Source organism: Streptomyces sp. NPDC047049, from assembly GCF_040643995.1.
Taxonomy (GTDB): domain Bacteria; phylum Actinomycetota; class Actinomycetes; order Streptomycetales; family Streptomycetaceae; genus Streptomyces; species Streptomyces mooreae.
Genome location: NZ_JBEYVM010000006.1, coordinates 283,033 through 340,703 on the forward strand (window position 1 = coordinate 283,033; position 57,671 = coordinate 340,703).

47 protein-coding genes and 1 tRNA gene (2 of these 48 only partly in view) are annotated in these 57,671 nt (G+C 71.3%); 33 read left to right on the top strand and 15 right to left on the bottom strand.

Translation table 11 applies throughout. The features are described from left to right. On the top strand, window positions 1-584 hold the end of the coding sequence (locus ABZ851_RS17650; protein WP_361128047.1) for a sugar porter family MFS transporter. Its footprint begins 883 nt before the window's first position; only the last 584 of its 1,467 coding nucleotides appear in the window; its start codon lies beyond the left edge, outside the window; its stop codon occupies window positions 582-584. 19 nt (window positions 585-603) lie between these two features. Here ABZ851_RS17650 and ABZ851_RS17655 read toward each other — a convergent pair whose 3' ends face one another. Both ABZ851_RS17655 and ABZ851_RS17660 read right to left on the bottom strand, forming a co-directional pair. Next, entirely contained in the window at window positions 604-903 is a 300-nt protein-coding gene (locus ABZ851_RS17655) for a YciI family protein (protein ID WP_361128050.1), read from the bottom strand. A gap of 181 nt (window positions 904-1,084) precedes the next feature. Next, entirely contained in the window at window positions 1,085-2,506 is a 1,422-nt protein-coding gene (locus ABZ851_RS17660; RefSeq protein WP_361128239.1) for an amidase, read from the bottom strand. 223 nt (window positions 2,507-2,729) lie between these two features. On the opposite strand from ABZ851_RS17660, the gene ABZ851_RS17665 reads away from it, so the two are divergent. Beyond that, on the top strand, window positions 2,730-3,434 hold the full coding sequence (locus tag ABZ851_RS17665; protein WP_361128053.1) for an endonuclease V: 705 nt from the start codon (window positions 2,730-2,732) through the stop codon (window positions 3,432-3,434). Between the two features lie 26 nt (window positions 3,435-3,460). Here the strand turns inward: ABZ851_RS17665 and ABZ851_RS17670 are convergent, their stop codons facing one another. Then, window positions 3,461-4,648: a saccharopine dehydrogenase NADP-binding domain-containing protein gene (locus ABZ851_RS17670; RefSeq protein ID WP_361128056.1), complete on the bottom strand. Its 1,188-nt coding sequence runs from the start codon at window positions 4,646-4,648 to the stop codon at window positions 3,461-3,463. Window positions 4,649-5,067: 419 nt separating this feature from the next. Between ABZ851_RS17670 and ABZ851_RS17675 the strand changes: the two genes are divergently transcribed. Beyond that, complete coding sequence (locus tag ABZ851_RS17675; RefSeq protein WP_361128242.1) at window positions 5,068-6,558, top strand: sialate:H+ symport family MFS transporter; 1,491 nt, start codon at window positions 5,068-5,070, stop codon at window positions 6,556-6,558. Window positions 6,559-6,681: 123 nt separating this feature from the next. Here the strand turns inward: ABZ851_RS17675 and ABZ851_RS17680 are convergent, their stop codons facing one another. Beyond that, window positions 6,682-7,422 carry an MgtC/SapB family protein gene (locus ABZ851_RS17680; RefSeq protein WP_361128059.1) on the bottom strand — a complete coding sequence of 247 codons (741 nt, stop codon included), beginning with the start codon at window positions 7,420-7,422 and terminating at the stop codon, window positions 6,682-6,684. A gap of 160 nt (window positions 7,423-7,582) precedes the next feature. Between ABZ851_RS17680 and ABZ851_RS17685 the strand changes: the two genes are divergently transcribed. From ABZ851_RS17685 to ABZ851_RS17705, 5 genes are all read left to right on the top strand, one after another. Continuing rightward, entirely contained in the window at window positions 7,583-7,963 is a 381-nt protein-coding gene (locus ABZ851_RS17685; protein ID WP_093491276.1) for an MmcQ/YjbR family DNA-binding protein, read from the top strand. Between the two features lie 179 nt (window positions 7,964-8,142). Further along, complete coding sequence (locus tag ABZ851_RS17690) at window positions 8,143-9,327, top strand: CaiB/BaiF CoA-transferase family protein (protein WP_361128063.1); 1,185 nt, start codon at window positions 8,143-8,145, stop codon at window positions 9,325-9,327. Window positions 9,328-9,537: 210 nt separating this feature from the next. Continuing rightward, a complete protein-coding gene (locus ABZ851_RS17695) occupies window positions 9,538-10,680 on the top strand; it encodes an acyl-CoA dehydrogenase family protein (protein ID WP_361128247.1) in 1,143 nt (380 codons plus the stop codon). Between the two features lie 66 nt (window positions 10,681-10,746). After that, window positions 10,747-11,961, top strand: a complete 1,215-nt coding sequence (locus ABZ851_RS17700; protein ID WP_088801031.1) for an acetyl-CoA C-acetyltransferase — start codon at window positions 10,747-10,749, stop codon at window positions 11,959-11,961. A 31-nt stretch (window positions 11,962-11,992) separates the two neighbouring features. Further along, a complete protein-coding gene (locus tag ABZ851_RS17705; RefSeq protein WP_336047867.1) occupies window positions 11,993-14,197 on the top strand; it encodes a 3-hydroxyacyl-CoA dehydrogenase NAD-binding domain-containing protein in 2,205 nt (734 codons plus the stop codon). A gap of 139 nt (window positions 14,198-14,336) precedes the next feature. Here the strand turns inward: ABZ851_RS17705 and ABZ851_RS17710 are convergent, their stop codons facing one another. After that, window positions 14,337-15,098, bottom strand: coding sequence for a MerR family transcriptional regulator (locus tag ABZ851_RS17710; protein WP_361128066.1), 762 nt, complete (start codon window positions 15,096-15,098; stop codon window positions 14,337-14,339). A 551-nt stretch (window positions 15,099-15,649) separates the two neighbouring features. On the opposite strand from ABZ851_RS17710, the gene ABZ851_RS17715 reads away from it, so the two are divergent. Next, window positions 15,650-17,110 carry an amino acid permease gene (locus ABZ851_RS17715; RefSeq protein WP_361128069.1) on the top strand — a complete coding sequence of 487 codons (1,461 nt, stop codon included), beginning with the start codon at window positions 15,650-15,652 and terminating at the stop codon, window positions 17,108-17,110. 164 nt (window positions 17,111-17,274) lie between these two features. Continuing rightward, window positions 17,275-17,757 (top strand): macro domain-containing protein, encoded by a 483-nt coding sequence (locus ABZ851_RS17720; protein ID WP_361128072.1) that lies wholly within the window; start codon window positions 17,275-17,277, stop codon window positions 17,755-17,757. Between the two features lie 111 nt (window positions 17,758-17,868). On the opposite strand, the gene ABZ851_RS17725 is transcribed toward ABZ851_RS17720, so the two are convergent. Together ABZ851_RS17725 and ABZ851_RS17730 are read right to left on the bottom strand one after the other, a co-directional pair. Continuing rightward, window positions 17,869-19,560, bottom strand: a complete 1,692-nt coding sequence (locus tag ABZ851_RS17725) for a hypothetical protein (RefSeq protein WP_361128075.1) — start codon at window positions 19,558-19,560, stop codon at window positions 17,869-17,871. 33 nt (window positions 19,561-19,593) lie between these two features. After that, the gene (locus ABZ851_RS17730) at window positions 19,594-19,812 is read right to left on the bottom strand and encodes a hypothetical protein (protein ID WP_088801036.1); all 219 of its coding nucleotides are present in this window, start codon (window positions 19,810-19,812) and stop codon (window positions 19,594-19,596) included. A 447-nt stretch (window positions 19,813-20,259) separates the two neighbouring features. On the opposite strand from ABZ851_RS17730, the gene ABZ851_RS17735 reads away from it, so the two are divergent. Beyond that, a complete protein-coding gene (locus ABZ851_RS17735) occupies window positions 20,260-21,120 on the top strand; it encodes an oxygenase MpaB family protein (RefSeq protein ID WP_361128079.1) in 861 nt (286 codons plus the stop codon). Window positions 21,121-21,202: 82 nt separating this feature from the next. Here the strand turns inward: ABZ851_RS17735 and ABZ851_RS17740 are convergent, their stop codons facing one another. Continuing rightward, window positions 21,203-22,690 carry a M1 family metallopeptidase gene (locus tag ABZ851_RS17740; RefSeq protein ID WP_361128082.1) on the bottom strand — a complete coding sequence of 496 codons (1,488 nt, stop codon included), beginning with the start codon at window positions 22,688-22,690 and terminating at the stop codon, window positions 21,203-21,205. 274 nt (window positions 22,691-22,964) lie between these two features. On the opposite strand from ABZ851_RS17740, the gene ABZ851_RS17745 reads away from it, so the two are divergent. From ABZ851_RS17745 to ABZ851_RS17760, 4 genes are all read left to right on the top strand, one after another. After that, window positions 22,965-24,929: a Xaa-Pro dipeptidyl-peptidase gene (locus ABZ851_RS17745; protein WP_361128085.1), complete on the top strand. Its 1,965-nt coding sequence runs from the start codon at window positions 22,965-22,967 to the stop codon at window positions 24,927-24,929. An 80-nt stretch (window positions 24,930-25,009) separates the two neighbouring features. Next, entirely contained in the window at window positions 25,010-26,356 is a 1,347-nt protein-coding gene (locus ABZ851_RS17750) for a M14 family metallocarboxypeptidase (protein WP_361128088.1), read from the top strand. A gap of 140 nt (window positions 26,357-26,496) precedes the next feature. Next, on the top strand, window positions 26,497-28,269 hold the full coding sequence (locus tag ABZ851_RS17755) for a BCCT family transporter (RefSeq protein ID WP_361128091.1): 1,773 nt from the start codon (window positions 26,497-26,499) through the stop codon (window positions 28,267-28,269). Window positions 28,270-28,607: 338 nt separating this feature from the next. Continuing rightward, window positions 28,608-29,369, top strand: coding sequence for a GNAT family N-acetyltransferase (locus ABZ851_RS17760; RefSeq protein ID WP_361128094.1), 762 nt, complete (start codon window positions 28,608-28,610; stop codon window positions 29,367-29,369). 118 nt (window positions 29,370-29,487) lie between these two features. On the opposite strand, the gene ABZ851_RS17765 is transcribed toward ABZ851_RS17760, so the two are convergent. Both ABZ851_RS17765 and ABZ851_RS17770 read right to left on the bottom strand, forming a co-directional pair. Beyond that, window positions 29,488-30,360 (bottom strand): serine hydrolase, encoded by an 873-nt coding sequence (locus ABZ851_RS17765; protein WP_336051699.1) that lies wholly within the window; start codon window positions 30,358-30,360, stop codon window positions 29,488-29,490. A gap of 237 nt (window positions 30,361-30,597) precedes the next feature. After that, entirely contained in the window at window positions 30,598-31,632 is a 1,035-nt protein-coding gene (locus ABZ851_RS17770; protein ID WP_361128099.1) for an FAD-dependent oxidoreductase, read from the bottom strand. Between the two features lie 232 nt (window positions 31,633-31,864). Here ABZ851_RS17770 and ABZ851_RS17775 point away from each other — a divergent pair, with 232 nt between their 5' ends. Continuing rightward, the gene (locus ABZ851_RS17775) at window positions 31,865-33,874 is read left to right on the top strand and encodes an FUSC family protein (RefSeq protein WP_361128102.1); all 2,010 of its coding nucleotides are present in this window, start codon (window positions 31,865-31,867) and stop codon (window positions 33,872-33,874) included. Between the two features lie 187 nt (window positions 33,875-34,061). Here ABZ851_RS17775 and ABZ851_RS17780 read toward each other — a convergent pair whose 3' ends face one another. Further along, window positions 34,062-34,658, bottom strand: coding sequence for a TetR/AcrR family transcriptional regulator (locus ABZ851_RS17780; RefSeq protein WP_361128105.1), 597 nt, complete (start codon window positions 34,656-34,658; stop codon window positions 34,062-34,064). Between the two features lie 244 nt (window positions 34,659-34,902). On the opposite strand from ABZ851_RS17780, the gene ABZ851_RS17785 reads away from it, so the two are divergent. Next, complete coding sequence (locus tag ABZ851_RS17785; protein ID WP_361128250.1) at window positions 34,903-35,811, top strand: chlorophyllase; 909 nt, start codon at window positions 34,903-34,905, stop codon at window positions 35,809-35,811. A gap of 96 nt (window positions 35,812-35,907) precedes the next feature. Here the strand turns inward: ABZ851_RS17785 and ABZ851_RS17790 are convergent, their stop codons facing one another. Further along, window positions 35,908-38,376 (bottom strand): Tex family protein, encoded by a 2,469-nt coding sequence (locus ABZ851_RS17790; RefSeq protein WP_361128108.1) that lies wholly within the window; start codon window positions 38,374-38,376, stop codon window positions 35,908-35,910. A gap of 165 nt (window positions 38,377-38,541) precedes the next feature. Then, a complete protein-coding gene (locus ABZ851_RS17795; RefSeq protein ID WP_361128111.1) occupies window positions 38,542-39,411 on the bottom strand; it encodes a hypothetical protein in 870 nt (289 codons plus the stop codon). A 143-nt stretch (window positions 39,412-39,554) separates the two neighbouring features. On the opposite strand from ABZ851_RS17795, the gene ABZ851_RS17800 reads away from it, so the two are divergent. Further along, entirely contained in the window at window positions 39,555-40,526 is a 972-nt protein-coding gene (locus ABZ851_RS17800) for a GlxA family transcriptional regulator (protein ID WP_361128114.1), read from the top strand. Between the two features lie 152 nt (window positions 40,527-40,678). After that, window positions 40,679-41,323 carry a DJ-1/PfpI family protein gene (locus ABZ851_RS17805; RefSeq protein ID WP_361128117.1) on the top strand — a complete coding sequence of 215 codons (645 nt, stop codon included), beginning with the start codon at window positions 40,679-40,681 and terminating at the stop codon, window positions 41,321-41,323. A 63-nt stretch (window positions 41,324-41,386) separates the two neighbouring features. Here the strand turns inward: ABZ851_RS17805 and ABZ851_RS17810 are convergent, their stop codons facing one another. Continuing rightward, window positions 41,387-42,157, bottom strand: a complete 771-nt coding sequence (locus tag ABZ851_RS17810) for an enoyl-CoA hydratase-related protein (protein ID WP_361128120.1) — start codon at window positions 42,155-42,157, stop codon at window positions 41,387-41,389. 54 nt (window positions 42,158-42,211) lie between these two features. Between ABZ851_RS17810 and ABZ851_RS17815 the strand changes: the two genes are divergently transcribed. The 3 genes from ABZ851_RS17815 to ABZ851_RS17825 all read left to right on the top strand — a co-directional run bounded on the left by ABZ851_RS17815 (window position 42,212) and on the right by ABZ851_RS17825 (window position 44,821). Beyond that, on the top strand, window positions 42,212-43,885 hold the full coding sequence (locus ABZ851_RS17815; RefSeq protein ID WP_361128123.1) for an ABC-F family ATP-binding cassette domain-containing protein: 1,674 nt from the start codon (window positions 42,212-42,214) through the stop codon (window positions 43,883-43,885). Window positions 43,886-44,004: 119 nt separating this feature from the next. Next, window positions 44,005-44,078 (top strand) — tRNA-Met (locus tag ABZ851_RS17820). A gap of 251 nt (window positions 44,079-44,329) precedes the next feature. Then, a complete protein-coding gene (locus tag ABZ851_RS17825; RefSeq protein WP_361128253.1) occupies window positions 44,330-44,821 on the top strand; it encodes an ATP-binding protein in 492 nt (163 codons plus the stop codon). Here ABZ851_RS17825 and idi read toward each other — a convergent pair. Next, entirely contained in the window at window positions 44,796-45,407 is a 612-nt protein-coding gene (gene idi / locus ABZ851_RS17830) for an isopentenyl-diphosphate Delta-isomerase (RefSeq protein ID WP_361128126.1), read from the bottom strand. The genes ABZ851_RS17825 and idi overlap by 26 nt on opposite strands. Window positions 45,408-45,965: 558 nt before the next feature. Here idi and ABZ851_RS17835 point away from each other — a divergent pair. The 11 genes from ABZ851_RS17835 to ABZ851_RS17885 all read left to right on the top strand — a co-directional run. Continuing rightward, the gene (locus ABZ851_RS17835) at window positions 45,966-47,771 is read left to right on the top strand and encodes a DUF5941 domain-containing protein (RefSeq protein WP_361128256.1); all 1,806 of its coding nucleotides are present in this window, start codon (window positions 45,966-45,968) and stop codon (window positions 47,769-47,771) included. Beyond that, entirely contained in the window at window positions 47,768-48,505 is a 738-nt protein-coding gene (locus ABZ851_RS17840; protein ID WP_069570960.1) for a phosphocholine cytidylyltransferase family protein, read from the top strand. Before ABZ851_RS17835 ends, ABZ851_RS17840 begins: the two co-directional genes overlap by 4 nt. Further along, window positions 48,493-49,554, top strand: coding sequence for an iron-containing alcohol dehydrogenase family protein (locus ABZ851_RS17845; protein WP_088801053.1), 1,062 nt, complete (start codon window positions 48,493-48,495; stop codon window positions 49,552-49,554). Before ABZ851_RS17840 ends, ABZ851_RS17845 begins: the two co-directional genes overlap by 13 nt. After that, on the top strand, window positions 49,532-50,311 hold the full coding sequence (locus ABZ851_RS17850; protein ID WP_361128131.1) for a CDP-alcohol phosphatidyltransferase family protein: 780 nt from the start codon (window positions 49,532-49,534) through the stop codon (window positions 50,309-50,311). Before ABZ851_RS17845 ends, ABZ851_RS17850 begins: the two co-directional genes overlap by 23 nt. Window positions 50,312-50,334: 23 nt before the next feature. Then, complete coding sequence (locus tag ABZ851_RS17855) at window positions 50,335-51,207, top strand: glycosyltransferase (protein WP_361128259.1); 873 nt, start codon at window positions 50,335-50,337, stop codon at window positions 51,205-51,207. Window positions 51,208-51,285: 78 nt separating this feature from the next. Continuing rightward, entirely contained in the window at window positions 51,286-52,215 is a 930-nt protein-coding gene (locus ABZ851_RS17860) for an ABC transporter permease (protein ID WP_361128134.1), read from the top strand. Continuing rightward, complete coding sequence (locus ABZ851_RS17865; RefSeq protein ID WP_361128137.1) at window positions 52,208-53,011, top strand: ABC transporter ATP-binding protein; 804 nt, start codon at window positions 52,208-52,210, stop codon at window positions 53,009-53,011. The genes ABZ851_RS17860 and ABZ851_RS17865 overlap by 8 nt, the downstream gene beginning before the upstream one ends. Before the next feature lie 450 nt (window positions 53,012-53,461). Beyond that, entirely contained in the window at window positions 53,462-54,328 is an 867-nt protein-coding gene (hpnC, locus tag ABZ851_RS17870; protein WP_088801058.1) for a squalene synthase HpnC, read from the top strand. Between the two features lie 8 nt (window positions 54,329-54,336). Continuing rightward, on the top strand, window positions 54,337-55,278 hold the full coding sequence (hpnD, locus tag ABZ851_RS17875) for a presqualene diphosphate synthase HpnD (RefSeq protein ID WP_361128141.1): 942 nt from the start codon (window positions 54,337-54,339) through the stop codon (window positions 55,276-55,278). A gap of 115 nt (window positions 55,279-55,393) precedes the next feature. After that, complete coding sequence (gene hpnE, locus ABZ851_RS17880) at window positions 55,394-56,836, top strand: hydroxysqualene dehydroxylase HpnE (RefSeq protein ID WP_361128262.1); 1,443 nt, start codon at window positions 55,394-55,396, stop codon at window positions 56,834-56,836. Between the two features lie 53 nt (window positions 56,837-56,889). Next, window positions 56,890-57,671: the 5' portion of a polyprenyl synthetase family protein gene (locus ABZ851_RS17885; RefSeq protein ID WP_176956330.1), read on the top strand. Its footprint extends 283 nt past the window's final position; 782 of the gene's 1,065 nt are visible here — the first part of the coding sequence; it begins with the start codon at window positions 56,890-56,892; its stop codon lies off the right edge, out of view.

Below are 57,671 nucleotides of genomic sequence, written 5' to 3' on the forward strand. Positions count from 1 at the left end.
ACTTCCTGCTGCCGTCCTTCGTCCAGCTCGCCTCGCTGGCCGCGACCGTCCTCGCCCTCCTCATCATCGACCGGCTCGGCCGCCGGGTGGTACTGCTCTGCGGTATCGGCACGATGGTCGCCATGCTCGCCGTCCTGACCGCGGTCTTTGCCAGGGGCGAGCTGCACGGCGCCTCGACCTGGGTGGGCTTCGCCGCGATCCTGCTGTTCACCGCAGCCTTCAACTTCGGCTTCGGATCGCTGATCTGGGTCTATGCGAGCGAGGCCTTCCCCGCCCAGCTGCGCTCGACCGGAGCCTCGGTGATGCTCACCGCCGACCTGGTGGCCAACCTCCTGATCGCCCAGTTCTTCCCCTCTTTGATGGCCTGGGCCGGTGCGGCCCTGACCTTCGCGGGCCTTGGCGTCCTCGCGCTCGCCGCACTGGTCTTCGCCGCCGCCACCGCGCCCGAGACCAAGGGGCGTCAGTTGGAGGACATCCAGGAGTACTGGCGCAACGGGGGGCGCTGGCCCGCGTCGCCCCCGCCCGTTCCCGCGAGCTCCGGCTCGCTCAGCGGTTCAGCGGCGCCCCCGACGGCGACTCCGTAGCCAGGGGAGGGACGACTGCTCAGGACGGCAGTGGTTCCCGGTACTGCTCCAGAGCCGGGGCGGTCGTCGTCGCCGCGAACTCCGTGATCCGGTACTCACACACCCCGGCGAGGGCGAACGGGTCTTCGGTCACGATCCGCTCGACGGTCGCACGGTCCGTCCCGGCGGCGAGAATCACGCCGCCTTCCCGCGGGATCTTGCGGCCGGCGGCGAGGAAGTGCCCGGCGGCGTACTCCTTCTCCAGCCACTCCCGGTGGTCCTGAAGGAGGGCGTCGACGCGCTCGAGGGGGGCGGTGTAGGTCAGCTCCAGTACGAACATAGGTGCAATATAGACGAGATATCAGGCGGAAGTGCGGCTTCTGACGGCAAGGGAATGCGCAGGCCAGGGCAGATGCCTCAGCATGTGTCCGCGGCTGGTGCGGCGAACTCCGCGGGCGCGGCTCTGCGGCACGTACAGGCCCCGGAAGTGCCGTGGCCTCAAGGGGAGGACGCAGACACGGTCAGGCCGTGGGCAGCTCCGGGCGGCGCCGCCCGTGCCGTGTGGCGCACTCATAGGCATGCCCCGCCTGGAGGACGGCGAGATCCGCGCGCGGCGCACCGATGAACTGCAGTCCCACGGGCAGGCCGCCCGGGGTGAATCCCGCGGGAACCGAAAGGGCGGGCACGCCGAGGACGGAGATGAGGTAGGCGGAGCGCATCCAGTCCAGATAGGAGTGGGTGGGCCGGCCCGCGACCTCCCGGGGATACTCCAACTCCGCGTCGAACGGCGTGACTTGGCTGACCGGGGCCAGGAGCAGGTCGTACCGGGAAAAGAAGTCCAGTATGCCGAGGTAGAGCCGGCTGCGGGTCGCGGTGGCGGTGCGCAGGTCGGCGGCGGTCAGCCGGCGGCCCTGCTCGATGTTCTGGACGATGCTGGGTTTGAGGGCCTGCCGGTCGGAGTCGAGCAGGGCGCCGAGCGCCAGGTCGAAGCTGTGTGCCCGCAGCGTACGGAAGGTGTCGTCGGCCCCGGTGAGGTCCGGGCAGGCGGTGTCGATACGGCAGCCGAGTTCTTCCAGGACCCTCAACTGCGGCTCCAGAACGGCGAGTACGTCCGGGTCGGCCGGGGCATGGCCCCCGAGGTCCGGTGTCCAGGCGACGCGCAGGCCGCGCAACTTGCGGTCGAGGGGCACCCGGAACGTCTCGCCGGGGGTCTCCAGACCGATGGGGCAGCGCGGATCCGGACCCGCCATGACCGACAGCAACAGCGCCGTATCCGCCACGGTCCGCCCCATCGGGCCGGGGACCGACAGGGTGTCCCAGAGGTCGCCACCGGGGTGCCGGGGCACGCGTCCCGGCGTCGGCCGCAGCCCGACGACATTGCAGAAGGACGCGGGGTTGCGCAGCGAGCCGCCCATGTCACTGCCGTCGGCGAGCGGTTGCAGCCCGGCCGCGAGTGCCGCGGCGGCGCCGCCACTGCTGCCGCCCGCCGAACGTGTGGTGTCGTACGGATTGCGGGTGGTGCCGAAGACGGGATTGAAGGTGTGGGAACCGGCGGCGAATTCGGGAACATTGGTCTTGCCGAGGCGGATGGCGCCGGCCCGCTGCAGCCTGTCGACCAGCAAGTCGTCCTCGTCGGGGACGTGGTCCGCGAAGAGCGGTGAGCCGTGTGTGGTGCGCATACCGCGGGTGAGATGGGTGTCCTTGAAGGCGATCGGAATCCCGTGCAGGGGCGGGAGGACGGCGCCCCGGACGAGACGGTCGTCGGCGAGCGCGGCCGCGGAGAGTGCGCCTTCGGGGTCGAGGGTGACGAGGGCGTTGACGGCCGGATTGACCTGTTCGATGCGGTCCAGATGCGCCTGGACGGTCTCCCGGGCGGAGATGTCGCGGCGTCGCAGCCGGGCGGCGAGGTCGAGGGCATCGAGCTGATGGAGCGCATCGGGCATGAAGACCTCGGAGGGTTGTTTCAGAGCGGCGAGGTATCGGTGGTGGAGCACGAGCAGATTGCCGAGGGGCTGCCCTCGGCGGCGGCGCCTGCGTGGCCGGTGGAGACGGCGGGGTCCGGGTGCACGCTCACCAAGGTACCCAGCGCCACTGACAACGCCTCATGATCAGGCATCCTGGCCTGGTCAGAGGCTCGCTCACCGGTTCGGTAGCGTGGCGGTCACCATGGACACTCCCGGAACGATCTTCTACGACGACGAACTGCGGAACTGGCCGGCCGACGAAGACCAGGCGCGCGCGGTCCAGGACCGGTTGCGGCCCCATGTGCGGCTCGATGAACCCGGTCCGGAACCGGGGTTCGAGGGCACGGTCGTCGGAGTGGACGTCGCTTACGACGACGCACGTGACGTCGTCGCCGCTGCCGCCGTCGCGCTGGACGCCCGTACGCGCGCCGTCGTCGACGAGGCGACCGCCGTCGGGCAGATCTCCTTCCCGTACGTCCCCGGCCTGCTCGCGTTCCGTGAGATTCCCACCGTGCTCGACGCCCTCGCCCGTCTCACCCGCACCCCTGACCTCGTGGTCTGCGACGGCTACGGGCTGGCGCACCCGCGCCGCTTCGGGCTCGCCAGCCACCTGGGCGTGCTGACCGGGCTGCCCACCATCGGTGTCGCCAAGAACCCCTTCACCTTCCGCTACGCACTTCCCGGGCCGGACCGCGGCGCCACCTCTCCGCTGCTGGACGGGACCGAAGAGGTGGGACGTGCGCTGCGTACCCAAAGGGGCGTCAAGCCGGTCTTCGTCTCCGTAGGGCATCGCATCGACCTCGACCGTGCCTGTGCGCAAACGCTCCATCTGGCAGCGCATTACCGGCTCCCCGAGACGACCCGGGCCGCGGACGCGCTGTGCCGGAGGGCGCTAGCCGAGGCCTGACCGGGTAGGGGCAAGGAGAGCCGGGACTACCGCTGGACGACGCGGAACGTGATGCCCGCATCCTGGAGGCGGGCCGTCAGCGCGTCCCCCATGGCAACCGCGGTGGTCACCTGCCCGGCGGTCTCCGGCAGGTCGTCGAAGGCCAGGCTGAGCGCCGACTCGGCGAGCATCTTCGCCGTCTCGTCGTAACCGGGGTCACCGCCCGAGACCTCGGTGATCAGGCGTTCGCCACCGCCGGAGGCGACGAAGCGGACCCGGAACCAACTACGGGCGCGCCGCTCGGGGCCCGGCCCGTCCCCCGGCTCCAGACGCCGCGACAACCAGCGCCGCGCGGCCGGCACCTGGGCGAGCGCGCACAGGGCTCCCACCCCCACCGTCCCGCCGACGGCGAGGGGCAGCCGTCGTACGCCTGCGTAGTGGCGGTAGCGGAAGTCGGGCCCGTAACGGTCCAGCGCGGCGGCGGAGCGGGCGATGATTTGAGGATCGAGGGTCGGCAACGGCACACCCCAGGTGCGTGTTTCACCGCTTCTGAGAGGCGGCCCGAAGGGCGCCCGCACCGTACGGCCGGCCGGTCGCGGCTCCGCCCGCTGCCGGTCGCGAGCGGCCCGCGCCATGGCGACCGGACGCGATGCGACGGTCAGCGCCGAGGCCAGCGTGCCGCCGGAAAACGTGGCGTTGGTCCGCACGAAGCCGTCGACGCGTACGGGGACGCCTTCGGGGAGGAGCCCCACCGTGAAGAGCACCCCCAGATCGTGCGGGACGGAGTCGAATCCGCAGGCGTGCACGAGGCGCGCACCGGAGGCGCGGGCCGTTGCGTCGTGGCGCACATACATCCGGTCGATGAACTCCGGCTCACCGGTCAGATCGACATAGTCGGTGCCTGCCGCGGCGCAGGCGGCGACCAGCGGCTCACCGTGGAGCAGATACGGCCCGACGGTCGTCGCCAGCACTCTGGTACCGGCGGCGAGGGCGCGCAGCGCGTGGGGATCGCCGCTGTCCGCCCGCAGCAGGGGCAGTTCGGCACAGTCCGGGTTGATCGCTGTCAGCTCGTCGCGCAGCCGCTCCAGTTTGGCGGTGTTGCGCCCGGCCAGCGCCCAGCGGCAGCCCTGGGGAGCATGCGCGGCCAGGTAGGCGGCGGTGAGGGCGCCCGCAAAACCGGTCGCGCCGTAGAGGACGAGATCATGGTCCCGTCCGGAGGTGTCCTGCCGTGGCATCGTGCTTCCTCTCGACCGCCCACTGGGCACGGAGCCCGGACACTAGGCAGTCACCCCCGCCCCGTCAACGTACGTTCCCGGCCGCCGTCTTGGCCGTTCCCGTGCTGTTCCCAGGGGCAGCATGGGGTGTGGCACACAGCCTTGACAGAGCATGGCTATCGGTCCAGATTCACCGACGGCAGCGATGACATAGGACGTCCCATGTCTGGCCTGCTGCCCCGACCGTCACCCAGCGGCTTCCCCGACGACGCCGCGAACCGTACCGTCCGCCGATCACCGGAGGAGGCCGGACAGCCGTGACGATGCGCCCCGCGGACACCCCTGAGCACAGCCGGAACAGCGGGAACAGCGGGAACAGCCGGAACAGCGGGAACAGCCGGCACTGGTGGCAGGAGGTCACCCCGGGCCAGTGGAAGGCGATGTTCGCCGCCTGGATCGGCTATCTCCTGGACGGCTTCGACTTCGTCCTGATCACCCTCGTACTGACCGAGATCGCCGCAGGCTTCCATTTGAGCACCGCCACCGCGGCCTCGCTGATCTCCGGTGCTTTCATCACCCGGTGGCTGGGTGGCGCCGTCCTGGGCGCGATGGGGGACCGCTACGGCCGCAGGACCGCCATGGTCACCAGCACCCTGCTGTACTCGCTCGGTACCTTCGCCTGCGGTTTCGCCTGGGACTACACCAGCCTGTTCGTCGCGCGGCTGGTGATCGGTCTGGGCATGGCGGGGGAGTACAGCGCCGGCGTGACGTATGTACTGGAGAGCTGGCCCGTCCGATGGCGCAATCGCGCTTCCGGATTCATCATCTCCGGTTACTCCGGCGGCACCGTCCTCGCGGCGGAACTCTACAAGTGGGTGGTCCCGCACTGGGGCTGGCGTTGGATGTTCTGGATCGGCGTCCTGCCCGTCCTGGTCGCCCTCTGGATGCGCCGATCGCTGCCGGAGGCGGGTGACTGGCAGCGTCAGATCGGCACCACCGGCGCGGAAGAGGAACGTCCCCATCCCTTCCGGCCGTTGTTCACCGGCCGCATCCGGCCCTGGATCAACACCGCCCTGGCGGCGGTGGCCTCGGTCGCGCTCTTCTGCGTTTTCACACCCGTCGGCGCGGGGGCCGTACCGGGGCTGTCCGTCGTCGCGGCGGTGTGCCTGGTGGCATTCGCCGTGCAGCTCGGCGGCCGTCGTGGGTGGCTGCTGTACGTGGCCCTGATGGCAACGGTGTTCTGCGCCTTCCTCTACAGCTGGCCGGTCCAGGCCCTGCTGCCCACCTACCTCAAGACCGACCTCGGATACGCCCCCGGGCAGGTCACCGACGTGATGTTCGCCGCGGGCTTCGGCACCATGGCGGGCTGCTGGCTGGCGGGCTTCACCGGCGACCGGTTCGGAACCCGCCGCGCCTATGGCGGCACCCTGCTGGCCTCCCTCGCCTTCGTCTTCCCGGTCTTCGCGGTGCAGGACAGCCTGCCGGCGCTCGGCGTGCTGGTCTTCGGGCTGCTCGCGCTCGGCCAGGGCGTCTCCGGCATCCTGCCGAAGTACCTCGCCGGCCACTTCCCGACCGCTACCCGCGCCGCCTCTCTGGGCTTCGTCTACAACGTCGGAGCCCTGGGCGGAGCGGTGGCACCCGTCCTGGGAGCGCATCTGGCCGACGGCATGTCCCTGGGGCGGGCGCTGGCCGTGCTCACCTTCGTACTGACGCTCGTGGTCGTCATCCTGGTGGGCGGTAATGTCCCCCAGCGGCTGGCCCGGCTCGTGGACCGTCAGGCACCCGAAGACCACCTGGTGCCGGAGGCCGGGGAAGCGGGGGCGCTGCCCATGGGACCGGCGTCCGCTCCCCATCTCCATCCCCAGCCCCAGCCCCCTTCCGCTCCCTCTCCAGCTCCCGCTTCCGGGGAGGTGCCGCCGGACTCGGCGTAGCGGCGCTCCGCCGGGCGGGGAATGAGCCCCGGCCGGATGGGTGCCGGACCGCTTCGGAGGGACGCTGCGCCTCCTCTGGACAGCCGGAGTGCCGGTCAGGTCCGGAGAGCGCGGAGGCCGGTCTCACTCCGTACGGTCGTCCTGGCGCCCCAGGGTCACCGCACGCACCCCGGCCAGCTCGGACAGGGTCTCGACCAGGGGGCGTGCGGAAGCGGCTCCCTCCAGACGGAGCAGTGCCGCGGCCGGGGTGCCTGCCTCGTCCGTGCGGGTTTCCACCTGGACATCGGTCACCCGGAAGCCGCTGCCGGTGCATATCTCCCATATGCTGCCCAGCAGCCCGTCTTCCGAGCGGTACTTGATGCGCAGTTCGATACGGGCGTAGGACGGCCGCGAGGGGATCCGGTCGGACAGCTTCGAGAAGCCGCGGACGACGAGGAAGTGCACCGCCGTCGCGCCGGTGGCCAGCAGCGGCAGGCCGCCACCGCAGGCCATGCCGATGGCGCAGGTCAGCCAGATGGTGGCGGCCGTCGTCAGCCCCCGGACCGCGTCCTTCCTGACGAAGATCAGGCCGCCGCCGATGAAGCCGATGCCCGAGACGACCTGGGCGGCCACCCGGGACGGGTCGAGTGCCACGCCGTCCGTTCCCAGCAGCGCACCGAAACCGTGGACCGACACCTCCATGAACAGCGCGCTGCCCACGCCGACGAGCGTATGCGTGCGCAGGCCGGCGCTCTTCTGTCTCGCCTCGCGTTCCAGGCCGATCAGTGAGGACAGCAGCAGCGCTATCGCCAGCTCGGTGAACTGGCGCAGCCCCTGACCACTGTGGAAGTCGAACAGCGCGGCGGCGAGTTGCGGGGCGGACATGACGCGATTGTCCCTCGGCCGGCCCGGCGTCCGGCGCTCCGCGGGCCGTTGTCAGCGGTCGCCGTTAGCGTGGAATGCGTTGGGCGGCCCGCGCGTGACGAGCGGGCCGCCGGGCGGCGCCGCGGGCGGTGTCGTACGGGGGACGGATGTGGAGGAGCGCATGGCGAAGGCGGCGGGTCCGGCGGCGGTGCGGGAGCGGGTGCGCGCGTTCGCGCTCGGGCTTCCCGGGACCGTGGAGGAGTTCCCCTGGGGCGAGAGCGTCATCAAGGTCAACAAGAAGGTCTTCGTCTTCCTCGGCATCGATGACGGCGACCGCCCGCGCGGGGTCACGCTGAAGCTGAAGGACCCCGCAGCGCATGCCCATGCCCTGACCTTGCCCGGTGCCAAGCCCGCGGGCTACGGCCTGGGCAGGTCCGGATGGGTGCAGGTCCCGCTGGCGGAGCCGGGCGCTCCGCCAGCCGATCTGCTCTGCGACTGGGCCGAGGAGTCGTATCGCCTCATAGCCCCCAAGAAGCTCATCGCCGAGCTCGACGGGGGATAGGGCGACGCAGCGGCAGCAGGCGCGCGAAGGCCCGCGACAGTGATGGCAGTTGAGCATCGCCGGTGCGGGCCTTTCGGCTGGTGTCACCTGGCACGGGGGTCTTGTGGAAAGTGGAACACGTTCTTAACATCGCGAGTGTTACATCAGAAGTGTCACAGTGCGGAAAGGCATGGGGCGCGATGACGGAGTCAGGGAACGGCCCGCTGAGCGGGGTGCGGGTGGTCGAACTCGCGGGCATCGGCCCCGGTCCGTTCGCCGCCATGCTCCTGGCCGACCTCGGCGCGGATGTCGTCCGCGTTGACCGGCCCGGAGGCCCGGGGCTGGGCGTCGATCCGGCCTACGACGTCACCAACCGCAACAAACGCTCCGTGCTGGTGGACCTGAAGAGCCCCGAAGGGGTGGCGCACGTCCTCGAACTGGCCGAACGTGCCGATGTGCTGATCGAGGGGTACCGGCCGAGCGTGGCCGAGCGGCTGGGAGTGGGCCCCGAGGAGTGCCTGGCGCGCAACCCCCGGCTGGTCTATGGCCGGATGACGGGCTGGGGACAGCAGGGCCCGCTCGCCGACACCGCCGGACACGACATCGGCTATATCGCCATCACGGGCGCCCTGGGCATGATCGGCCCGCCCGACGGCCCGCCCGCGATCCCCGCCAATCTCCTCGGTGACTACGCCGGCGGCTCCCTCTACCTCGTCATCGGCGTCCTCGCCGCCCTCCAGCACGCCCGCACCGAGGGCGGAACGGGCCAGGTCGTCGACGCCGCCATCGTCGACGGCACGGCCCATCTGACGGCGATGATCCACGGCATGCTGGCGGCCGGCGGCTGGCAGGACCGGCGCGGTGCGAATCTGCTCGACGGCGGGGCGCCCTTCTACGGCACCTACGAGACCGCCGACGGCGGCCATATGGCGGTGGGCGCGCTGGAGAAGCGGTTCTACGGCGCCTTCATCCGGCTGCTGGGCATCGAACAAGAGGCACCCAGCCGCGACGACCTCACCGCCTGGGGTGAGCTGCGCACCACCATCGCCGCCCGCTTCAAGACCCGTACCCGTGAGGAATGGACGGCGGTCTTCGCGGGTTCCGACGCCTGTGTGGCGCCGGTGCTCTCTCTGCGCGAGGCCCCGCAGCACCCGCATCTCGCCGCCCGCGGCACCTTCGTCGAGCACGGGGGACTCACCCAGCCCGCGCCCGCACCGCGCTTCTCGCGCACTCCGGGCGCGGTACGCAGACCGCCCGCACAGCCCGGCGCCGACTTGGCGGAGATCGCCCGTGACTGGCAGGTCCCCGGCCTCCTCGCCACACGCGTCGCCGACGACCCGCCCGCCGGCCCGGCCCACGCCGGGCAGCAGGACACGGCCGGCTGATGGCACCCGCCACCATGCTCCCGTACGCGGCCGGCCCGCGTCCCCTGCCGAAGAGGCCGCGGCCTTCCCCCTGGGGAGGGCCGGCGACGTGCGGCGCGGGCGGCTCGCCATGGGCGCCGTCCGGCGCCGCCCCGTGGGGCGGCCGGGCCCCACGCCGCCCGACCCCGTCAGGAACCGGCTCCGAGGAGGGCCCGCAGCATGACCGCGCAGATGAAGCGCCAGATCTTCACCGAGGACCACGAGGCCTTCCGCAAGGTCGTACGGACCTTCCTCGCCAGGGAAGTGACGCCGTATTACGAGCAGTGGGAGAAGGCCGGCATCGTCAGCCGGGACGCCTGGCGGGCGGCCGGCAAGCAGGGGCTCCTGGGCCTGGCGGTTCCCGAGGAGTACGGCGGGGGCGGACAGCACGACTTCCGCTACAGCGCGGTGCTGGCCGAGGAATTCACCCGGGCGGGCGCAGCCGGGCTGGCCGTGGGCCTGCACAACGACATCATCGGCCCCTATCTGACGACGCTGGGCACCGAGGAGCAGAAGCGCCGCTGGCTGCCCGGCTTCTGCAGCGGCGAGATCATCACCGCCATCGCGATGACCGAGCCCGGAGCGGGCTCCGACCTGCAGGGCATCCGTACCCACGCCGAGGATGCGGGCGACCACTGGATCCTCAACGGATCCAAGACCTTCATCTCCAACGGCATCCTCGCCGACCTGGTCATCGTCGTGGCCAAAACGACACCGGAAGGCGGGGCGCACGGCCTGAGCCTGCTGGTCGTCGAGCGGGGCATGGCGGGCTTCGAGCGTGGCCGCAACCTCGACAAGATCGGGCAGAAGTCCCAGGACACCGCCGAGCTGTTCTTCCACGACGTCCGCGTCCCCAAGGGGAACCTGCTCGGCACGCTGAACGGCGCCTTCGTCCATCTGATGACCCATCTCGCCCAGGAGCGGATGGGCATCGCCGTCGCCGCCGTCGCCGGTGCCGAACACCTGCTGGAGATCACCAGCGAGTACGTCAAGGAGCGCGAAGCCTTCGGACGACCGCTGGCCAAGCTCCAGCACATCCGCTTCGAGATAGCCGAGATGGCCACCGAATGCGCCGTCACCCGGGCGTTCCTCGACCGCTGTATAGCCGACCACTCCGCCGGTGTACTGGATGCGGTGCACGCCTCGATGGCCAAGTGGTGGGCCACCGAACTGCAAAAGCGTGTCGCCGACCGCTGTCTGCAACTCCATGGCGGCTACGGCTATATGGCGGAATACCGCGTGGCCAAGGCCTTCACCGACGGCCGTATCCAGACGATCTACGGAGGGACCACCGAGATCATGAAGGAGATCATCGGACGCTCCCTGCTCGGCTGACCGCGGACCGGCCCCGGTCCCCACCCGCTGCCTCTGCCTCCACCCTCATGCGAAAGGCTTGTTGACTTGAGTACCGAAGCGTACGTATACGACGCGATCCGCACCCCGCGCGGCCGCGGCAAGGCCAATGGCGCACTGCACGGCACCAAGCCGATCGACCTGGTCGTCGGTCTGATCCATGAAGTGCGCCGGCGCTTCCCCGGGCTGGACCCGGCCGCCGTCGACGACATCGTGCTCGGCGTCGTCGGACCGGTCGGTGACCAGGGCTCCGACATCGCCCGGATCGCGGCGATCGCCGCCGGACTGCCCGACACCGTGGCCGGCGTCCAGGAGAACCGCTTCTGTGCCTCGGGTCTGGAGGCCGTCAACATGGCCGCCGCCAAGGTGCGTTCCGGCTGGGAGGACCTGGTCCTGGCGGGCGGCGTCGAATCCATGTCCCGGGTCCCGATGGCCTCCGACGGCGGCGCCTGGTTCGCCGACCCGATGACCAACTTCGACACCGGCTTCGTCCCGCAGGGCATCGGCGCCGACCTGATCGCCACGATCGAGGGCTACACCCGCCGGGACGTCGACGAGTTCGCCGCGCTCTCCCAGGAGCGCGCCGCCGAGGCATGGAAGGACGGCCGCTTCGACCGCTCCGTCGTCCCGGTACGCGACCGCAACGGCCTGGTCGTCCTCGACCACGACGAGCACATGCGCCCCGGCACCACCGCCGACTCCCTGGGCGGCCTCAAGCCGTCCTTCGCCACCATCGGTGACGCCGGCGGCTTCGACGCGGTCGCCCTGCAGAAGTACCACTGGGTCGAGAAGATCGACCACGTCCACCACGCCGGCAACTCCTCCGGCATCGTGGACGGCGCGGCGCTCGTCGCCATCGGTTCCAAGGAGGTCGGCGAGCGCTACGGCCTGACCCCCCGGGCCCGTATCCTCTCCGCCGCGGTCTCCGGCTCCGAGCCGACGATCATGCTCACCGGCCCCGCGCCCGCCAGCCGCAAGGCTCTTGCCAAGGCCGGGCTGACCATCGACGACATCGACCTGGTCGAGATCAACGAGGCCTTCGCCGCCGTCGTGCTGCGCTTCGTCAAGGACATGGGCCTGAGCCTGGACAAGGTCAACGTCAACGGCGGCGCCATCGCCCTGGGACACCCCCTCGGCGCCACCGGCGCGATGATCCTCGGCACCCTGATCGACGAGCTGGAGCGGCAGGACAAGCGCTACGGCCTGGCCACCCTCTGCGTCGGCGGCGGCATGGGCATCGCCACCGTCATCGAGCGCCTCTGACCCTCGTCCCACCCACTACGGAGTACGCACCATGAGTGAATCCGCTGCTGTGTCGACCATTCGCTGGGAACAGGACGAGACCGGCATCGTCACCCTGGTCCTGGACGACCCGGACCAGTCCGCCAACACCATGAACAACGCCTTCAAAACCTCCCTCACCGCGGTCGCCGACCGCCTGGAGGCCGAGAAGGACACCATCCGCGGCATCATCTTCACCTCCGCCAAGAAGACCTTCTTCGCCGGCGGCGACCTGCGCGACCTGATCGCCGTCACCCCCGACAAGGCCCAGCAGGCCTTCGAATCGGGCAACGGCATCAAGCGCGACCTGCGCCGTATCGAGACCCTGGGCAAGCCCGTCGTCGCCGCGGTCAACGGCGCGGCGCTGGGCGGCGGTTACGAGATCGCGCTCGCCTGCCACCACCGCATCGCGCTCGACACCCCCGGCACCAAGATCGGCCTGCCCGAGGTCACCCTCGGCCTGCTGCCCGCCGCCGGCGGCGTCACCCGTACGGTCCGGCTGCTCGGCATCGCCGACGCGCTGCTGAAGGTGCTGCTCCAGGGCACCCAGTACAACGCCACCCGCGCCAAGGACGCCGGGCTGATCCACGAGGTCGCGGCCACGCCCGAGGAACTGCTGGCCAAGGCCCGCACCTTCATCGACGAGCACCCCGAGTCCCAGCAGCCCTGGGACGTCAAGGGCTACCGCATCCCGGGCGGCACCCCCGCCCAGCCGAAGTTCGCGGCCAACCTCCCGGCGTTCCCCGCCAACCTCAAGAAGCAGCTGAACGGCGCGCCCTACCCTGCCCCGCGCAACATCCTCGCCGCGGCGGTGGAGGGCTCCCAGGTCGACTTCGAGACCGCGCAGACCATCGAGGCGCGCTACTTCGTCGAGCTGGTGACCGGCCAGATCTCCAAGAACATGATCCAGGCGTTCTTCTTCGACCTGCAGGCCGTCAATTCCGGTGCCAACCGGCCGAAGGACATCGCGCCCCGCAAGGTCGAGAAGGTCGCGGTCCTCGGCGCCGGCATGATGGGTGCGGGCATCGCCTACTCCTGTGCCAGGGCCGGGATGCAGGTCGTCCTCAAGGACATCACCCCGGAGGCGGCGCAGAAGGGCAAGGCGTACGCGGAGGGGCTGCTCGCCAAGGCGCTCTCCCGGGGCCGTACGACCGAGCAGAAGCGCGATGAGCTGCTGGCACGCATCACGCCCACCGCCGAGCCGGCGGACCTCGCGGGCTGTGACGCCGTCATCGAGGCGGTCTTCGAGGACGTCGCGCTCAAGCACAAGGTGTTCAAGGAGATCCAGCACATCGTCGCCCCCGACGCGCTGCTGTGCTCCAACACCTCCACCCTGCCCATCACCCTGCTGGCCGAGGGCGTCGAGCGCGACCAGGACTTCATCGGACTGCACTTCTTCTCCCCGGTCGACAAGATGCCACTGGTGGAGATCATCAAGGGGGAGCGGACCGGCGACGAGGCACTGGCCCGCGCCTTCGACCTGGTCCGCCAGATCAAGAAGACCCCGATCGTCGTCAACGACTCGCGCGGCTTCTTCACCTCCCGTGTCATCGGCCACTTCATCAACGAAGGCGTGGCGATGATCGGCGAGGGCGTCGACCCGGTCTCCGTCGAGCAGGCCGCGGCCCAGGCCGGCTACCCGGCCAAGGTGCTGTCCCTGATGGACGAGCTGACCCTCACCCTGCCGCGCAAGATCCGCGAGGAGACCAAGCGGGCCGTCGAGGAGTCCGGCGGCACCTGGCAGCCGCACCCGGCCGACGCGGTGATCGACCGGATGGTCGATGAGTTCGGCCGCCCCGGCCGCAGCGGCGGCGCCGGCTTCTACGAGTACGGGGACGACGGCAAGCGCGCCGGCCTGTGGCCCGGCCTGCGCGAGCACTTCACCAAGAAGGACACCGCGGTCCCGTTCCTCGACATGCAGGAGCGGATGCTCTTCTCCGAGGCTCTGGACACCGTCCGCTGCTTCGAGGAGGGCGTGCTCACCTCCGTCGCCGACGCCAACATCGGCTCCATCTTCGGCATCGGCTTCCCGGGCTGGACCGGCGGCGTGATCCAGTACATCAACGGCTACCAGGGCGGACCGGGGCGGGAAGAACTCGTCGGCCTGCCTGGTTTCGTGGCCCGCGCCCGCGAGCTGCAGGCGGCCTACGGAGACCGGTTCGCGCCGTCCGCGCTGCTGGTCGAAAAGGCCGAGAAGGGCGAGAAGTTCAGCGACTGAACAGTCCTGACGTGTCAGGCCACGGACCGACCGGCCACGGACCGAGCGGCCATGGTCTGACCGGCCATGGTCTGACCGGTCAGGGACCGGCCGGTCAGGGACCGACCGGTCAGAGGGGCGGGCCCCGGCGGCCCGCCCCTCACCCCAGCGAGGTGCGGCCGCCCCCCGGGCCCTGGCCGCCCTCCTTGCCGAACGACTCCCGCAGCTCCTGCTTCATCGACCGCTGGAATGCGGTGACCAGGGCCTGCACCACCATCGGCTGCATATGTGCCGAGAGCGACTTCATCCGCGCCAGCTCCTCCTCGTCCGGCCCGCCGTCCCGGTACGGCTCCCACACCTCGTCCTTGAAGAGCCTGCTGAGCTCCCGGGCCGCCGAGCGGGTGTGCTCGATGACGACGGTGCGCGCCGCGATGATGGTCTCGAGCGCGATCGGGACGTCCAGCAGCCGGGCGCCCAGGTGCAGCAGCCCCGGATCGACCCGGAAAACCTGCGGGTCATCGGTCCGTACGAGCACACTCATCGCCGCCAGCCGGTCCAGATCCTCCTCGGCCAGCGCCCGGCCGACCCGCCGCTCCAGCTGGGCCCGGGTGGCGTCCTCCGCCTTGTCCGGGAGCCAACTCGCCACCAGCGCCCGGTGGATGGCCAGATCCTGGGCGCTCAGATCCGGCGGCAGCTGCTCCAGATAGCGTTCGATGGCGGAGAGCGTCAGCCCCTGGTGCTGCAGTTCTTCGATGAGCGCGAGCCGTGAGAGATGGTCGGGACCGTAGCGGCCGACCCGGCGCGGACCGATCTCCGGCGGCGGCAGCAGGCCGCGGGTGCTGTAGAAGCGGATCGTGCGGACGGTGACGCCGGCGCGGGCGGCCAGTTCGTCGACCGTGAGGCCGGTGGCTGACTCCATCATGTTCATCAGTATTGCTGTCTCACCATGACTGTGAAACCCGTCTGAACCCTTCTGTCCCTTCTTCACCGGCTGCACCACCCCGTGCGGCGGCCGGGATCCGTCCCGCCCGGCACGGCAGAGCCCGTGGCGACGTCCTGGAGGGTGGGCGTAACCGATCGGGTGCCGGGAGAAACCGCCGGTATGGATACGGAGCGTATGCGCGCGGCTCCCGGGAATCGGCGGGCAGTCGTCGGTGTCGTGCGGAGGTTCCTGCGGACCGGAGAAGGCTCACGCGCGGACAAACGCTCGCTTCAACCGAACTGAACCGGTCACGAACAAGGGGTTTCGGGCGGCGAGCGAGGCCCGGAATGGGGCGAACGGAAACCTCAGTGAAACTTATCCGCCGGGTAATTCACGACAAAAATGGACAAATCTTGGATGGCTTATACACGCTGTGATCTTGCCCACAGACGGGGGAGCGCTCTTCGGGGAAGGTGTGCCGTCGGCCGTCCGCGCGATCTGCGGGACCGGCAATCGCTCAAGCGCCTCCCCGAAAGCGAGATGCACCACCAGTGAGCACAGAAACCGTCACCGAGACAGCCCACAGGTCACCTGACGGGGGAAGCGGCGCGCAGCAGGATGCGGGCGACGCGGGCTACAGCAAGGGCCTCAAGGGCCGGCACATCAACATGATCGCCATCGGTGGAGCGATCGGCACCGGCCTGTTCCTGGGTGCCGGTGGCCGACTGCACTCCGCCGGACCCGCGCTGGCGATTGCCTATGCGGTGTGTGGCCTCTTTGCCTTCTTCGTGGTACGGGCCCTGGGTGAGCTGGTGCTGCACCGCCCGTCGTCGGGGTCGTTCGTCTCCTACGCCCGCGAGTTCCTGGGGGAGAAGGGCGCCTACGTCGCCGGCTGGATGTACGTCGTCAACTGGTCCACGACCGGTATCGCCGACATCACCGCCATCGCGCTCTACACCCACTACTGGAGCCTGTTCACCGACATCCCACAGTGGGTGATGGCGCTGATCGCGCTGGCGGTCGTGCTGACCGTGAACCTGATCTCGGTGAAGATCTTCGGTGAGCTGGAGTTCTGGTTCGCGATCATCAAGGTCGCGGCGCTGGTCGTCTTCATGTTCATCGGCATCTTCCTGCTTGCCACCCAGCACCCGGTCGGCGGCCACGCACCAGGGCTGAATCTGCTCACCGACCACGGCGGCATCTTCCCGACCGGTCTGCTGCCCGTGGTGATCGTGCTCCAGGGCGTGGTCTTCGCCTACTCCGCCGTGGAGCTGGTCGGTGTGACCGCCGGTGAGACCGGTGAGCCGGAGAAGGTCGTGCCGAAGGCCGTCAACTCCATCATGTGGCGGGTGGGCGTCTTCTACGTCGGCTCGGTGATCCTGCTGGCGATGCTGCTGCCGTGGAACCAGTACGTCGACGGCCAGAGCCCCTTCGTCACGGTGCTGTCCAACGTCGGTGTGCCGGCCGCGGGCGATGTGATGAACCTCGTGGTGCTGACCGCGGCGATGTCCAGCCTGAACTCCGGGCTCTACTCGACCGGCCGCATCCTGCGCTCCATGTCGATGGCGGGCTCCGCGCCCAAGTTCGCCGGCCTGATGAACCGCAACCAGGTGCCGTACGGCGGCATCATGCTCACCTCCGCGGTGTGTGTGCTGGGTGTCGCGCTCAACTACGTCGTGCCGGGCGAGGCGTTCGAGATCGTCCTGAACATCGCGGCGCTGGGCATCATCAGCACCTGGTGCACGATCATGGTCTGCCACATGGTGTTCGTGCGGCGGTCGAAGGAGGGCCTGGTCGAGCGCCCGCGCTTCCGGCTCCCCGGCACGCCGGTCACCGACATCGCCACCATCGCCTTCCTGCTCGGCGTCATCGTCCTGATGTGGTTCGACGACGGCGTCGGCCGGCAGACCGTCATGCTGATCCCGGTCCTCGCCGTCGCGCTGGTCGCCGGCTGGTTCGCGGTCCGCGGCCGGGTGAACCGAATCGCCGAGGAACGCAAGCTGTCGAAGTAGTCGCGCAGTAACGCACGCCTGCGAAATCAAGGGCGGTCGCGGAGGCCGGAAGGCATCCGCGACCGCCCTTTCGCCTGCGCAGCGGCGGGCGGCGGAACGGGTTCCGGCGCGGCACAGTTACTCGGCCCCGGTCGATTGTCAGTGCCCGCCCTTACCGTGGAGGCATGACTGAGAGCACGGGGATCTCATACATCAAGGGGGACGCCTCCGCACCGCAGGGCAAGGGCGTCAAAATGATCACGCATCTCTGCAACGACCTGGGCGGCTGGGGCAAGGGTTTTGTCCTGGCCCTCTCCCGGCGCTGGCCGGAGCCGGAGGCCGCCTACCGCCGGTGGCACCGCGAGCGTGCGAAAAACGACTTCGGGCTGGGCGCCGCACAGTTCGTCCAGGTCGCCGACCGCCTCTGGGTGGCCAATGTCGTCGGGCAGCGCGGCCTGCGTACGGGCAGCAAGGGCGCCCCCGTGCGGTACGAGGCCATCGACACCGGGCTCGGCCGGGTCGCGGACCGGGCCGGGGAACTCGGGGCGTCGGTCCATATGCCGCGGATCGGCTGCGGCCTTGCGGGCGGTAGGTGGTCCCGGGTGGAGCCGCTGATATCCGAGCGGCTCACCCGGCGCGGCATACCGGTGACGGTCTACGACCGCTGAAACCCGCCTGGCCGCCGCGCGCCGCCCGTCGCCGACAGTACGGCCGCCGTTCGGTTGCCGATCGGCGGACGGTGATCGGAGAGATCGGTCGAGGTGTATTTCCTGGCCGGGTCACGGGCACGGCTGACCGGCAGTGGGTACCGGGCTGCGGGTGGTGTGTACGGCGGCCAGGGCGGTGATGGTGCTCTGGGTCCACGAGAGCATGGTCCGTTCCCGTGTGGCCGGGTCGTCGCAGGCCGGGTGGCCGAAGGCGCCGTGAGGGTTTTGCTGGGAGAGGAGGAAGGCGACTGCGTCGCGGGTGATGCGGTGTTGTGCCAGACCGGCGCGGGCCCAGTCCCGGACGAGGGCGGCGATGTGCCCCAGGTGGTAGTTCTTCCAGGCGTGGGGCAGGACGGCGGCTGCCGGCTTCGGTGGTGAGTGCGGTGTGGCGGCTTCCTCGTTCGCCGGCGCGGCGGCGCGGTCGGGGGAGATCAGCCCCAGGTCGACGAGGCGTTGGACGTTGCGCGCGGCCTGCGGCGGAACCCTGTCGAGGAGTTCGACGGCAGCGGCGGCGGAGGTGAGGAAGGTGTCGAGTGACGGGCATGTGATCTTGTGGGTCCGCAGGCCGAACGCGAACTCGCCCACGACCTCCATCCCGTGTCCCTGCCACACCTCCGCGTCCACGTCCGCGAGACGTTCGGAGAAGTCCAGGAGCAGGGGGCAGGCGAGCTCGGGTTCGCCCAGGGCCTCGGCCGCGTGCGCGACAGCCGCGGCGGCCGGCAGGTGCGTGACAGGGGTATGGCGCCGGGTCGTGTCGGCCAGCCACACCACTGCCCGCCGCAGCGGCTCCTCCACGGTCAGATGGGGCGTGGGTACGGAGGGCCTGGCTCTCCGCACCACTCTGGGGCTGCGGTCCAGGAGCGCGGCCAGGACGGCGACGATGGTGGTGTGATAGCCGGTGGCCCAGTGTGCGTACGCGTCGTCCCCGTCGGCCAGTTCGGGGTGGACCACACCAGGAGGCCCGTTGACCCGCCCGTTGGCCTCTTGTGCCGCCGTCAGGAACTCCCATGCCCGGCGGGCTTCCTGAGAGTCCCGCACCCCGAGGCACAGCAGACAGCACAGGAGTTCCCCCACCAGGTCGGCATTCTCCTGGCCGAGGGTGAGAACGAGCAGCGCTTCGAGCAGTTCCACCGCCGTGTCCGGGTCGAAGTTCCGTGGCCAGCGGGGCTCGCGGAGGCCGAAGTCCGTGGCGTAGAAGATCGTGTGGGTGATGGCGTAGATGTCGCGGTCGGTGAGCTTGGCGACATTCGGGCTGTTGCAGAGCAGGGTGAACGGCAGGACGTCGTCCATGGCCGGCAGCGTGTGGCGGACGCCGCACAGCTCCAGGGTGTGCAGCAGATCGAGCTGCCGGTACGGGATCCGTTCGAAGACCGCCGCGTACCCTCCGGCCGCGGCCTGCGTGATGACGTGCCGGAACTCCGGGTCCTCGCGTCCGCAGAGCCGGAGTGCCGCATAGGTCCCCGCGTACAGCAGGAGGGCCGCTTCGTCCCGGGCGATCAGCTCCCGATAGGAGGGGCGGGCCGTGATCTTCTCGATCTGAGTGAGGAGGGCCGTGTAGTCGGGCTCCAGCGGCTCGGGGGCGAGACGCGCCCGTAGCCCCACCAGGAAGGCGGTTTCGATGAGCGCCTTGCGGGCGAACAACACCCGGTCCGTGGCGGCTTCGGCCGGATCGATCAGATGGCGGCGCGCAGCGAGCCAGGCGACCGCCCGGGTCTCCACCGCGCGCCTTTGTGACATGCCGTCACCGGGTTGCGTCGTGTCCATCGGATGCCTCCCGGCGATCGGTGCCGTCAACGGTCAGTTGCGCGCAGCGGAGTCGTCGCACTCGGCGACCTGGTTGGCGACCACCAGGACGTAGCGCTCCCAGGCGAGCACGTAGCCCGCCACATCGTCGATCTGGCTGACTTGATCGACGACTCGCTCCAGCGGAACGCTGAGGTCGACGAGTCCGCTCGTCCTCAGGAAGTCGAGTGCCTTGCGGGCGTCAATCGGCGGGGGAGGGGGAGGACAGGACATGTGTGTGCTCCTTTTGGGTGGTTCGGACAGATGTCGCGAGTGTCGCGTTCCGTGATGCCCATGTCACTATCTGCGCCCGGCAAGGAAAAACGGTGATGTCATCGGCCCAGCTCATGGGGGTTTATCTCAAGGAAAAACCACCCTTACGGGCTAATGTCACCTGAGGGTGAGGGGTGCGCTGTGGCTTGCGGCGGCCTGCTCGGGGTGGCCCGCCTGTGACGGCCTGCCCTGCCGTGCGCGGCCCGCAGCGGTCCGCCTCTGGTGCGGACACCCCCGCCTGAGGGCAACTCGTCCGCGCGCAAGCCTCGTTCGATGCCGGCCCGGCCCGGCCCGTCCTGACTTCGCCCCTGTCAGGCGCGTCCATGCGGCAAGACGCCGAAGGGGTCGCACCGGCCGGGCGTCCCGGCATCCGTCAGCCATTAAACCCGCCGTATCATGATTAATGACATGAATACGGTAGAAACATACGTAAAGCCCCCGCCGGTCGGAGGTGTGCTCTGGTCGCTGGCCGGTGACGTCCGCATCCTGCTGACCCTGCCGGCCGCGCTGACCATGCAGGTCGCACACCCGGCGGTGGGTGCCGGAGTGGATGACCACTCCGTGTTCCGTACGGATCCATGGGGGCGCGGGGAGCGGTCGCTGACCTCGTTGCAGCTGTGGGTGTACGGAGGTGAGGGCGCGGCCGTGGAAGGGCGCCGGCTACGGCAGTTGCACAAGACCATTCAGGGGACCGACGCTCACGGCCGTAAGTATCACGCGCTCACTCCCGCGTACTACGCCTGGGTGCACGCCACCGGATTCCCGGTCTTCCGGAATGCGCAGCGCTATCTGGGAGGCCCCTTCACCGAGGCGCAGGAGCGGCAGCTGTATGCGGAATGGCTCCAGGTGGGACGGATCCTGGGAATCCACGACCGTGATATGCCGCAGTCCATCGAGGAGTTCTGGCCGTACTACCAGAAGGTTCTCGACAACGAACTCGAAGCGACCGTGGTGGTACGGGAGTTGGTGGCGAGGGACCCGGTACTGCCGGTCCCGGACCGTGGTCCGCGGTGGCTGCGGGTGCTCCTCCGGCTGACCTGGCCGTGGCTGTGCCCGCGGTTCGCCCGCTTCCGCCGCTTCCTCACGATCGGCCTGATGCCGCCGGAGGCCCGGTGTGCCATCGGACTGGAATGGACGGACGTGCAGGAGCGCCGGCTGCGCCGCTTCGGGCGGGTCGTCCGTGCCGTGGTCCCGGTGCTTCCGGAGCGCCTGCGCTTCCTGCCGGTCGCACGCCGGGCCCGGCAGGCGGCGCGCGGGCAGGCGCAATGAAGCCGGCCGGAGCCGGGGTGATTCCCCCCGGCTCCGGCCGGATCGCTGCCACGGGCGCCGGATCGGGCGCCCGTGTGGCGCGTCAGTGCCGGTGCACGTCGTGCGTGGCCGCGATCTGCTTCCACGACTTGGGCTCGGCGACCGGCGACTTCGCCGCGCCGAACGCCTGCTTGCCGGCGCCCGCCGTGGGCTTGGACGGCTGGAACAGCCAGGTGTCGAAGAACCCGTCAAGCTTCTTTCCGGACTTCTTCTCGGCGAACTTCACGAAGTCGGCCACCGAGGCGTTGCCGTACCGGTGCTCGGTGGGCCAGGACTTGAGCAGCCCGAAGAAGACCTTGTCGCCGACCTTGTTGCGGAGCGCCTGGAGGGCCAGCGCGCCCCGGTCGTAGACGGCGTCGTCGAACTGGTTCTCCGCGCCCGGGTTGCCCGGCTTGACCTTCCAGAACGGATCGTCGGCCGGGTGCTGGGCGTAGACGTAGTCCGCGAGCTCCTGCGCGGTGCCCTCGCCCTCCTTCTCCGACCACAGCCACTGGCTGTACGAGGCGAAGCCCTCGTTGATCCAGATGTCCTTCCAGTCCTTGAGCGAGACGCTGTCGCCGTACCACTGGTGGGCCAGTTCGTGTACGACGACGGAGACGTTCGTCCCGCGGTCGAAGGCCTTCTCGCCGTAGAACGGGCGGGTCTGGGTCTCCAGGGCGTAGTGGGCCGGCACGTTCGGCACATAGCCGCCCACCGCATTGAACGGGTAGGGACCGAAGACGCTTTCCAGCCACTCGGTGGCCTCGGTGGTCCGCTCGATGCTGGCCCGTGCCGAGTCCGCGTTCGCACCGAGGTCCTTGCTGACCGCGTTGATGACCGGCAGACCGTTCGCGGTCGTGTCGGTGGTGAGGTCGAACTTGCCGACGGCCAGCGTCGTCAGGTACGTCGCCTGCGGCTTGTCCGAGCGCCAGTTGTAGCGCGTCCAGCCCAGCTTGGAGGACTGCGAGGCCAGCACGCCGTTGCTCAGCGCCTGGGTGCCGTCCGGGACCGCCACCGAGACGTCGTACGTCGCCTTGTCGGTGGGGTGGTCATTGCTCGGGAACCACCACACGGCGGCGTCCGGCTCCTGGGCGATCACCGCGCCGTCGGGTGTACGGGCCCAGGCGCTGTAGTTGTCGATCTTCAGCTCGGAGGGCTTGCCCGCGTAGCGCACCACGACGCTGATCTGCTTGCCCTTCTCCAGTGGCGTGGCCGGGGTGACCTCCAGCTCGTGCTTGCCGGACGTGGCGAAGGAGGCCTTCTTGCCGTTGACCCGGATCTCGCTGACCTTGAGGCCGAAATCCAGGTTGAAGCGCGAGAGGTCCTGGGTGGTCTTGGCGAGCAGCGTCGCCGTGCCCTCCAGCAGGTCCGTCTTGGGCTGGTACTTGAGTCGCAGGTCGTAGTGGGAAACGTCGTATCCGCCGTTTCCGCTCTCGGGGTAGTAGCTGTCGCCCACACCCGGAGCGCCCGGGGTGAAGCCGGCCGCGGAGGCCGGGATCGCCAGCAGCAGGCTGAGTGCGGCGGCACCCGGGACCAGGAGTCTGTGACGCACGAGTCCTCCAACTCGTAGGGGGATGGCTCTCGTCAGACCCTATGCACGGAGGAGCGGCGGCGTCATGTACATGGCCTTATCTGACACATGACCGACATGAACCCCCGTCGCAGGCGCCGTTGGCCGCCGGCCGGCCGCAGCGGCCGGGCGCCGTTCCGGTACGCGCCGCCCCCGGCCACCTCCCCCGGCGCCGCTTCCTCCGCGACGGCCGTGGCAGCCAGGGTTGCGGGACAGGCTCTTACGCCGGGGAGTTGAGCCGCGCTACCGTCCGCCCGTGACGAAACCCGCGCGGACCCTCCGCACCCCCTTCACCGTGCTCGTGGTGGCGGCCGTCGCCGCCCTGCTGTCCGCCCTGACCGGGCCGGCCGCCGCACAGGCGGCGCCCCGCGAGAGCAGACCCGTCTACTCCTACGACCACGCGATACGCGAATCGGTCTGGGTGGACACACGGCTCGACGGCGACGCGGACGGGAGGACCGACCGCGTCGCCGTCGACATCGTGCGGCCCGCCGAACCCGCACAACAGGGCCGCCGGGTCCCCGTGATCATGGACGCCAGCCCGTACTACTCCTGCTGCGGACGAGGCAACGAGAGCCAGAAGAAGACCTACGACGACCACGGCCGCCCGGTCCAGTTCCCGCTCTACTACGACAACTACTTCGTGCCGCGCGGCTATGCGAGCGTCCTCGTCGATCTCGCGGGCACGAACCGCTCGGACGGCTGCACCGATGTCGGCGGCCGCTCCGACATCGGGTCGGCCAAGGCCGTGATCGACTGGCTCGGCGGCAGAGGCCGCGCCTATACCTCCCGTACGGGAGGTACCCCCGTCACCGCCGACTGGTCCAACGGCAGCACCGGCATGATCGGCAAGAGCTGGGACGCCACCATCGCCAACGGCGTCGCGGCCACCGGCGTCAAGGGGCTGAAGACCATCGTCCCGATCGCCGGTATCTCCTCCTGGTACGACTACTACTTCGCCCAGGGCGCCCCGCTCTACGACTCGGGCCCCGACGCCCTCGCGGATCTGGTCAACAGCCCCGACGCGCACCGGCGCTGCGCCGCGATGCAGAAGAAACTCGCCGATGGAGCGCCGCGCAGCGGCGACTGGACCGGCCTGTGGACCGAGCGCGACTATGTGCGGCACGCGGACAAGGTCCGGGCCAGCGTCTTCATGGTGCACGGCATGCAGGACCTCAACGTCCGCACCCGGCACGCCGGGCAGTGGTGGGACGCGCTCGCCCGGCACGGCGTCGAGCGCAAGATCTGGCTCTCCCAGACGGGGCACGTCGACCCCTTCGACTTCCGCCGCGGGGAGTGGGTCACGACCCTGCACCACTGGTTCGACCACTATCTGATGGGCTACGACAACGGCATCGACCGCGCCCCGATGGCCGATATCGAGCGTTCTCCCGGCACCTGGTCCACCGACCCGCAGTGGCCCGCCCCCGGCACCCGGACCACCACCCTGCGGCCGCGCGGCGGCAGCGCACCCGGCGTCGGCGTGCTGGGCACCACCAAGGCGCCGCCCGGCGCGAGTGCGGCCTTCACCGACGACCCGAAGCTGAGCGAGGCCGACTGGGCGGCCCGGATCGACGAACCGACGCCCGCCAAGGCCGGATTCAGCACCGCTCCGCTACGCGCCCCGCTGCGGCTGTCCGGCTCCGGCAAGGTGACGGTGACCGCCACCCCGAGCACCACGACCGCCCACCTCTCCGCCGTCCTGGTGGACCTCGGCCCCGACACCATCCGCAACTACGCGGCCGATGGCGAGGGCATCACCACCCTCGGCACGCGCACCTGCTGGGGCGCAGGCACCCCGGGCGACACCGGCTGCTTCAAGGAGACCGCCGCCGACACCCGGAAGGTCGGGTACACCGTCTTCAGCCGTGGCTGGGCCGACCTCGGCACCTACGCCGACCCCCACAAGGGCCGCCCGCTCACCCCGGGCAAGCGCTACACCCTCACCCTGGACCTGGCCGCGAGCGATCACCTCGTACCCGCCGGACACCGGCTCGCGCTCATCGTGGCCGGAACCGACGCCGGCCTGATCGACCCGCCCGCGTCCACCCCGAAGCTCACCCTCGACCTCTCCCGCACCGTTGCCCGACTGCCGCTGACCGGCGGAGCCCCGGCCTTCGCACGGGCCACCGCGGGCGCGCCCCGGCACCCGGCCGCCGCCGCACCGCCGGCCGGGATCGCCCCGCCGCGCGCGATCAGCCGGATGCCGGCCGGCGGATGACCGCCCGGGGCCGCCCACCGCGGGCGGCCCCGGCCCGGCCCGCACGTCACCCCCACCGCCCACCCAAGGGAGGCACCTCCGTGAGGTCCCGTATCTGCCGCCTCGCCCTGGGGACGCTGGTCATCGGACTGACGGCCCCCCTCCTCGGCGCGACCCCGCCGGCCCCTCCCGCCGGCTGGGCCCAAACCCCCACACCCCGTACGGGATTCGAAATCAGCCATGGTGCCCGCTGGACCAGCGAAGCCGAGGAGCGGACGTTCCTCACCACCGTCGACCGCGCCTCGGCACGGGTGCGCGTCGACCGGGTCGGCACCACGCGGCAGGGCCGCCCGATCCGGCTCGTCAGGATCGGTGCCCCGGCCCCCGAGCGCCCGGCGGACGTCCGCCGCGGCAACTCCGTCCTGTTGGTGTGCTCCCAGCACGGCGACGAACCCGCCGGGCGCGAGGCGTGTCTGACCACCGTCCGCAACCTCGCCTACAGCAAGGCCCCGGCCGTCCGGCGGCTCCTGGAGCACACCAGCGTGCTGGTCCTCCCGACCGCCAACCCCGACGGCCGGGCCGCGGACACCCGGGGCAACTCCGACGGCGTGGACCTCAACCGCGACCACTTGGCCCTGCACAGCGCCGAGTCCCGCGCGACGGCCACCGTCCTCCGCGACTACCGCCCCGACACCCTCCTCGACCTGCACGAATACGGCCCCACCGCGCCGTACTACCAGAAGGACCTGCTGTCCCTGTGGCCCCGCAACCTCAACACCGCCGACGGGGTGCACCGCGAAGCCACCGCGCTCTCGCGGGACTTCGTCGAACCCGCCGTCCGCCGCGCCGGATTCTCCACCGGCGTCTACGGCATCTGGACCGACCCGGAGACCGGCGACCCGGTCAAGCAGGTCGCGGGCGACGGCCAGGAACGGATCCTGCGCAACATCACCGGCGTGAAGGGCTCGGTCGGACTGCTCGTCGAGACCCGGGTCGACGCCCTCACCGCCGCCGAGAAGGCCGACTCCGCGCTCAACAACCGGCGCCGGGTGGGCTCCCAACTGGCCACGCTGAAGGCCGCGTTCACCTTCGCCGTCCGGCACCGCCCGCGCATCGAGGCGGCCACCACAGCCGCCCGCCTCGCCGGTTACGCCGACCGCGGCCCGGTCTACCTCGGCGGTGCGGACAACGAACCCCCCGGGGCCGGCGAGATCCTGCCCGCCCCGCCCTGCGCCTACCGTCTGGACGCGGAACGGTTCGCGCAGGTCAAGGACGAACTGGCGCTGCACGGAGTGCTCTGGAAGCGGGCCGGGGACGGCGCCGTGGTGCCACTGCGCCAGTCGCTGCGCGGGCTCGTCCCGCTGCTGTTGGACCAACGGGCCGGTTATCACCTTACGGTCGCGAAGCCCATGAACGTCTGCCCTCGTGTGGTAGGGGGTAACGGGTAAGGAAAATATGGCCCATTGAAGTACCTGGAAAGGTTGACGTGTCGGACACAGTCAAAGGAGCCAGAGACGGGGGTGCCACCCCTTCCCTCGCGGATCTTCCCGAAGACCCGCGGCGGACCGGGCCCCCGCAGACCGACCGTGTGGTCTTCGGTGTGACCGCGCTGCTCACCCTCGCCTTCATCGCCTGGGGAGCGACCTCCACCGAATCCCTCAAGAACGCCTCGACATCCATGCTGAACTGGGTGATCGACAACGGCGGCTGGGCATTCGTGCTCTCCGCCTCCGGCTTTGTGATCTTCGCGATCTGGCTCGCCGTGAGCAAGTACGGCCGGATCACCCTCGGCAAGGAGGGCGAGGACCCCGAGTTCCGGACCGTGTCCTGGATCGCGATGATGTTCAGCGCGGGCATGGGCATCGGCCTGATGTTCTACGGCGTCAGTGAGCCACTGGGGCACTTCACCACACCGCCGCCGGGCACCGACCCCAAGGATGCCGCCCAGGCGATGGACACCGCGATGGCGACCACGATGTTCCACTGGACGCTGCACCCGTGGGCCATCTACGCGGTCGTGGGGCTGGCCATCGCCTACAGTTGCTTCCGGCGGGGGAGGCGGCAGACGATAAGCGCGGTGTTCACCCCACTGATCGGGACCCGGCGGGCGAACGGCTGGGGCGGTCAGGTCATCGACATCCTGGCCATCTTCGCCACCCTCTTCGGCTCCGCCGCCTCGCTCGGGCTCGGCGCGCTGCAGATCGGCAGCGGCATCAAGGTGCTCGGCTGGATGGACAGCGTCAGCACCAGCCTGCTGGTCATCATCATCACCGTGCTGACCATCGCCTTCATCCTGTCCGCGGTCTCCGGCATCGCCAAGGGCGTCCAGATGCTGTCCAACATCAATATGGTGCTGGCGGTGATCCTGGCGGTCTTCGTGTTCGTGGCCGGCCCGACCATCCTCATCCTCAACCTGGTACCGACCTCCCTCGGCTCGTTCCTCGGCGAGCTGCCGCAGCTGGCGGGCCGTACGGAGGCCAGCAGCGGCGCCGACGTGGGCAGCTGGCTGCGCAGCTGGACGGTCTTCTACTGGGCGTGGTGGATCTCCTGGACGCCCTTCGTGGGCATGTTCATCGCCCGGATCAGCCGCGGCCGGACGATCCGCCAGTTCATCGGCGGTGTCATCCTCGTCCCGAGCGTGGTCAGCCTGGCGTGGTTCGCGGTCTTCGGCGGCTCGGCGATGAAGCTCCAGGCCGACAAGAAGCTCAGCGGGTCGAGCACTCCCGAAGGCCACCTCTTCGACGTGCTGCACCAGTATCCGCTCGCCACGGTCATGAGCATCCTGGTCATGGTCCTGGTAGGCATCTTCTTCGTCTCCGGCGCCGATGCCGCCTCCATCGTCATGGGCACCCTCTCGCAGAAGGGCACCTTCGAGCCGACCCGGCTCGTGGTGGTCTTCTGGGGAGTGGTGACCGGCGCGGTCGCCGCGATCATGCTGCTGATCGGCGGCGGCTCGGGCGACGCCCTGACCGGACTGCAGAACCTGACGATCCTGGTCGCGGTGCCGTTCATGGTCGTGATGATCGCCATGTGCTGGGCGCTGATGCGCGATCTGCGCAGCGACCCGCTGATCGTGCGCGGCCAGAAGGGCGAGGCGGCCGTCGAGATGGCCGTGATCGCGGGCCATGAGCAGTACGACGGTGACTTCGAGTTCCGGATCGGGCCGGGCGGCAACGGGAACGGTGCGGACCGCGGGGACACGGAGGACCCTGGGGACGCCGAGCACCGCGGGGACGCCGAGGACCGCGGGGACGCCGAGCACCGCGGGGACGCCGAGGACCGCGGGGACACCAAGGACCGCGGGGACGCCGACGACGCCGGGGTCCGGAGCGGCGAACCCTCCCGGAGCACGACTCCTTGACGAACTGTTCACCTGACGGATGCGTCCCTCAGGGAATGCGCACCGAGGTGCCGTAGGTGCAGGTGAGGGGCCTGCCGGAGCCACGTCCGGCAGGCCCCTCCGGCCGTCCGGGGCCCCCGCCGCGGCCCGTGTCCCCGCCGCCGGCCGGGGCCGGTCCGGGGGTGTGCCGAGCGGATTTGCCCCGGGCCGGGGGCGGTATGTCACAGTGGGCCGTCCCGGTCGGCCGGGCGCGCGCGTGCGCAGCCGCTGCCGGGCTCCCCCTGTACCCAGATGGACGGACTCCGGTCGCGCGTGCGCGTGTCCGGGGCGTTCGCCTCCCTTAACACTCTGAGAGAGCGATGCAGGCAACGACTCTTCTCCCCCGGACCACAGACCTGTTCGACCAGGGTCTGGAGCGGCAAACCGGCGGCGCGCTGCTGCGCTTCGGCGCGGCACGGCGCCGTCCGGCCGGCCGTATCGGCTGGTCGGGCCAGGGCGCCGCCGCCTGGCTCGACGACGCCCGCGGACATCTGTGGTGCGTCGGCGAACCGGATCCGGCCGCCGGACTGGTGCTGCGTGCCGCGCAGGGCCTGCCCGAGCGGGTGCGGGAGTTCACCGGGCCGCGCGGCACCGCCGACCAGGTCAAGCGGCATCTGCCGGTAACCGACGTCGTGGAGTGGATCTTCCGTTGGACGCTGGAGGAACCGTCCGTACACCCGGCGGAGGAGCGGGTGGTCGCCCTTGACGCCTCGCACCACGGGGAACTGCTCGGCTTCCTCAACGAGCACAGCCCGGCCCACTCCACCGGCCCCGGCTCCAGCGACGTGACCCTGTGGGTGGGGATCCGCGGCACGGACGGGCAACTGGTGGCCTGCGGGGCCCTGAGCAGTCTGCGGGACAGCGGGGCTCCGCTGATGGCGTCCGTCGCGACCGACGCCCGCCAGCGCGGTCAGGGACTCGGCGCGGCCCTGACCTCGTGGCTGACCCGGTACGCCGTACGCCACCACGGCTTCTGCACGCTGTGGCAGCTCGCGGACAACGCTCCCGCCGAACGGCTCTACGACCGCCTCGGCTACCGCAACGAGGACCCCTGCGTGTCGGCGCGGATCGCCACCGGCTGACCGGCGGCGCCGTCCCGCCCGGCCTCGTGCGGAGCGGCGGCGGCCGGACCGGGACGGCGAAGGGGCCTGCGCGCGGCCGGACGGCTGCGCACAGGCCCCTCGTACGTCCCGGAACGGGCTACTTCTTGAAGCCGTAGTCCATCAGCTTCTTGGCGTCCGAGGTGCGGTTGACCACCGAGGAGGAGGCCAGGACCGTGCCGATGACCGTCTTGCCATTCCGGGTGGCGGCGAAGACCAGGCAGTACTTGGCCTCCGGACCCGAGCCGGTCTTGACGCCGATGGTGCCCGAGTAGCTGCCGAGCAGGCCGTTGGTGTTCTCCCACGACATGTTGCGGTAGCCGCCGCTCTTCGTCGTGACCTTCTGCGTGGTCGACTTCGTCTTCACGACCGTACGGAAGGTGGAGTACTTCATCGCGCTGCTCGCCAGCTTGGTCAGGTCGCGCGGCGTCGAGTAGTTCGCGCCCTTCCCGATGCCGTCGAACGAATCGAAGTGCGTGTTCTTCAGGCCCAGGGACTTGGCGGTGGAGTTCATCTTGCCGATGAACGACTTCACGCGCGCGGCCCGGGTCGAGCCGCTGCCGAACTTGTCGGCCAGCGCGTATGCCGCGTCGCAGCCGGACGGGAGCATCAGCCCGTACAGCAGCTGGCGGACGGTGACCTTGTCGCCGACGATCAGCTTGGCCGAGGAGGCCCAGTTGTTGTCGACGATGTAGTCGCTGTACGCCTTCTGGACCGTGACCTTGGCGTCCAGGTCGAGGTTCGCCTGCGCCAGCACCACCCGAGCCGTCATGATCTTGGTGGTGGAGCCGGTGGACCGGCGGGTGTCAGCGGCCTTGGTGAAGAGGGACTTCCCCGTGCCGTTGTTCATCACGAAGCCGCCCTTGGCGACGATCGTGGGGGGCGTGGGCGTGGCGGCCTGTGCCGGAGCGGCGAGCGCTCCCGCGGTCAGGACGGCTCCCGCGGTGACAACCGCCGCGGACGCGCGACGCATGCCCCTTTTGCCGATTTTGCGGTTTTTCAAAATGTATACTCCAAATGCCCCTGAAGTGCGGCGATATGGAAATGCCGCTTGCTCATGAGACGCACGAGACCGGTGAAAGGATGTGCGCCCTTGGGCGGCAACTTCATCTCGTCCGGCGCCGATTCACAAGTCCCGGGTGCCCGCCTGCCGTCCGGCGAACAGGCGTCACGGGGCCCGGCGCCGAGGCCGGGCGGGGCGCCGCCAGCGTCAGCGGCCCTGTGATCCGTCACCCTCCCGGAGGGCCCGTACGCTCCGCAGCACCTCGTCCGCGCATCCCCACGACACGGTCACCCCCGCACCCCCGTGCCCGTAGTTGTGGACGCACGGCGTGCCGTCGGGCAGCCGTTCCTCCGCCAGCCGCACCGCCGGGCGGGCCGGACGCAGCCCGACCTTGTGCTCCCGTATCCGGGCCCCCGCCAGCTCGGGGAAGCGACGCGCACAGCGCGCCACGATCGCCTCCGCCACCGCCGGATCGGGCTCCCGCGACCACGCGTTCTCCCGCGCCGTCCCGCCCAGCACCACGCCGTACGGCTGCGGCAGCACATACGTCGTGTCCGCCGAACCCGCGTCGGCGGACACGTACCACTCCTCGATACCGGGGTTCTCCGCGATCACCAGCTGCCCCTGGACCGGATGGACGTCCGGATCGGGTACGAGCTGACGCGCGCCCAGACCCGAGCAGTTCACCACCACGTCGGCGGTCCGGCCGGCCGCGGTCAGTGAGGTGATCTCCCGCCGTTCCATGCTGCCGCCCGCGGCCGTCAACCGCCGCTCCAGGTAGCGGAGATGGGCCGGCATGTCCACCAGGGGGGTGCGGGCCCGCCACCCGGCCGTATGTCCCTCGGGGAGCTCCTGCGCGCTCGCCCGCCGCAATCCGGGCACCGCGGCGTACCAGGCGGCCAGATCGTCGTCGGGACGGTCGCCGGGGTGCGCGTCCTGCCCGCCGCCCGTCGCGTCCGTCATCGTGCCCGTCACCATCCGGGCGCCCGTCTCCTCCGGCCGCCGGGCGAGCGCGGTGAGCACGTGGAAGGACCGCACGGACCACTCGACCGCCCGCTCGTAGGGCCGGATGCGGTACGGCCAGCACAGCCCGCCGGCCACCGCCGAGGTCGTGGCGCCCGCGGCGTCCCGGCTCACCACCCGCACCCGGTGCCCGTCCTCCGCCAGCGCGATCGCCGAGGTCAGCCCGATCACGCCGCCGCCGATCACCGCTACGTCCATGCCACCTGTGTTGATCGCCATGGCGGGACGGTAACGGGTGGGGCGGAGCCTGACGAGGGTGTGGGGAGGCAGGACCGGACGACAGGGGAGCGCGGGGGCGGGCCCCCTTCCCGCCGTGCGCTCGTGATCTTGTGGTAACCCCGCGGCAGTGGTCCGGACAAGCCCGGACCTTAGGGTGGGAGCAGCACCGTTGGCCGATGTCGCCCCTCGGATTCCGCTCTTGCCGTCCGTACGCCGTCGTCTGAGGAGGCTCATGCTCCGCGCGCAGCGCGCCGTGCCCGCCTGGCTGGCCCACCCGTTCCGCTGGCAGCGGCTGCCCGTGCCCTGGGCGGCCGTCGCCCGCGGTGCGCTGTGCGCGGGGCCGCTGCTGGGTGCCGGCATCGCCACCGGCCACCCGGCCCCCGGCGTACTGAGCGCTCTCGGCTCCATGCTGGCGGGGGTCAACGACCGTCCCGGCACCCGGCGCACCGGCATGGTCCACATCGGTCTGCCCGCCCTCGCCTCGGCGTTCGGCATGCTGATCGGCGCCGCGCTGCAGACGGCCGGTGCGGGCTGGTGGATCGTTCCGGCGCTGTTCGCCGTCGGCTTCGTCTCCGGCGCGGGCAGCGTCGCCGGGCCGGTGCGCTCCAACGCCGGTATGCAGATGCTGGCGACCACCGTCCTGGGCGCCGGGATGCCGCTGCCCGGAACGCCCTGGGCGAAGGCCCTCTTCGTCCTCGCCGGCTGCCTGTGGCTGCTCCTGCTGCGGCTCGTCCTGCGCTCGCCCCGGCCCGCGGGCGGTGCGCTCAGCGGCGAGCGGGCGGCGGTCGCCACGGTCTTCGACGCGCTCGCCGATGCCCTGGGCGCGGCCGGCGGGGCCGGCGCCGAGCCCGCCAGGCGCCGGCTCACCGCCGCCCTGGACCGCGCCGACGAGGCCCTGCGGCTGCGCCGGCTCACCAGCAGGCTGCTGCGGCGCCCCGCCCGTACCGAAGAGCTCCTGCTCACCGAGCGGTTCGCCGCGGCGACCGCGCTGTGCGAGGCCAGCGTGGCACTGCTGTGGGAGGCCCGGCCGCTGCCGTCCCGGGTGGCGCTGAGTCCCCGGAAGTTCGCCGAGGCCCTGCGCACCGGACGGTCCCCGGGCCGGCTGTCCGCCCCGGAGACCAGTACGGCCGCACGCGGCGCCTTCGATCAGGCGCTGCTGGACGCGGCGGTCGCGTTCGCCCGCCAGGAGCCGCTGTCCGCGGCACCAGAACCGCCCGCACCGACCGCCGCCGGCCGTCCCGCCTGGCTGACCGTGCCGGGCACCGTGGCCCGGGCGGCGGTGGCTGCCGCCGGCGGGCGGACCCGGCGCGGACGCAGCCTCTTCGGGCCCGCCGGACGGGACTACGGCATGCGGGTCGCCGTCTGCATCGCCGCGAGCGCCGCCGTGGCCCTGCTGCTGCGCCCCGAGCACTGGTACTGGCTCCCGGCGACCACCACCTTCCTCGTCAAACCCGACCTCGGCCCGCTCTTCTCCCGTACGGTCAACCGCTTCGCCGGGACCGTCGCGGGCGTGCTGCTCTTCGCCGGGGCGGGCCTGGTGCTGACCGGTTCGTGGTGGCCCGCGCTGGTGGCGGGCGCGGGTGGCGCGCTGCTGCCGTTCGCCACGCGCCACTTCGCGCTCCAGACCGTGGCGATCACCCTCATGGTGCTGTCGTTCGTCTACGCCAGCGGCGCTCAGGAAGCCGCGGCCGAGCGGGTCGTCGACACCTCCATCGCCTGCGGCATCGTGCTCGTCGTCGGGCATCTGCCACGGCTCGCCGACCCGCGCCGCCGGGTCGGCCACCGGGTCACCTCGGCGCTGCACAGCACCGAGGAATTCCTCCGGCACGTCCTGGAGTCGGCACCGGGTACGGACCCCGCCCGGCGGCTGGCGCTGCGCCGCGCCGCCTACCGGTCGCTGGGGGAGGCCAGGGCGGCGGCGGAGACCGCCGCGGCCGAACTCCTCGCCGCCCGCGACCGCAACCCCGACTGGCTGACCGTCGTCACCGCGGCCGAACGCATCGTGGACGCCGCGACCGCCTGCGCGGTACGCCTGGACCACGGTGCCCGCCGCCCGAGCGTGGCCGAGGCCGAGCGGCTGTGCCAGGCGCTGTCGGCGATGGCCGACGCCCTGGAGGACCCGCGCCGCCGGCCGGCCGGTGGTCTGCCGGGCCCTGATCTGCTGCCGGTCCCGGACTGCGCCACGCTCACGGACGTGGTGGCGGAAGTGGAGCGCATCCGTGGCTATGCGGGGGCGTCCTGAACTGCGGTACCCCGCTGCCGGTTCCACCGGTGGACGCCGTCGCCGGTGCACGCCGCCGCCCGTGAACCTCGTTGCCGGTGAACGTCGTTGCCGGTGAACACCGCGGCCCGTGCACGTCGTTGCCGGAGAACGACGTTGCCGGTCGAACGCCATGGCCCGTGCACGTCGTTGTCCGTGCACGCCGCCGTCAGGCAGGCCGAGGCTGCTGCAGCCCCTGGAGGAGCAGTTCGATCAGACGGCGGGGGTCGTAGCGGGGGTCGCTGTCGCGTCCGACGCAGAGGTTGCCGATGCCGCGCAGCAGCTCGTACGGCCGGGTGCCGGGCCTGATCTCACCGGCGTCGACCGCGGCGTCGAGCAGTTGGGCGCAGACGGGCAGCAGGCGGTCGAGGAAATAGGTGTGCAGTGCGGCGAAGCGGTCGCTGTCGGACTGCAGGGCGTCGGCGAGCCCGTGCTTGGTGACCAGGAAATCGACGAAGAGGTCGATCCAGCGGCGCAGCGCGTCGAGCGGGGAACCGGCGCCGGCCAGCAGGGCCGGGCCGGCCTCGGCGCACGCCTCGATCTGGTGGCGGTAGACCGCGGTGACGAGATCCGCCCGGGTCGGGAAGTGGCGGTAGATCGTGGCCATCCCGACGCCCGCCCTGGCGGCGATCTGCCGGATCGGCGCGTCGACACCGGAGGTGACGAACACCTCGGCGGCTGCGCTGAGCACCGTGCGCCGGTTGCGCTGGGCGTCGGCCCGCTTGCTGCGGGCCGGTGGCTCCCCGGCGGGGCCATCGGTGGGCATCACGTTCTCCCTCGTACGGCTTGACAAAGCGGAGCAGCGATCCGGATATTAAGCGGAGCAGCGTTCCGTTTCATCTTAGCCGAAGCCGGACGCGCACTACCGCCCTGTCCGCAGCCGGCCGCACGAGACCGGCGGGCGGCAGGGCTCACAGAAGGGGAACCCACACCTCGTGAACGCCTCCACCGAGACCGCCGCTGATACCGCCACCGTCACCGCCGGCACCCCGGGCGCGCCCGTCCCGGTCCTGTCCTTCAGCCCGGTGGTGCTGTCCGTTCCCGGACGCCCCGTGGACATGCAGGTCCGCGTCACCGCACCCGCGAGCGGAACGGGACTTCCCGTCATCCTGTTCTCGCACGGTCACGGGCCCTCGAACCACCTCTCCTCGCTGAACGGCTACGCGCCGCTCGTCAACTTCTGGGCGGCACAGGGGTTCGTGGTCGTCCAGCCCACCCATCTCAGCTCCAGGACGCTGAGCCACCTGCTCGCCGACGTCCCCGGAGCACCCTTCTTCTGGCGCTCGCGCCCCGAGGACATGACGCACCTCCTCGACCGGCTCGACGTGATCGAAAAGGCCGTACCGCTGCTCGCCGGGCGGATCGACCACACCAAGGTCGCGGTGGCCGGACACTCCTTCGGCGGCTTCACCGCCGGCCTCCTGCTTGGCGCCCGGGTCACCGACCCCGCCGACGGCGAGGAAGCGAGCCTCATCGAGCCCCGGATCAAGGCGGGCGTGCTGCTGGCCGCGCCCGGCCGGGGCGACGTCCTCAACGGGCCCATGGCGCAGGCGCTGCCCGTCCTGCGGACCACCGACTTCTCCACGATGACCACGCCCGCGCTGGTCGTCGCCGGCGACGCGGACGACTCCCCGCACTTCACGGACCGGGGGCCGGACTGGCACGCCGACCCCTACACCCTGAGTCCCGGCCCCAAGTCTCTGCTCACCCTGTTCGGCGCGGGGCACGCACTCGGCGGGATCCCCGGGTACGACGCCGCCGAGACCACGGACGAGAGCCCCGAGCGGGTGGCCGCCGTCGGGCGGCTCACCGCGGCCTACCTCCGCACCGCGCTCCACCCCGGCGACCGCACCTGGCAGACCGCACGCGAGGCGTCGGCGAGCGGCCCCCACCCCGTCGGACGGATCGAATCCAAGTAGGCCGGCAGGCCGTCTGCGGCACCTGCGCACCCCAGCCGTACCGGCGGCAGCGGGACGGACGCCTGTCCCGCCGCCGCCGGTCGCAGCCGTGGCCCGTCAGCGGCCTCCGCGCTCCGTGCCCAGGAGTCCGGCCCGCCGCAGGGCATCGGCCATCGCGTCATTGGCCGGCCCGGCGTCGCGGCCGCCCCGGCGGTCGCCGCCGCGCTGCCCGCCGCCGCCCTGCCGCTGGCGCGGCGCACCGCTGCGGCCACCGCCCTCACGCGCTCCCCGGCCGCCGCCCTCACGCGGTCCCCGGCCACCGCCGGAACCGCCCGAGCCGCCCCGGCGCTCGCCGCCGCCGGCCGCCGCGGCGCCCTTGTCGTGCTCGTCGTCCAGCCGCAGCGTCAGCGAGATCCGCTTCCGCGGAATGTCGACATCGAGCACCTTGACCCGCACGATGTCGCCCGGCTTCACCACGTCCCGCGGGTCCTTGACGAAGGTCTTCGACATCGCCGAGACATGCACCAGACCGTCCTGGTGGACGCCCACGTCCACGAACGCCCCGAAGGCGGCGACATTGGTCACCACGCCCTCCAGGAGCATCCCCGGCTGCAGATCGCCGATCTTCTCCACGCCCTCCTTGAAGGTCGCCGTCTTGAAGACCGGACGGGGGTCACGGCCCGGCTTCTCCAGCTCCTGCAGGATGTCGCTCACCGTCGGCAGGCCGAAGGAGTCGTCGACGAAGTCCGCGGCCTTCAGTGTGCGCAGCACCGCCGTGTTGCCGATCAACGAACCGACCTCGCTGCCCGCCGACTTCACCATCCGGCGCACCACCGGGTACGCCTCCGGGTGCACGCTGGAGGCGTCCAGCGGGTCGTCGCCGCCCCGGATCCGCAGGAAGCCCGCGCACTGCTCGTACGCCTTGGGGCCGAGCCGCGCCACGTCCTTGAGGGCCTTGCGGGAGCGGAACGGGCCGTTGCTGTCCCGGTGCGCCACGATGTTCTCGGCGAGCCCGGAGCCGATGCCCGACACCCGCGAAAGCAGCGGCGCCGAGGCCGTGTTGACGTCCACGCCGACGCCGTTCACACAGTCCTCGACGACCGCGTCGAGCGAGCGCGACAGCTTCACCTCGGACAGGTCGTGCTGGTACTGCCCGACGCCGATCGACTTCGGGTCGATCTTGACCAGCTCGGCCAGCGGGTCCTGCAGCCGGCGGGCGATGGACACCGCGCCGCGCAGCGAGACGTCCAGGTCCGGCAGCTCCTGCGAGGCGAACGCGGAGGCGGAGTACACCGAGGCGCCGGCCTCGGAGACCATCACCTTCGTCAGCTTCAGCTCCGGCTGCGCGGCGATCAGATCGGCCGCCAGCTTGTCGGTCTCGCGGGAGGCGGTGCCATTGCCGATCGCGATCAGCTCGACGTCGTGCTCGCGGGCCAGCTTCGCCAGCGTGGCCAGTGAGGCGTCCCACTTCTGCTGCGGCACATGGGGGTAGATGGTCTCCGTGGCGGCCACCTTGCCGGTCGCGTCCACCACGGCGACCTTCACACCGGTGCGGAAACCGGGGTCCAGGCCCATCGTGGCGCGCGTACCGGCGGGCGCCGCCAGCAGCAGATCGCGCAGGTTCGAGGCGAAGACCCGCACCGCCTCGTCCTCGGCGGCCTGCCGCAGCCGCAGCCGCAGATCGATCCCGAGGTGCACCTGCACCCGGGTGCGCCAGGCCCAACGGACCGTGTCCTGCAGCCATTTGTCGGCCGGCCGGCCCCGGTCGGCGATGCCGAAGCGGTGCGCGATGGACTGCTCGTAGGAGCTGGGGCCCTCGGTCGCCGCCGACGGGTCCTCCGGCTCCAGCTGGAGATCGAGGATCTCCTCCTTCTCCCCGCGGAGCATCGCCAGCACCCGGTGCGAGGGAAGCTCGGTGAACGGCTCGGCGAAGTCGAAGTAGTCGGCGAACTTCGCGCCCGCCTCCTCCTTGCCCTCGCGCACCTTCGCCGCGACCCGCCCGCGCGACCACATCCGCTCGCGCAGCTCGCCGATCAGGTCCGCGTCCTCGCCGAACCGCTCGGTCAGGATGGCCCGCGCGCCCTCCAGGGCGGCGGCCGGATCGGCGACGCCCTTGCCGTCGTCCACGAACGGCGCGGCGGCCGCGGACGGTTCCACCGAAGGATCGGCGAGCAGCCCGTCGGCGAGCGGTTCCAGGCCAGCCTCCCGCGCGATCTGCGCCTTGGTGCGCCGCTTGGGCTTGAACGGGAGGTAGATGTCCTCCAGCCGCGCCTTGGACTCGGCGCCGCGGATCTGCGCCTCCAGGGCGGCGTCGAGCTTGCCCTGGGACCGTACGGACTCCAGGATCGCGGTCCGCCGCTCCTCCAGCTCCCGCAGATAGCGCAGCCGCTCCTCGAGCGAGCGCAGCTGCGCGTCGTCGAGGGTTTCGGTGGCTTCCTTGCGGTAGCGCGCGATGAACGGAACCGTCGAGCCGCCGTCGAGCAGTTCGACCGCAGCCTTCACCTGCCGCTCCTTGACGCCGAGCTCCCCGGCGATCCTCGCTTCGATGGACCCGAGGGTCCCGATGGGCTCAGTGGATGCCGTCACGTTGATCCTGACCCGCCTTCCAGCGCTTGCGTGAGCCTGCATTGTGCCGGTTGGCGGCCCGGACTGTCGCACCGCCCGGCCGCCCGGGGGTGTCCGCGCGGCTCCCGTGCCCGCCTCCGTGCCCGCCCGCGGGCGGGCACGGAGGCCCGTGGCGCTACGCAGGCCTCACTTGCCGAACAGCGCGGCGGGGAACGCCCCGGCGTTCATGGCGGCGGTGGTGAAACCGGTCGCCAGCTCGGTGAGCCGGGCCACTCCGTCGGCGCCCAGGTGCTCGTACGGCGCCCGGTCCAGCCGGTCCGTCGTCCGCTCCAGGTCCTTGCGCAGCCGGCCCCCGTCCTCGGTCAACTCGCCCTCGGCGTCCAGCAGGCCACGGGCCCGCAGCCGCTCCTGTGCCGCCGCCCAGTCCTCCTCCGACCAGCCTCGGGTCGCCATGACGCCCTTGTAGCTCATCCCGCGGCCGCTGGCGGTGTGGGTGACCAGCGCTTCCAGCCCGTCCAGTTCGGCGTCGAGCAGCGCCAGCAGGTGGCCGTCGCCGCGGTGTTCGCGCAGCAGCGTCGCGGCGTGCCAGTAGGCCAGGTGCGGGGCGCTGGGCACCGGCTGGTCGGCGTGCGCGGCGTACAGCGGCCGGGCCTGGCGGGTGCAGCCCTCGACGGCGCGCAGCGCCAGGTGCGCGGCCTCGGCCATCTCCGGCGACTCGACGGCCTCCGGGCCCAGGAGCCGGCGGAGCGTGGCGTCCACGGCGCGCAGCCGGGCGTCCAGCACGGCCTGCGGCGTGGTCACCGTCCAGACGTCCGGGACGTGCTCGGCGATGAGGTCGTGCTTGAAGTTGTAGAAGGTGGCCGTGATAGTGCCGGGGCCCACCGCGCCCATGGCCGCCGCGCGGCAGGCGAAGTAGGCGGCGCTGCGGTTCTCGATGCCGGCCCGGGCCATCTCCGCGGCGAGCTCCGGCGCGAAGTAGTGCGTGGAGTGGAACGGGTTGACGACGTTGTGGCAGGTACGGCCGGCCTGCTCGGGCAGTGCGCTGGAAGTGGTCATACGGGCAGGTTACCGACCGGTCGGCATGGAGGTGCGTGCAGGGCACCGGAGGGGAGCCACCGGCCGTTGCCGGACCGTGCGATGGCAGAAAGGGTGGGAAATCCGTCATTGCTGCCTCCGCTCCCGCTGCCCAGGATGGAGGCATGGAACAGCGCGAGGTACTCGTCGTCCTCTTCGACGGTGTGCAGGCTCTCGACGTCTCCGGACCGGTCGAGGTCTTCCACGGAGCGACCCTGGAAACCCCGGGCGCCTACCGGATCCGCACCGCCGGCCTCGACGGCACCCCGGTCCGCACCACCAGCGGGCTGACCCTGGTCCCCGACACCACCCTCGGCGCCGCCGGGCCGCCGCACACCCTGCTGGTGCCCGGCGGCCAGGGCACCCGCACCCCCGACCCCCGGCTGATCGACTGGCTGCGCGGCAACGCCCACCGCGCCCGGCGGAAGGTCTCGGTGTGCAGCGGAGCGCTGCTGCTGGCCGAGGCCGGGCTGCTGGACGGCCGCCGCGCGACGACCCACTGGATGCTCTGCGACACCCTCGCCGAACGGTTCCCCGCGGTGCGCGTCGAACCCGAGCCGATCTACGTACGGGACGGCGATCTGGCCACCTCCGCGGGCGTGACGGCCGGTATCGACCTCGCGCTGGCCCTGGTGGAGGAAGATCTCGGCCGGGACCTCGCGCTGACCGTCGCCCGCCATCTGGTCGTGTTCCTGCGGCGGCCCGGCAACCAGACCCAGTTCAGCGCCCAGCTCGCCGCGCAGACCGCACAGCGCAGACCACTGCGCGACGTCCAGCAGTGGATCACCGAGAACCCGGCGGGGGACCTCTCCGTCGACGCCCTCGCCCAGCGCGCCCGCCTCTCCCCGCGGCACTTCGCCCGTGCCTTCCGCGACGAGGTGGGCATGACGCCGGGGCGCTATGTCGACCGGGTCCGGCTGGAGGCCGCGCGGCGGCATCTGGAGGACTCCGCCGACGGCATCGAGCAGGTGGCGCGGTGCTGTGGCTACGGCACCCCCGAGGCGATGCGCCGCGCCTTCCTGCGCGTCCTGGGCGCCTCTCCGGCCGAATACCGCCGCCGCTTCCGGACCGCCGGACCACCCGTCGCCGCGCCCTGATCCCGGCCGGCCGCAAGGGCTCCACCGGGCCGGGCACCACCTCGACCGCTACCGACCTACCGCTACCGGCGTACTGCCCTACCGGCGTATTGACCTACCGACGTACCGACCTACCGACGTACCGACCTACCGATCTACCGACAGGAAGCGCCATGCAGCTCGCGATCCTTCTCTTCGACGGCTTCACCACACTGGACGCCGTCGGCCCCTACGAAACCCTCAGCCGGCTGCCGGGTGCCGAGGCGGTGTTCGTCGCCGAGCGCACCGGCCCGCACCGCAATGACCTCGGTTCGCTCGGGCTGGTCGCCGACGCCACGCTGGACGAGGTCACCGCACCGGACATCCTCGTCGTGCCCGGCGGCCCGGGGCAGCGGGCGCAGATGGCGGACGGCCCGGTGCACGAGTGGATCCGCGCCGTGGACGCCGGCACCACCTGGACCACCTCGGTGTGCACCGGCTCGCTGATCCTGGCCGCCGCGGGCCTCCTCAAGGGGCGCCGGGCGACCTCCCACTGGCTCGCCCTGGACCAGCTCCCGGCGCTGGGCGCCGAGCCGACCGGGGAACGAGTGGTCTTCGACGGCAAGTACGTCACGGCGGCCGGCGTCTCGTCCGGCCTCGACATGGGGCTGACGCTGGCGGGCCGGATCGCCGGGGACGCCGCGGCCCAGGCGATCCAGCTCGGCATCGAGTACGACCCGCAGCCGCCCTACGACGCGGGCTCCCCGGACAAGGCACCGGCCGAGATCACCGCGATGCTGCGGGAGCGCAGCCGGTTCCTGCTGGCCGGGAAGGAGTGAGCAGCCGTCCCACGAGCCGTGCCGGCCCGCCCCGGAGCGGCCCGCCTGAGGCCCGCCCCGGCATCAGCCCGTCGGCCACGTGAAGCGCGGCGCCCTGCGCTCCAGGAAGGCGGCGGCACCCTCCGCGGTGTCGCCGCTCGCCCGCGCCTGCGCGGCCCAGTGGGCGCCGCGCGCCTCGGCCTCGGCCGGCGGCACGTCCCAGGTCCCGTCGGCCAGCTCCTTCGCCGCGGTCTGCGTCAGCAGCGACCGGCTCGCCAGGACGGCCGAGAACTCCGCCACCCGCTTGTCCAGTGCGCCCTCGGGCAGCACCTCGTCCACCAGGCCCGTCCGCAGCGCCCGTGCGCAGTCGATCAACTCACCCGAGAACAACAGGTATTTGGCCGTGGACAGCCCGGTCAGCCGGACCAGCCGCCGGGTGGCGGCCGCCGGATAGGCGACCGCCAGCTTGGCCGGCGTCACCCCGAACAGCGCGCCCTCCTCCGCGAACCGCAGATCGCAGGCAGCCGCCAACTGGGTGCCGCCGCCCACGCAGTAGCCGCGTATCGCCGCCAGTGTCGGCCCCGGGAACGCCGCCAGCGCCTCCTCGGCCGCCGCCGCCAGGCCCTGCGACTCGCCCGCCGGATCCCGCAGCGACCCAATGTCGGCGCCCGCGCAGAACGTCGTGCCCTCGCCGGTCAGCACCAGCGACCGGACCGCACGGTCGGCCGTCAGCCGCTCCAGCAGCGGCGGCAGGTCCCGCCACATCTGCACGGTCATGGCATTCCGCTTGCCGGTATTGCTGATGGTGACGGTCGCTGTGCCGTCGCTGACATGCGTCTTCAGACCGGGTTCCATGCTCCGGATATTAGAGCGACCGTGGCGGACCGGGCCGATACGATCGGCGGCCTGATGTCAGCAACCCTTGTCGCCAAAGACCTCGCCGCCGGCCACGGCGAGCGCGTCCTGTTCTCCGGCCTCGATCTGGTCGTCGCCCCCGGCGATGTGGTCGGCCTCGTCGGCGCCAACGGCGCGGGCAAGTCCACGCTGCTGCGCCTGCTGGCCGGCCTGGACACCCCGGAGGACGGCACGCTCTCGCTCGGCCCGCCCACCGCCACGGTCGGCCACCTCCCCCAGGAGCCCGACCGCCGCCCGGGAGAGACCGTACGCACCTTCTTCGCCCGCCGTACGGGCGTGGCCGACGCCCAGCTCGCCCTGGACACCGCCACCCAGGCGCTGGTCGACGAGCGGCCCGGCGCGGACGACGCCTACGCCACGGCCCTGGAGCGCTGGCTCGCGCTGGGCGCGGCCGACCTCGACGAGCGCGCCGGGGAAACCGCCGGACAGCTCGGGCTGTCCGTCAGCCTCGACCAGCCGATGACCACGCTCTCCGGCGGCCAGGCCGCCCGCGCCTCGCTCGCCTCGCTGCTGCTCTCCCGTTACGACATCTTCCTGCTGGACGAGCCGACCAATGACCTCGACCTGGACGGTCTGCACCGGCTGGAGTCCTTCGTCACGGGGCTGCGCGCCGGCACCGTCCTGGTCAGCCACGACCGCGAGTTCCTGACCCGCACGGTCACCCGTGTCGTCGAACTCGACCTCGCCCAGCAGCAGGTCAACACCTACGGCGGTGGCTACACCTCCTACCTGGAGGAGCGCGAACGGGCCCGGCGTCATGCGCGGGAGCAGTACGAGGAGTACGCCGACACCAAGGCCTCCCTGGAGACCCGGGCGCACACCCAGCGCAACTGGATGGAGAAGGGCGTCAAGAACGCCCGCCGCAAGGCCCCCGACAACGACAAGATCGGCCGCAAGGCCCGGGTGGAGGCCACCGAGAAGCAGGCCGCCAAGGCCAAGCAGACCCAGCGCCTGATCGAGCGGCTGGAGGTGGTCGAGGAACCGCGCAAGGAGTGGGAGCTGCGGATGGAGATCGCCGCCGCGCCCCGGGCCGGCGCGGTCGTGGCCACCCTGCGCGGCGCCGGCCTGCGGCGCGGCGACTTCCGCTTCGGCCCGGTGGACCTGCAGATCGACTGGGCGGACCGGGTCGCCATCACCGGCCCCAACGGCTCCGGCAAGTCGACCCTGCTCGCCGCCCTGCTCGGCCGGCTCCCGCTGGAGACGGGGCACGCCGCCCTGGGCCCCGGCGTGGTGGTCGGTGAGGTCGACCAGGCGCGCGGCCTGCTCTTCGGCGCACCCGGGCCGGGCGACCAGAGGCTGGGCGACCAGCCGCTGATGGACGCCTTCCGTGCCTGTGTCCCCGACCTTGCGCCCGCCGATGTCCGTACGTTGCTGGCGAAGTTCGGGCTGAAGGCGGCGCATGTGCTGCGCCCCGCGCGCACCCTGTCACCGGGGGAGCGGACCCGCGCCGCGCTGGCCCTCCTCCAGGGCCGCGGGGTCAATCTCCTCGTCCTGGACGAGCCGACCAACCACCTCGATCTGCCGGCCATCGAGCAGCTGGAGTCCGCGCTCGCCTCGTACCCCGGCACCCTGCTGCTGGTCACGCACGACCGCCGGATGCTCGAAGCGGTGCACACCACCCGCCGTATCGAGGTCGACGGCGGACGGGTCACCGACCGGGCGGTCTGAGGGCGCGGGCGGATCACCGTGCGATGCGGTCGGTGATCCGGCGCCGGCGGGCCCGCGGCACCCGCGATGATTATCGATTTGGTCCTGAGGCGGCCGACCCGTAAGGTGGTGTTCACCGACGCGGGGTGGAGCAGCTCGGTAGCTCGCTGGGCTCATAACCCAGAGGTCGCAGGTTCAAATCCTGTCCCCGCTACTGAAACAGCGCGGCGGGACCGATGCCCAGGCATCGGTCCCGCCGCGCTGTGCGTTCCGGATGCGTCGTCCCGGGGCGCGGATCGTACGGGGGTCACCTCCGGTAAGTCCGCGAACAACCCATAAAAGCAACAGGATCGGTCGCCGGGCCGATCGCCTCATTCGCAATCGGCCATAAGGCGTCGATAAGCGCTGACTTGTGTTCAGCTGGCCGGTCCGGACCAACGCGTTCTCAACACTCTTCCTGTGAGGATGCCTTCCGGACCCCCTGCAGAACCCCCCGAAGAGCTGACCTCCCCGCTCGCGTACGAAGGTGTCTGGCGGTTCATCGCCCCGGCACTGGAGTCTTCGGTGCCGCAGGCACGCCACGCGGTCCGGGATCTGCTCGCCGAACAGCGTGTTCCCGTGGCCGCCGAGATCATGGACGGCCTGTTGCTCATCGTCTCCGAACTCGTCACCAACGCCGTCCGGCATGCCGCCCTGCTCTCGCCCCAGATCGCCGTCCAGGTCACCATCGGGGCGAACTGGCTACGGGTCGCGGTCGAGGACAGCCACCCCTACCGCCCCAAGGCACTGGAGGCGGAACAGGGTGACGTCGGCGGCCGCGGCCTGTGGCTCGTCAAGACGCTCACCGCGGAGGCGGGCGGCAAATGCGATGTCGAGAACACGAGGAACGGCGGCAAGGCCATCTGGGCCGAGCTGCCGCTGACCCCGCTCGCTACCAGCCCGCCGACCCTCCTGTGAGCTCGCGCACCGCCGGCCGCGCCGCGTCCAGCACGGTCATGAACCAGGCGGAGAACGGCACCTGGGCATGCCGCTCGGCCAGCTCCTCCGGCGTCACGAACGCGATCTCGCCGATCTCCTCGGGGTCGGGCGCCGGCTCGGCCCGCACCAGCCCGACGAACAGGTGGTTGTACTCCTGCTCGACGAGGCCGGAGGCCGGGTCGGGGTGGTTGTAACGCACGGTGCCCGCCTCCGCCAGCAGGGCGGGCGCCAGGCCCAGCTCCTCCGAGGTCCGCCGGGCCGCGGCCACGAACGGTGCCTCACCGGGATACGGGTGGCCGCAGCAGGTGTTGGACCACACACCGGGGGAGTGGTACTTCCCCAGCGCCCTGCGCTGCAGCAGCAGCCGCCCCTTCTCGTCGAAGAGGAAGACGGAGAACGCCCGGTGCAACTGCCCGGGAGCCTGGTGGGCCGCGAGCTTTTCCGCGGTGCCGATCGTCGTACCGTCCTCGTCGACCAGCTCCAGCATGATCGGTTCGGCGGCGCCGCCCGGTGTGCTCACCGCCGGGTCCCCGGCGGTCTGTCCGTTGGCAGGTGTGATCGGCATGCCCATCCTTGTCGTCGGTCTTCGACGCCAAGTCTGCCCTAGCCGGGTCCGCATCACCGGCAGAGCGGGTGCGCGGCGCCACATGCCAGCGCGCCGCTCCTTCTGCGCGCCCGGCCGTGAGATGGTCCACACCCCGCCGCTGCGCCCTTCGCCGCCGATACGGACGGCGTGCGCGTCCCGGTGACGGCGGCGCCGGTCGCCGACCGCCCCCGGACCTGGGATGGCTCTCGCCACACCGGCCCCGGCACAACCCGCCCGCCCCGTGACCAGCCCGCTCATATCCGGCACCGGAGAGAATGCCAGGTCCGCGGGCCAGTTGTTCATGGGCCACTTGATCCACCATGATGATCGCGGCAGGCGCAGCCGTCGGTCACTCGATCGAGCGGTGAATGCGCGGTGAACGGCCGCATCCGGCGATCCGATAGCCTCTGCCGACGTGCCACCCCAGCCCACCGGGCGCCAGGTGTGCCACGCCCGCTGCCCGGGTAGTTCGTATCGAATGCGGATCGATCACGAACCGTCCGTGCTGCCTTGTCAGCATCCAAGGAGTGAGTTCGACTGTCGACCGCCATCCTCACCGGTCCGCCGGTCGCCGGGTCGCCGCTCGAAGCCGACCTGCGCACGCTGGGCTTTGACGTTCGTATCGCGGACGATGCCGCATCCGCCGCCGAGCTGGTCGCCGCGGTGCCCGCCCAGGAGCGGGTCGCCGTCGTCGACCCCCGTTTCGTCGGCCATCTGCACGCCCTGCGGCTCGCACTGACCGACCCCCGCTTCCCCGCCGCGGCGGTGCCGGGCGCGCTCACCGCGCAGCCCGAGGCGCGCGCCGCGCTGGCCCGCGCGGTCGGCCGGATCCCGGTCGGCGCCGGCACCGCCCACCTCACGGACGTCCTCACCGACACGCTCACCGAATCCCTCGACCGCGAGGTGAGCGGGCTGCACCGCGTGGAGCTCGGCAGCCTGGTCGCCACCGTCGCGCTCACCCCGGCACAGCGCGAGGACGCCCGGGAAGCCGTCGCCGCCGTCGACGACGAGGCCGTACGGCTGCGCACCGCCGTGAAGTCCCGTGACGGGTTCTTCACCACCTACTGCATCAGCCCGTACTCCCGCTACCTGGCCCGCTGGTGCGCGCGCCGCGGGCTCACCCCCAACCAGGTCACCACCGCGTCCCTGCTGACCGCGCTGATCGCGGCCGGCTGCGCGGCCACCGGAACCCGCGGCGGCTTCGTTGCGGCCGGACTGCTGCTCCTCTTCTCCTTCGTCCTGGACTGCACCGACGGGCAGCTCGCCCGCTACTCCCTGCAGTACTCGACGATGGGCGCCTGGCTGGACGCCACCTTCGACCGGGCCAAGGAGTACGCGTACTACGCGGGCCTGGCGCTGGGCGCGGCCCGCGCGGGCGACGACGTATGGGCGCTGGCGCTGGGCGCGATGGTGCTGCAGACCTGCCGCCATGTCGTCGACTTCTCCTTCAACGAGGCGAACCACGACGCGACGGCCAACACCAGCCCCACCGCCGCGCTCTCCGACAAGCTCGACAGCGTCGGCTGGACGGTCTGGGTGCGCCGCATGATCGTGCTGCCGATCGGTGAGCGCTGGGCCATGATCGCGGTGCTCACCGCGCTCACCACCCCGCGCATCGTCTTCTACGCCCTGCTCATCGGCTGTGCGCTGGCCGCCTGCTACACCACGGCAGGCCGGGTGCTGCGCTCGCTGACCCGCCGGGCCCGCCGCACCGACCGCGCCGCCCAGGCGCTGGCCGATCTCGCCGACTCCGGGCCGCTCGCCGAGCTGATCGCCGGCCGTGGCCGCGGCCGGGGCCGTACCGGTTCCTTCCTGGCGCCGGTCATGGCGTTTCTCTCAGCCGCCGTGCTGCTGGTCTGGGTGATCTTCCAGGACGACCCCATGTCCTGGCTGACCGTCGGCGTCGCCGCCTGCTCCGCGCTGCTGGCCGGTGCCGCCGTGGCACGGCCGCTCAAGGGCGCCCTCGACTGGCTCGTTCCGCCGTTCTTCCGGGCCGGCGAATACGTCACGATTCTGGTCCTGGCCGCCCGTGCGGACGTCCCCGGAGCGCTGCCCGCGGCGTTCGGGCTGGTCGCGGCGGTCGCCTACCATCACTACGACACGGTCTACCGCATCCGCGGTGGCACCGGAGCCCCGCCGCGGTGGCTCGTCCGGGCGACCGGCGGACATGAGGGACGGATCCTCGTGATCACCGTCCTCGCCGCCGCTCTGTCCCCCTCAGGTTTCACAATCGCGCTGACGGCCCTTGCTGTGGTCCTGGCGCTGCTGGTGCTCATCGAGAGCATCCGTTTCTGGGTGTCCTCCCAAGCACCCGCCGTACACGATGAAGGAGAACCCGCATGATCGGCCTCGTGCTGGCTGCCGGCGCCGGACGGCGTCTGCGCCCCTACACCGACACTCTGCCCAAGGCCCTGGTGCCGGTCGACGGGGACACCACCATCCTCGACCTGACCCTCGGCAACTTCGCCGAGATCGGCCTGACCGAGGTCGCGATCATCGTCGGCTACCGCAAGGAAGCCGTCTACGAGCGCAAGGAGGCCCTGGAGCAGAAGTACGGCCTCAAGCTCACCCTCATCGACAACGACAAGGCCGAGGAGTGGAACAACGCCTACTCCCTGTGGTGCGGTCGTGACTCGATCAAGCACACCGTGATCCTCGCCAACGGCGACACCGTGCACCCGGTCTCCGTCGAGAAGACCCTGCTCGCCGCCCGCGGCAACGGCCAGAAGATCATCCTCGCGCTGGACACCGTCAAGCAGCTCGCCGACGAGGAGATGAAGGTCGTCGTGGACCCCGCCAAGGGCGTCCAGAAGATCACCAAGCTGATGGACCCGGCCGAGGCGACCGGTGAGTACATCGGCGTCACCCTCATCGAGGGCGAGGCCGCCGACGAGCTGGCCGACGCCCTGAAGACCACCTTCGAGCGGGACCCCGACCTCTACTACGAGGACGGCTACCAGGAGCTCGTCAACCGCGGCTTCAAGGTGGACGTGGCCCCGATCGGCGACGTCAAGTGGGTCGAGATCGACAACCACGACGACCTGGCGAAGGGCCGTGACATCGCATGCCAGTACTGACCCGCCTCATTCCGTCCCCGGTCGTCGTTGACATCAACGCCGGCGCCCTGGACGACCTGGCGGGCCTGCTGGCCGATCAGCGCATCTCCGCGTCGGGCAAGCTCGCCATCGCGATCAGCGGCGGCTCGGGGGCACGGCTGCGCGAGCGGCTGTCCCCCGCGCTGCCCGGCGCCGAGTGGTACGAGGTCGGCGGCGGCACCCTGGACGAAGCGATCAAGCTCGCCGACGCCATGAAGAAGGGGCACTACGACGCGGTCGTGGGCCTCGGCGGCGGCAAGATCATCGACTGCGCCAAGTTCGCCGCTGCCCGCATCGGCCTGCCGCTGGTCGCCGTGGCGACGAACCTGTCGCACGACGGCCTGTGCTCGCCGGTCGCCACCCTCGACAACGACGCGGGCCGCGGTTCCTACGGTGTGCCGAACCCGATCGCCGTGGTGATCGACCTCGACATCATCCGGGAGGCCCCGGTCCGGTTCGTCCGCTCCGGCATCGGCGACGCGATCTCCAACATCTCCGCGGTCGCGGACTGGGAGCTCTCGCACCGCGAGACCGGCGAGGCGATCGACGGACTGGCCGCCGCCATGGCACGCCAGGCCGGCGAGGCCGTGCTCCGGCACCCCGGTGGGGTCGGCGACGACGCCTTCCTCCAGGTGCTGGCCGAGGGCCTGGTCCTGACCGGCATTTCGATGTCGGTGGCCGGTGACAGCCGTCCGGCGTCCGGCGCCTGCCACGAGATCAACCACGCGCTCGACATCCTCTACCCCAAGCGCGCCGCGAGCCACGGCGAGCAGTGCGGCCTCGCCGCCGCCTTCGCCACGCACCTGCGCGGGGACAAGGAGACCCGTGACCTGATGGTCGAGGTGCTGCGCCGGCACGGCCTGCCGGCCACGCCGGGCGAGATCGGTTTCACGGACGAGGAATTCGTCGCGGCCGTCGAGTACGCACCCAAGACCCGCCCCGGGCGCTACACCATCCTCGAACACCTCGACCTGTCCACCGACCAGATCAGGGACGCCTACGCCGACTATGCACAAGCCATCGGTAGCTGAGCTCCGGCCGGTCGTTCACCCCCCGGGGGTGAAGGACCGGCGGAGCGGCGAGCACTGGGCCGGCCGGCTCTACATGCGCGAGCTCTCGCTGCGCATCGACCGCCACCTGGTGAACACGCGGATCACCCCCAACCAGCTGACCTACGTGATGACCGTGGCCGGCGTCCTCGCCGCACCCGCCTTGCTGGTGCCGGGGATCCCGGGGGCCCTGCTCGGCGTGCTGATGGTCCAGCTCTACCTGCTGCTCGACTGTGTCGACGGCGAGGTCGCCCGCTGGAAGAAGCAGTTCTCCCTGGGCGGGGTGTACCTGGACCGGGTCGGCGCCTACCTGTGCGACGCGGCGGTGCTCGTCGGCTTCGGCCTGCGCGCCGCCGACCTGTGGGGCTCGGGCCGGATCGACTGGCTCTGGGCCTTCCTCGGCACCCTCGCCGCGCTCGGCGCCATCCTGATCAAGGCCGAGACCGACCTCGTCGGTGTCGCCCGTCACCAGGGCGGTCTTCCGCCGGTCAAGGAGACGGCGTCCGAGCCGCGCTCGTCCGGTATGGCGCTGGCCCGCAAGGCGGCCGCGGCGCTGAAGTTCCACCGCCTGGTCCTCGGGGTCGAGGCCTCCCTGCTGATCCTGGCCCTGGCGGTCCTGGACACGGTCAGGGGCGATCTGTTCTTCTCGCGGCTCGGCGTCGCCGTGCTGGCGGGCATCGCGCTCCTGCAGACCCTGCTGCACCTCGTGTCCATCCTCGCCTCCAGCAGGCTCAAGTGACGGGAGCCGGTGTGGGTAGGAGCATGAAGCTCGGTGCGGTTGTCCTGACCATGGGCAACCGCCCCGAGGAACTGCGCGCGCTGCTGGACTCGGTCGCCAAGCAGGAGGGCGACCCGATCGAGATCGCGGTCGTGGGCAACGGTTCGCCGCTGCCCGAGCTTCCCGAGGGCGTACGGACCGTCGAGCTGCCGGAGAACGTCGGCATCCCGGCCGGCCGCAATGTCGGCATCGAGGCGTTCGGCCCCGGCGGCAACGAGGTCGACGTCCTGCTCTTCCTGGACGACGACGGGCTGCTGGCCAGGGAGGACACCGCCGAGCTGTGCCGGGAGGCCTTCGCCGCCGACCCCGAGCTCGGGATCATCAGCTTCCGGATCGCCGACCCGGACACGGGGGAGACCCAGCGCCGCCATGTGCCGCGGCTGCGGGCCTCGGACCCCCTGCGCTCGTCGCGGGTCACCACCTTCCTCGGCGGTGCCAACGCGGTCCGTACGCAGGTGTTCGAGGAGGTCGGCGGGCTGCCCGACGACTTCTTCTACGCCCACGAGGAGACCGATCTGGCCTGGCGGGCGCTGGACGCCGGCTGGCAGATCGCCTACCGGTCGGACATGGTGCTCTTCCATCCGACGACGGCACCGGCCCGGCATGCCGTCTACCACCGGATGGTGGCCCGTAACCGGGTGTGGCTGGCCCGGCGCAACCTTCCCGCCCTGCTGGTTCCGGTCTATCTCGGTGTCTGGTTTCTGCTCACCCTCGCCCGCCGGCCCTCGCGGCCGGCGCTGCGGGCCTGGCTGGGCGGCTTCAAGGAGGGCTGGGCGACCCCGAGCGGTCCCAGGCGCCCCATGAAGTGGGCTACCGTTTGGCGACTGACCCGACTGGGCCGCCCTCCCGTCATCTGACAAGCTCATCTCTGAGAGCATCAGGCGCGAACCGGGGCGTGGCCCCGGCAGCGCACCTTGAGGACGAAAGTGTCAACTGTGAGCGAGACCACGCACGACGGTGCGGTCGCCATGAGTGCCCCGCCATCTTCCGATGAGGGGCTCACCCCTGCCCAGCGGGCCCAGAAGTACGGGCTCTCGCAGAGCGGGGCCCGTCCCTCGCTGCCGGAGTACGTCCGGCAGCTGTGGGACCGGCGGCATTTCATCTCCGCGTTCGCCAGCGCCAAGCTGACGGCGCAGTACAGCCAGGCCAAGCTGGGCCAGGTCTGGCAGGTGGCCACGCCGCTGCTGAACGCCCTCGTGTACTACTTGATCTTCGGTGTACTGATCGGCACGAGCCGGGGCGTCCCCGACTTCGTCCCGTTCCTGGTGACCGGTGTCTTCATCTTCACCTTCACGCAGAGCTCGGTGATGGCCGGTACGCGGGCGATCTCCGGCAACCTCGGTCTGGTGCGGGCGCTGCACTTCCCGCGGGCCTGTCTGCCGATCTCGTTCTGCCTGATGCAGCTGCAGCAGCTGCTGTTCTCCATGGGCGTGCTGGTGATCATCCTGCTCGGCTTCGGACAGGTCCCGACCTGGTCGTGGCTGCTGGCCTTCCCGGCGCTGACGCTGCAGTTCATTTTCAACACCGGCCTGGCGATGGTCATGGCGCGGATGGGGGCGAAGACCCCGGACCTGGCGCAGCTGATGCCCTTCATCATGCGGACCTGGATGTACGCGTCCGGCGTGATGTTCAGCATCGACCTGATCCTCAAGGGCAAGCACGTCCCCGCCTTCGTGGAGGTCCTGCTCAATGCCAACCCGGCCGCCGTCTACATCGACCTGATGCGTTTCGCGCTGATCGACAGCTTCACCGCCGCGAAGCTGCCGCCCCATGTGTGGGCGTTCGCCGGCGGCTGGGCGCTGCTGATGGGCGTGATCGGCTTTGTGTACTTCTGGAAGGCTGAGGAGCGGTACGGACGTGGCTGAACAGAAGCACGGCATCGAGCCGACCGAGGCCGCCGGGGCCCGCGTCCCCACGGTGATCGCGGACGATCTGCACATCGTCTACCGCGTCTACGGCACCGGCGCGGGCAAGGGCAGCGCCACCGCGGCGCTGAACCGCATCGTGCGCCGCAAGCCCTCCACGGGAGTGCGCGAGGTGCACGCGGTCAAGGGCGTCTCCTTCACCGCCTACCGGGGCGAGTCGATCGGCCTGATCGGCTCCAACGGTTCGGGCAAGTCGACGCTGCTCAAGGCGGTCGCCGGCCTGCTGCCCGCCGAGCGCGGCAAGGTCTACACGCACGGCCAGCCCTCGCTGCTGGGCGTCAACGCGGCCCTGATGAACGACCTGACCGGCGAGAAGAACGTCCTGCTGGGCGGCCTGGCCATGGGCATGAGCCGCGAACAGGTCCGCGAGCGCTACGACGGCATCGTCGACTTCTCCGGCATCAACGAGAAGGGCGACTTCATCTCGCTGCCGATGCGCACCTACTCCTCCGGCATGGCCGCCCGCCTGCGATTCTCCATCGCCGCGGCCAAGGACCACGACGTCCTGATGATCGACGAGGCCCTGGCCACCGGCGACCGCAGCTTCCAGAAGCGCTCCGAGGCCCGCATCCGCGAACTGCGCAAGGAAGCCGGCACCGTCTTCCTCGTCAGCCACAACAACAAGTCCATCCGCGACACCTGCGACCGGACCCTTTGGCTGGAGCGTGGCGAGCTGCTGATGGACGGCCCCACGGACGAGGTCATCAAGGCGTACGAAAAGGAGACGGGCAAATAGTCCGTCCCGCACCCGAAGGCCTCCGTGAGTCCGCCTCGCGGGGGCCTTCGAGCGTGAGGAGAAGGTCAACTCCATTGACACCTGGAACAGTTCGGGCGTAGTGGATATCGGCGGGATGGTTGCCCCGGGCTGCGGTACCCCCTCGGACGCGGGCGAGATGTACGGCGTAAGCTGTACGGGTGCCGAACGGCACAAGTGGGATATGTCGGGCAATGCTCGCCCAAGCGGGTGATGCGGGCTCGATCAGGGCGCGGCGTCGACTGCGGCGTGTCCGAAATAGGATGTTTTGTCTTGGCGGTGTAGAACGGGAGACGTGACGGCAATGGCTACTGGTTCGCTCCGGCACCGAAATGCGCCGGGCAGCCCCCGGTGAGCCGAGACAACGAGCAGGCGCGTCGCGCCTTCCTCCGAAGGGGGGCGGCAGGTGAGGGACGGGAGCAGACGCGCACCGTGCTCGATCAGGCCGCACACGAGAACTTCCCCGTCGCGCCGTTCTTCCTGCCCCGTGCCTGGCGGACCGATCTGATGGCCGTCTACGGCTTCGCCCGGCTCGTCGACGACATCGGTGACGGCGATCTCGCGCCCGGCGGCGGCGATGCCGTACTCCTCGGGCTCGACCGCGCACAGTACGACGACCGGCCCGCGCTGCTGGACGCCCTCGAAGCGGACCTGCGCCGCGTCTTCAGCGACCGCGCCCCCGGCCCCGGGCATCCGCTGCTGCGCCGCCTCGGCCCGACCGTCCGCCGCTGCGGGCTGACCCCCGGGCCCTTCCTCGATCTCATCGAGGCCAACCGGCAGGACCAGCGGGTGAGCCGCTACGCCACCTACGGCGATCTGGCCGCCTACTGCGAGCTGTCCGCCAACCCCGTCGGCCGCCTCGTCCTCGCTCTCACCGGCACCGCGAGCCCCGCCCGCATCCGCCACTCCGACGCGGTCTGCACCGCCCTCCAGATCGTCGAGCACATCCAGGACGTGGCCGAGGACCTGGGGCGCGACCGCATCTACCTGCCGGCCGAGGACAGGAAGCGCTTCGGTGTCGACGAGGCCGATCTGGCCGCGCCGAGCGGGGGCGCATCGGTGCGCGCGCTGATCGCTTACGAGGCCGAACGCGCCCGTGAGCTGCTGCGTGAGGGCACCCCGCTGGTGGGTAGCGTCCACGGCAGACTCAAGCTGCTGCTGGCCGGTTTCGTGGCCGGCGGACGCGCTGCACTCCAGGCGGTCGCGGCCGCCGATTACGACGTACTCCCTGGACCGCCCAAGCCGACCAAGCTCAGCCTGCTGCGCGAGGTAGGGGCGACATTGCGAAGAGAGGGGTGAGTCGGACCGTGGAGGCAACCGCACACGCGTCCGCGCCGGTGCTCGCTGCGTACCGCTACTGCGAGGCCGTCACCGGGCAGCAGGCACGGAACTTCGCCTACGGCATCCGGCTGCTGCCGGCCGACAAGCGGCAGGCCATGTCGGCGCTCTACGCCTTCTCCCGCCGGGTCGACGACATCGGCGACGGCACCCTGGAACCCGCCGCCAAGCAACGCCGCCTGGAGGACACCCGGGCGGTGCTGGCACGCATCAAGGACGGCCGGATCGACGAGGACGACACCGACCCGGTGGCCGTCGCGCTGGCCGACGCCGCCCGCCGCTTCCCGCTGCCGCTGGACGGTCTCGACGAGCTGATCGACGGCGTGCTGATGGACGTGCGCGGCGAGACCTACGAGACCTGGGACGAGCTGCGGGGGTACTGCCGCTGTGTCGCCGGCGCGATCGGCCGGCTCTCGCTGGGCGTGTTCGGCACCGTACCGGGCGCGCCGGACGCCGAGCGCGCCTTCGAGTACGCCGACACCCTCGGCCTGGCCCTGCAACTCACCAACATTCTGCGGGATGTTCGCGAGGACGCCGGGAACGGCCGTACGTACCTCCCCGCCGAGGACCTTGCCAAGTTCGGCTGTGCGGCGGGCTTCGAGGGGCCCGTGCCGCCGCCCGGCTCCGACTTCAGCGGCCTGGTGCACTTCGAGGTGCAACGTGCCCGCGCGCTGTTCGCCGAGGGCTTCAGGCTGCTGCCGATGCTCGACCGGCGCAGCGGCGCCTGCGTGGCCGCGATGGCCGGCATCTACCACCGGCTGCTGACCCGGATCGCCGCCGACCCCGAGGCGGTGCTGCGCGGCCGGGTCTCCCTGCCCGGCCGCGAGAAGGCCTTCGTCGCGGTGCGCGGGCTCTCCGGGCTCGACGCGCGGGCGATCGGCCGCCGGGAGTCCGTACGGAGGCGCGGATGATGCGCCGGGCGGCGAACGACAGCGGTGATCCCGCGTCAGTGCGGCGGGCAACCCTCCCGGGGGTGGCTGCGTCCCTCACAGCAGTACGGGGGGAGAGCACATGACATCGGGAGCCATGCGGCCCGGCCGGCGGCACGACCTGCCGTCCGGCCGTCCCGAAGGGGCGGCGGCGGTGGTGATCGGCGGCGGGCTCGCGGGCACGACCGCCGCGCTCGCGCTGGCCGACGCGGGCCTGCGGGTCACCCTTGTCGAGGGCCGCCCCCGTCTCGGCGGGCTGGTCTTCTCCTTCCGCCGCGAGTCCGGCGTCGGCGAGCTGACCGTCGACAACGGCCAGCATGTCTTCCTGCGCTGCTGCACCGCCTACAGCCGGCTGCTCGAACGGCTCGGCGCCACGCACCTGGTACCCCTGCAGGACCGGATGGACGTACCCGTCCTCGACGCGGACCGGATGCGGCTCGGTCGGCTGCGCCGCACAGCGCTGCCCGTACCGCTGCACCTCGCCGGGAGCCTGGCCGGCTACCCGCACCTCTCTCCCGCCGAACGCGCCGGGGTCGTCCGCGCCACCCTCGCGCTGAAGGGCCTCGACCCGACCGACCCCGCCCTGGACCGGCAGGATTTCGGCAGCTGGCTGCGCCGCCACGGCCAGTCCGCCCGCGCCGTCGAGGCGCTGTGGGACCTGGTCGGCATCGCGACCCTCAACGCCCGTGCCGAGGACGCCTCGACCGGCCTGGCCGCCAAGGTCTTCAAGACCGGACTGCTGTCCGCCCCCGGTGCCGCGGACATCGGCTGGGCCCGGGTCCCGCTCGGCGACGTCCACGACGACCTCGCCCGCACGGCCCTGGAGAAGGCCGGCGTCCGCATCGCCCTGCGCACCCGCGCCGGGGCCGTCGTACGCCGCGACGACGGCTGGCAGGTCACGGTGGAGAAGGGGCCGCACGAGCGCGAGCAGCTGACCGCGGACACCGTCGTCCTCGCCGTACCCCAGCGCGAGGCACACGCCCTGCTGCCCGACGCGGCACTGGACGGCAAGGACCGGCTGCTGGACATCGGCACCGCCCCCATCCTCAACCTCCATGTCGTCTACGACCGCAAGGTGCTGCGCCGCCCCTTCTTCGCCGCGGTCGGCTCCCCGGTCCAGTGGGTCTTCGACCGCAGCGACACCTCCGGGCTGACGGGCCTGCCCGGCCAGGAGCGCAGCCAGTACCTGGCGGTCTCGCAGTCCGCGGCGCAGGAGGAGATCGACCAGCCGGTCGCCAAGCTCCGCGCCCGCTATCTGCCCGAGCTGGAGCGGCTGCTGCCCGCCGCCCGCGGCGCCAGGATCCACGACTTCTTCGTCACCCGCGAGCGCACCGCGACCTTTGCGCCCGCGCCGGGCGTCGGCAGGCTCCGCCCCGCCGCCCGCACCCAAGCCCCCGGCCTGTACCTGGCCGGTGCGTGGACCGCCACCGGGTGGCCCGCGACCATGGAAAGCGCTGTTCGCAGCGGCACTGCCGCCGCTCGCGAGGCACTCACCGAACTCGGCTTCCCCCAGGGCCAGTTGCCTCAGGAGGCGGCATGACTACGAGTACGAGCGCTCCCACGAGCACGAGCACCGGAAACAGAGGAGAAACCGTGAACCCGGCTTCCCCAGCTATCGACACCGAGAGCGTCACCGCGCTGCTGGAGCGCGGGCGGACACTCGCCACTCCCGTGCTGCGTGCCGCCGTGGACCGGCTCGCTCCTCCCATGGACACCGTCGCCGCCTACCACTTCGGATGGATCGACGCCGAGGGCCGTCCCACCACGGGCGACAGCGGCAAGGCCGTACGGCCCGCGCTCGCCCTGCTGTCGGCCGAGGCCGCCGGCGCGGCCCCCGAGACCGGCATCCCCGGCGCGGTCGCCGTCGAGCTGGTGCACAACTTCTCGCTGCTGCACGACGACCTCATGGACGGCGACGAGCAGCGCAGGCACCGCGACACCGTCTGGAAGGTGCACGGTCCCGCACAGGCCATCCTCGTCGGTGACGCGCTGTTCGCCCTCGCCAACGAAATACTGCTGGAGCTCGGCACGGTCGACGCCGGCCGGGCCACCCGCCGGCTCACCCAGGCCTCCCGCAAGCTGATCGACGGTCAGGCCCAGGACATCTCCTACGAGCACCGCGAGCGGGTCACCGTCGAGGAGTGCCTGGAGATGGAGGGCAACAAGACCGGCGCGCTGCTGGCCTGCGCCGTCTCCATCGGTGCGGTCCTCGGCGGCGCCGACGACCGCACCGCGGACACCCTGGAGCGGTACGGCTACCACCTCGGCCTCGCCTTCCAGGCCGTCGACGATCTGCTCGGCATCTGGGGCGACCCGGACGCCACCGGCAAGCGGCCCTGGAGCGACCTGCGCCAGCGCAAGAAGTCGCTGCCGGT

What these genes read in the sequence shown, in the direction of transcription:
- ABZ851_RS17655 (WP_361128050.1), bottom strand. Translation starts at nt 903, where the DNA reads ATGTTCGTACTGGAGCTGACCTACACCGCCCCCCTCGAGCGCGTCGAC.
- ABZ851_RS17660 (WP_361128239.1), bottom strand. Translation starts at nt 2,506, where the DNA reads ATGCCCGATGCGCTCCATCAGCTCGATGCCCTCGACCTCGCCGCCCGG.
- ABZ851_RS17665 (WP_361128053.1), top strand. Translation starts at nt 2,730, where the DNA reads ATGGACACTCCCGGAACGATCTTCTACGACGACGAACTGCGGAACTGG.
- ABZ851_RS17670 (WP_361128056.1), bottom strand. Translation starts at nt 4,648, where the DNA reads ATGCCACGGCAGGACACCTCCGGACGGGACCATGATCTCGTCCTCTAC.
- ABZ851_RS17675 (WP_361128242.1), top strand. Translation starts at nt 5,068, where the DNA reads ATGTTCGCCGCCTGGATCGGCTATCTCCTGGACGGCTTCGACTTCGTC.
- ABZ851_RS17680 (WP_361128059.1), bottom strand. Translation starts at nt 7,422, where the DNA reads ATGTCCGCCCCGCAACTCGCCGCCGCGCTGTTCGACTTCCACAGTGGT.
- ABZ851_RS17685 (WP_093491276.1), top strand. Translation starts at nt 7,583, where the DNA reads ATGGCGAAGGCGGCGGGTCCGGCGGCGGTGCGGGAGCGGGTGCGCGCG.
- ABZ851_RS17690 (WP_361128063.1), top strand. Translation starts at nt 8,143, where the DNA reads ATGACGGAGTCAGGGAACGGCCCGCTGAGCGGGGTGCGGGTGGTCGAA.
- ABZ851_RS17695 (WP_361128247.1), top strand. Translation starts at nt 9,538, where the DNA reads ATGAAGCGCCAGATCTTCACCGAGGACCACGAGGCCTTCCGCAAGGTC.
- ABZ851_RS17705 (WP_336047867.1), top strand. Translation starts at nt 11,993, where the DNA reads ATGAGTGAATCCGCTGCTGTGTCGACCATTCGCTGGGAACAGGACGAG.
- ABZ851_RS17710 (WP_361128066.1), bottom strand. Translation starts at nt 15,098, where the DNA reads ATGATGGAGTCAGCCACCGGCCTCACGGTCGACGAACTGGCCGCCCGC.
- ABZ851_RS17720 (WP_361128072.1), top strand. Translation starts at nt 17,275, where the DNA reads ATGACTGAGAGCACGGGGATCTCATACATCAAGGGGGACGCCTCCGCA.
- ABZ851_RS17725 (WP_361128075.1), bottom strand. Translation starts at nt 19,560, where the DNA reads ATGGACACGACGCAACCCGGTGACGGCATGTCACAAAGGCGCGCGGTG.
- ABZ851_RS17730 (WP_088801036.1), bottom strand. Translation starts at nt 19,812, where the DNA reads ATGTCCTGTCCTCCCCCTCCCCCGCCGATTGACGCCCGCAAGGCACTC.
- ABZ851_RS17735 (WP_361128079.1), top strand. Translation starts at nt 20,260, where the DNA reads ATGAATACGGTAGAAACATACGTAAAGCCCCCGCCGGTCGGAGGTGTG.
- ABZ851_RS17760 (WP_361128094.1), top strand. Translation starts at nt 28,608, where the DNA reads ATGCAGGCAACGACTCTTCTCCCCCGGACCACAGACCTGTTCGACCAG.
- ABZ851_RS17765 (WP_336051699.1), bottom strand. Translation starts at nt 30,360, where the DNA reads ATGCGTCGCGCGTCCGCGGCGGTTGTCACCGCGGGAGCCGTCCTGACC.
- ABZ851_RS17770 (WP_361128099.1), bottom strand. Translation starts at nt 31,632, where the DNA reads ATGGCGATCAACACAGGTGGCATGGACGTAGCGGTGATCGGCGGCGGC.
- ABZ851_RS17775 (WP_361128102.1), top strand. Translation starts at nt 31,865, where the DNA reads ATGCTCCGCGCGCAGCGCGCCGTGCCCGCCTGGCTGGCCCACCCGTTC.
- ABZ851_RS17780 (WP_361128105.1), bottom strand. Translation starts at nt 34,658, where the DNA reads ATGCCCACCGATGGCCCCGCCGGGGAGCCACCGGCCCGCAGCAAGCGG.
- ABZ851_RS17795 (WP_361128111.1), bottom strand. Translation starts at nt 39,411, where the DNA reads ATGACCACTTCCAGCGCACTGCCCGAGCAGGCCGGCCGTACCTGCCAC.
- ABZ851_RS17800 (WP_361128114.1), top strand. Translation starts at nt 39,555, where the DNA reads ATGGAACAGCGCGAGGTACTCGTCGTCCTCTTCGACGGTGTGCAGGCT.
- ABZ851_RS17805 (WP_361128117.1), top strand. Translation starts at nt 40,679, where the DNA reads ATGCAGCTCGCGATCCTTCTCTTCGACGGCTTCACCACACTGGACGCC.
- ABZ851_RS17810 (WP_361128120.1), bottom strand. Translation starts at nt 42,157, where the DNA reads ATGGAACCCGGTCTGAAGACGCATGTCAGCGACGGCACAGCGACCGTC.
- ABZ851_RS17815 (WP_361128123.1), top strand. Translation starts at nt 42,212, where the DNA reads ATGTCAGCAACCCTTGTCGCCAAAGACCTCGCCGCCGGCCACGGCGAG.
- ABZ851_RS17825 (WP_361128253.1), top strand. Translation starts at nt 44,330, where the DNA reads ATGCCTTCCGGACCCCCTGCAGAACCCCCCGAAGAGCTGACCTCCCCG.
- idi (WP_361128126.1), bottom strand. Translation starts at nt 45,407, where the DNA reads ATGCCGATCACACCTGCCAACGGACAGACCGCCGGGGACCCGGCGGTG.
- ABZ851_RS17840 (WP_069570960.1), top strand. Translation starts at nt 47,768, where the DNA reads ATGATCGGCCTCGTGCTGGCTGCCGGCGCCGGACGGCGTCTGCGCCCC.
- ABZ851_RS17845 (WP_088801053.1), top strand. Translation starts at nt 48,493, where the DNA reads ATGCCAGTACTGACCCGCCTCATTCCGTCCCCGGTCGTCGTTGACATC.
- ABZ851_RS17850 (WP_361128131.1), top strand. Translation starts at nt 49,532, where the DNA reads ATGCACAAGCCATCGGTAGCTGAGCTCCGGCCGGTCGTTCACCCCCCG.
- ABZ851_RS17855 (WP_361128259.1), top strand. Translation starts at nt 50,335, where the DNA reads ATGAAGCTCGGTGCGGTTGTCCTGACCATGGGCAACCGCCCCGAGGAA.
- hpnE (WP_361128262.1), top strand. Translation starts at nt 55,394, where the DNA reads ATGCGGCCCGGCCGGCGGCACGACCTGCCGTCCGGCCGTCCCGAAGGG.